The 57216-nt window shown below is 68.7% G+C and carries 51 protein-coding genes (2 of these 51 cut by a window edge); 26 read left to right on the top strand and 25 right to left on the bottom strand.

Translation table 11 applies throughout. The features are described from left to right. The 11 genes from ACFQ9K_RS10415 to pcaC form a co-directional block, all read left to right on the top strand. Positions 1-693 carry the 3' portion of a glycosyltransferase 87 family protein gene (locus ACFQ9K_RS10415; protein WP_378722108.1) on the top strand. 744 nt of this gene lie to the left of the window's left edge, so the window shows 693 of its 1437 coding nt (coding positions 745-1437); the start codon falls outside the window, past its left edge; the stop codon is at positions 691-693. 613 nt (positions 694-1306) lie between these two features. Beyond that, positions 1307-2488: an alpha/beta hydrolase family protein gene (locus ACFQ9K_RS10410; RefSeq protein WP_378722107.1), complete on the top strand. Its 1182-nt coding sequence runs from the start codon at positions 1307-1309 to the stop codon at positions 2486-2488. 152 nt (positions 2489-2640) lie between these two features. Next, positions 2641-3870 (top strand): MFS transporter, encoded by a 1230-nt coding sequence (locus ACFQ9K_RS10405; RefSeq protein WP_378722106.1) that lies wholly within the window; start codon positions 2641-2643, stop codon positions 3868-3870. Next, positions 3867-5048 (top strand): 4-hydroxybenzoate 3-monooxygenase, encoded by a 1182-nt coding sequence (locus ACFQ9K_RS10400; RefSeq protein WP_378722105.1) that lies wholly within the window; start codon positions 3867-3869, stop codon positions 5046-5048. Before ACFQ9K_RS10405 ends, ACFQ9K_RS10400 begins: the two co-directional genes overlap by 4 nt. A gap of 25 nt (positions 5049-5073) precedes the next feature. Next, positions 5074-5898, top strand: a complete 825-nt coding sequence (locus tag ACFQ9K_RS10395; RefSeq protein ID WP_378722104.1) for a CoA transferase subunit A — start codon at positions 5074-5076, stop codon at positions 5896-5898. Further along, complete coding sequence (locus tag ACFQ9K_RS10390; RefSeq protein ID WP_378722103.1) at positions 5895-6641, top strand: CoA-transferase subunit beta; 747 nt, start codon at positions 5895-5897, stop codon at positions 6639-6641. Before ACFQ9K_RS10395 ends, ACFQ9K_RS10390 begins: the two co-directional genes overlap by 4 nt. Next, entirely contained in the window at positions 6638-7819 is a 1182-nt protein-coding gene (locus ACFQ9K_RS10385) for a thiolase family protein (protein WP_378722102.1), read from the top strand. The genes ACFQ9K_RS10390 and ACFQ9K_RS10385 overlap by 4 nt, the downstream gene beginning before the upstream one ends. After that, positions 7816-8556: a protocatechuate 3,4-dioxygenase subunit beta gene (gene pcaH, locus ACFQ9K_RS10380; protein WP_378722101.1), complete on the top strand. Its 741-nt coding sequence runs from the start codon at positions 7816-7818 to the stop codon at positions 8554-8556. Before ACFQ9K_RS10385 ends, pcaH begins: the two co-directional genes overlap by 4 nt. Continuing rightward, positions 8549-9073, top strand: coding sequence for a protocatechuate 3,4-dioxygenase subunit alpha (pcaG, locus tag ACFQ9K_RS10375; protein ID WP_378722100.1), 525 nt, complete (start codon positions 8549-8551; stop codon positions 9071-9073). Before pcaH ends, pcaG begins: the two co-directional genes overlap by 8 nt. Continuing rightward, positions 9066-9845, top strand: a complete 780-nt coding sequence (gene pcaD / locus ACFQ9K_RS10370) for a 3-oxoadipate enol-lactonase (RefSeq protein ID WP_378722099.1) — start codon at positions 9066-9068, stop codon at positions 9843-9845. Before pcaG ends, pcaD begins: the two co-directional genes overlap by 8 nt. Continuing rightward, a complete protein-coding gene (gene pcaC, locus ACFQ9K_RS10365; protein WP_378722098.1) occupies positions 9842-10225 on the top strand; it encodes a 4-carboxymuconolactone decarboxylase in 384 nt (127 codons plus the stop codon). Before pcaD ends, pcaC begins: the two co-directional genes overlap by 4 nt. On the opposite strand, the gene ACFQ9K_RS10360 is transcribed toward pcaC, so the two are convergent. The 5 genes from ACFQ9K_RS10360 to ACFQ9K_RS10340 are packed head-to-tail and all read right to left on the bottom strand — an operon-like array spanning position 10222 to position 17190. Beyond that, a complete protein-coding gene (locus ACFQ9K_RS10360) occupies positions 10222-11670 on the bottom strand; it encodes an NAD-dependent succinate-semialdehyde dehydrogenase (RefSeq protein ID WP_378983072.1) in 1449 nt (482 codons plus the stop codon). The genes pcaC and ACFQ9K_RS10360 overlap by 4 nt on opposite strands. Continuing rightward, positions 11663-12952: an aspartate aminotransferase family protein gene (locus ACFQ9K_RS10355; protein ID WP_378724464.1), complete on the bottom strand. Its 1290-nt coding sequence runs from the start codon at positions 12950-12952 to the stop codon at positions 11663-11665. The genes ACFQ9K_RS10360 and ACFQ9K_RS10355 overlap by 8 nt, the downstream gene beginning before the upstream one ends. Then, positions 12949-14184 carry an MFS transporter gene (locus tag ACFQ9K_RS10350; protein WP_378724467.1) on the bottom strand — a complete coding sequence of 412 codons (1236 nt, stop codon included), beginning with the start codon at positions 14182-14184 and terminating at the stop codon, positions 12949-12951. The genes ACFQ9K_RS10355 and ACFQ9K_RS10350 overlap by 4 nt, the downstream gene beginning before the upstream one ends. After that, positions 14181-15443: a 5-aminolevulinate synthase gene (gene hemA / locus ACFQ9K_RS10345; protein WP_378724469.1), complete on the bottom strand. Its 1263-nt coding sequence runs from the start codon at positions 15441-15443 to the stop codon at positions 14181-14183. The genes ACFQ9K_RS10350 and hemA overlap by 4 nt, the downstream gene beginning before the upstream one ends. Before the next feature lie 25 nt (positions 15444-15468). After that, on the bottom strand, positions 15469-17190 hold the full coding sequence (locus ACFQ9K_RS10340; protein ID WP_378724471.1) for an acetolactate synthase catalytic subunit: 1722 nt from the start codon (positions 17188-17190) through the stop codon (positions 15469-15471). A 130-nt stretch (positions 17191-17320) separates the two neighbouring features. Here ACFQ9K_RS10340 and ACFQ9K_RS10335 point away from each other — a divergent pair, with 130 nt between their 5' ends. Beyond that, positions 17321-18199, top strand: coding sequence for a LysR family transcriptional regulator (locus tag ACFQ9K_RS10335; protein ID WP_378724473.1), 879 nt, complete (start codon positions 17321-17323; stop codon positions 18197-18199). Here ACFQ9K_RS10335 and ACFQ9K_RS10330 read toward each other — a convergent pair. The 11 genes from ACFQ9K_RS10330 to ACFQ9K_RS10280 all read right to left on the bottom strand — a co-directional run bounded on the left by ACFQ9K_RS10330 (position 18196) and on the right by ACFQ9K_RS10280 (position 32013). After that, on the bottom strand, positions 18196-19026 hold the full coding sequence (locus ACFQ9K_RS10330) for a hypothetical protein (RefSeq protein WP_378724475.1): 831 nt from the start codon (positions 19024-19026) through the stop codon (positions 18196-18198). The genes ACFQ9K_RS10335 and ACFQ9K_RS10330 overlap by 4 nt on opposite strands. 45 nt (positions 19027-19071) lie before the next feature. Then, positions 19072-19845, bottom strand: coding sequence for a DUF4239 domain-containing protein (locus ACFQ9K_RS10325; RefSeq protein WP_378724477.1), 774 nt, complete (start codon positions 19843-19845; stop codon positions 19072-19074). A gap of 16 nt (positions 19846-19861) precedes the next feature. Next, positions 19862-20938 (bottom strand): polyprenyl synthetase family protein, encoded by a 1077-nt coding sequence (locus ACFQ9K_RS10320; protein ID WP_378724479.1) that lies wholly within the window; start codon positions 20936-20938, stop codon positions 19862-19864. Continuing rightward, positions 20935-22044, bottom strand: a complete 1110-nt coding sequence (ispG, locus tag ACFQ9K_RS10315) for a flavodoxin-dependent (E)-4-hydroxy-3-methylbut-2-enyl-diphosphate synthase (protein WP_378724482.1) — start codon at positions 22042-22044, stop codon at positions 20935-20937. Before ispG ends, ACFQ9K_RS10320 begins: the two co-directional genes overlap by 4 nt. Before the next feature lie 33 nt (positions 22045-22077). Further along, positions 22078-23031 (bottom strand): 4-hydroxy-3-methylbut-2-enyl diphosphate reductase, encoded by a 954-nt coding sequence (gene ispH / locus ACFQ9K_RS10310; RefSeq protein WP_378724484.1) that lies wholly within the window; start codon positions 23029-23031, stop codon positions 22078-22080. Then, entirely contained in the window at positions 23028-25334 is a 2307-nt protein-coding gene (locus ACFQ9K_RS10305; protein ID WP_378724487.1) for a germacradienol/geosmin synthase, read from the bottom strand. The genes ispH and ACFQ9K_RS10305 overlap by 4 nt, the downstream gene beginning before the upstream one ends. Positions 25335-25362: 28 nt before the next feature. Beyond that, positions 25363-26385: a polyprenyl synthetase family protein gene (locus ACFQ9K_RS10300; protein WP_378724489.1), complete on the bottom strand. Its 1023-nt coding sequence runs from the start codon at positions 26383-26385 to the stop codon at positions 25363-25365. Positions 26386-26518: 133 nt separating this feature from the next. Then, positions 26519-27937 (bottom strand): family 2B encapsulin nanocompartment shell protein, encoded by a 1419-nt coding sequence (locus tag ACFQ9K_RS10295; protein WP_378983068.1) that lies wholly within the window; start codon positions 27935-27937, stop codon positions 26519-26521. Between the two features lie 401 nt (positions 27938-28338). Beyond that, the gene (locus ACFQ9K_RS10290; protein ID WP_378717708.1) at positions 28339-29913 is read right to left on the bottom strand and encodes a regulator; all 1575 of its coding nucleotides are present in this window, start codon (positions 29911-29913) and stop codon (positions 28339-28341) included. Positions 29914-29929: 16 nt separating this feature from the next. Further along, positions 29930-30628 (bottom strand): cysteine hydrolase family protein, encoded by a 699-nt coding sequence (locus ACFQ9K_RS10285; RefSeq protein WP_378717706.1) that lies wholly within the window; start codon positions 30626-30628, stop codon positions 29930-29932. Further along, positions 30625-32013, bottom strand: a complete 1389-nt coding sequence (locus tag ACFQ9K_RS10280) for an allophanate hydrolase (RefSeq protein ID WP_378717704.1) — start codon at positions 32011-32013, stop codon at positions 30625-30627. Before ACFQ9K_RS10280 ends, ACFQ9K_RS10285 begins: the two co-directional genes overlap by 4 nt. A 126-nt stretch (positions 32014-32139) precedes the next feature. On the opposite strand from ACFQ9K_RS10280, the gene ACFQ9K_RS10275 reads away from it, so the two are divergent. From ACFQ9K_RS10275 to ACFQ9K_RS10245, 7 genes are all read left to right on the top strand, one after another. Further along, on the top strand, positions 32140-32421 hold the full coding sequence (locus tag ACFQ9K_RS10275) for a DUF2277 domain-containing protein (protein WP_150407324.1): 282 nt from the start codon (positions 32140-32142) through the stop codon (positions 32419-32421). Positions 32422-32521: 100 nt separating this feature from the next. Then, positions 32522-33106: a biotin transporter BioY gene (locus ACFQ9K_RS10270; RefSeq protein ID WP_364734863.1), complete on the top strand. Its 585-nt coding sequence runs from the start codon at positions 32522-32524 to the stop codon at positions 33104-33106. Beyond that, complete coding sequence (locus ACFQ9K_RS10265; RefSeq protein ID WP_378717702.1) at positions 33099-34214, top strand: class I adenylate-forming enzyme family protein; 1116 nt, start codon at positions 33099-33101, stop codon at positions 34212-34214. The genes ACFQ9K_RS10270 and ACFQ9K_RS10265 overlap by 8 nt, the downstream gene beginning before the upstream one ends. Further along, complete coding sequence (locus ACFQ9K_RS10260; protein WP_378717701.1) at positions 34211-35338, top strand: thiolase family protein; 1128 nt, start codon at positions 34211-34213, stop codon at positions 35336-35338. Before ACFQ9K_RS10265 ends, ACFQ9K_RS10260 begins: the two co-directional genes overlap by 4 nt. After that, the gene (locus tag ACFQ9K_RS10255) at positions 35335-36015 is read left to right on the top strand and encodes an energy-coupling factor ABC transporter ATP-binding protein (RefSeq protein ID WP_378717700.1); all 681 of its coding nucleotides are present in this window, start codon (positions 35335-35337) and stop codon (positions 36013-36015) included. Before ACFQ9K_RS10260 ends, ACFQ9K_RS10255 begins: the two co-directional genes overlap by 4 nt. Continuing rightward, positions 36012-36614, top strand: a complete 603-nt coding sequence (locus ACFQ9K_RS10250; protein WP_378717699.1) for an energy-coupling factor transporter transmembrane component T family protein — start codon at positions 36012-36014, stop codon at positions 36612-36614. The genes ACFQ9K_RS10255 and ACFQ9K_RS10250 overlap by 4 nt, the downstream gene beginning before the upstream one ends. Next, positions 36607-38001, top strand: coding sequence for an AMP-binding protein (locus tag ACFQ9K_RS10245; RefSeq protein WP_378717697.1), 1395 nt, complete (start codon positions 36607-36609; stop codon positions 37999-38001). Before ACFQ9K_RS10250 ends, ACFQ9K_RS10245 begins: the two co-directional genes overlap by 8 nt. Here the strand turns inward: ACFQ9K_RS10245 and ACFQ9K_RS10240 are convergent. Further along, positions 37963-38385, bottom strand: coding sequence for a hypothetical protein (locus tag ACFQ9K_RS10240; RefSeq protein WP_378717696.1), 423 nt, complete (start codon positions 38383-38385; stop codon positions 37963-37965). The genes ACFQ9K_RS10245 and ACFQ9K_RS10240 overlap by 39 nt on opposite strands. A 97-nt stretch (positions 38386-38482) precedes the next feature. On the opposite strand from ACFQ9K_RS10240, the gene ACFQ9K_RS10235 reads away from it, so the two are divergent. From ACFQ9K_RS10235 to ACFQ9K_RS10220, 4 genes are all read left to right on the top strand, one after another. Then, on the top strand, positions 38483-38812 hold the full coding sequence (locus ACFQ9K_RS10235; RefSeq protein WP_378717695.1) for an ArsR/SmtB family transcription factor: 330 nt from the start codon (positions 38483-38485) through the stop codon (positions 38810-38812). Beyond that, on the top strand, positions 38812-39498 hold the full coding sequence (locus ACFQ9K_RS10230) for a cation transporter (protein ID WP_378717693.1): 687 nt from the start codon (positions 38812-38814) through the stop codon (positions 39496-39498). Before ACFQ9K_RS10235 ends, ACFQ9K_RS10230 begins: the two co-directional genes overlap by 1 nt. A 623-nt stretch (positions 39499-40121) precedes the next feature. Continuing rightward, positions 40122-41828 (top strand): dihydroxy-acid dehydratase, encoded by a 1707-nt coding sequence (ilvD, locus tag ACFQ9K_RS10225; RefSeq protein ID WP_378717691.1) that lies wholly within the window; start codon positions 40122-40124, stop codon positions 41826-41828. Positions 41829-41897: 69 nt separating this feature from the next. Then, positions 41898-43598 (top strand): DUF885 domain-containing protein, encoded by a 1701-nt coding sequence (locus tag ACFQ9K_RS10220; RefSeq protein WP_378717690.1) that lies wholly within the window; start codon positions 41898-41900, stop codon positions 43596-43598. Positions 43599-43625: 27 nt separating this feature from the next. Here ACFQ9K_RS10220 and ACFQ9K_RS10215 read toward each other — a convergent pair whose 3' ends face one another. From ACFQ9K_RS10215 to ACFQ9K_RS10200, 4 genes are all read right to left on the bottom strand, one after another. Continuing rightward, positions 43626-45095 (bottom strand): wax ester/triacylglycerol synthase family O-acyltransferase, encoded by a 1470-nt coding sequence (locus tag ACFQ9K_RS10215; protein ID WP_378717688.1) that lies wholly within the window; start codon positions 45093-45095, stop codon positions 43626-43628. Positions 45096-45199: 104 nt separating this feature from the next. Further along, positions 45200-46561 (bottom strand): DUF5933 domain-containing protein, encoded by a 1362-nt coding sequence (locus ACFQ9K_RS10210; RefSeq protein WP_378717686.1) that lies wholly within the window; start codon positions 46559-46561, stop codon positions 45200-45202. A gap of 84 nt (positions 46562-46645) precedes the next feature. Then, on the bottom strand, positions 46646-46783 hold the full coding sequence (locus ACFQ9K_RS10205) for a hypothetical protein (RefSeq protein WP_378717684.1): 138 nt from the start codon (positions 46781-46783) through the stop codon (positions 46646-46648). An 84-nt stretch (positions 46784-46867) separates the two neighbouring features. Then, a complete protein-coding gene (locus ACFQ9K_RS10200) occupies positions 46868-48388 on the bottom strand; it encodes a catalase (protein WP_378717683.1) in 1521 nt (506 codons plus the stop codon). A gap of 226 nt (positions 48389-48614) precedes the next feature. Between ACFQ9K_RS10200 and ACFQ9K_RS10195 the strand changes: the two genes are divergently transcribed. Further along, complete coding sequence (locus ACFQ9K_RS10195) at positions 48615-49079, top strand: hypothetical protein (protein ID WP_378717681.1); 465 nt, start codon at positions 48615-48617, stop codon at positions 49077-49079. 35 nt (positions 49080-49114) lie between these two features. Here the strand turns inward: ACFQ9K_RS10195 and ACFQ9K_RS10190 are convergent, their stop codons facing one another. Next, the gene (locus tag ACFQ9K_RS10190; protein ID WP_378717679.1) at positions 49115-49873 is read right to left on the bottom strand and encodes a DeoR/GlpR family DNA-binding transcription regulator; all 759 of its coding nucleotides are present in this window, start codon (positions 49871-49873) and stop codon (positions 49115-49117) included. Between the two features lie 73 nt (positions 49874-49946). On the opposite strand from ACFQ9K_RS10190, the gene ACFQ9K_RS10185 reads away from it, so the two are divergent. After that, complete coding sequence (locus tag ACFQ9K_RS10185; RefSeq protein WP_378717678.1) at positions 49947-51128, top strand: MFS transporter; 1182 nt, start codon at positions 49947-49949, stop codon at positions 51126-51128. An 84-nt stretch (positions 51129-51212) separates the two neighbouring features. Here the strand turns inward: ACFQ9K_RS10185 and murJ are convergent, their stop codons facing one another. From murJ to ACFQ9K_RS10170, 3 genes are all read right to left on the bottom strand, one after another. Beyond that, entirely contained in the window at positions 51213-52814 is a 1602-nt protein-coding gene (murJ, locus tag ACFQ9K_RS10180) for a murein biosynthesis integral membrane protein MurJ (protein WP_378717713.1), read from the bottom strand. 153 nt (positions 52815-52967) lie between these two features. Continuing rightward, positions 52968-55463, bottom strand: coding sequence for an FtsX-like permease family protein (locus ACFQ9K_RS10175; protein WP_378717677.1), 2496 nt, complete (start codon positions 55461-55463; stop codon positions 52968-52970). Further along, positions 55460-56158 (bottom strand): ABC transporter ATP-binding protein, encoded by a 699-nt coding sequence (locus ACFQ9K_RS10170; RefSeq protein WP_378717712.1) that lies wholly within the window; start codon positions 56156-56158, stop codon positions 55460-55462. Before ACFQ9K_RS10170 ends, ACFQ9K_RS10175 begins: the two co-directional genes overlap by 4 nt. 310 nt (positions 56159-56468) lie before the next feature. Here ACFQ9K_RS10170 and ACFQ9K_RS10165 point away from each other — a divergent pair, with 310 nt between their 5' ends. Next, positions 56469-57216, top strand: the 5' portion of a protein-coding gene (locus ACFQ9K_RS10165) for a sensor histidine kinase (protein ID WP_378717675.1). It continues 374 nt past the right edge of the window; the window shows 748 of its 1122 coding nt (coding positions 1-748); its start codon is at positions 56469-56471; its stop codon lies off the right edge, out of view.

Genomic DNA, 57216 nt, shown 5'->3' with positions numbered 1-57216 from the left:
CAGAACCGAATCGGCTTCGCCTACGTGCAAAATCAATCGATCAACGGGCTGTTCGGTCGTCTGCAATGGTCCAGCTGGGACGACAGCACCTCCTCGCTGGTGGTGGCCGGTCTGCTCGGCCTGGTCGGAATCGCGGCGGCCAGGGTCGCTTACCTGCGCGGCGACGAATTGCTCGGAGCTTTGCTCGCGGCGACCGTGATGCTGCTCGCTTCGCCGATTTCCTGGACGCACTACTGGGTGTGGATCGTGCCCGCGCTGATGTGGGTGTTCCGCGCGCTGCGCGCTCGTCCGATCGCGGTGCGGATCGCGGTGCCTGCGGCCATCTATCTGTTCGTCTTCGCCTGGCCGATGCGGGTCGATCGGGTCGGCTGGTGGGATCCCGATCTGCCGCTGCTGCCGCAGGGGCTGGTCTGGGATGTGCCGCAGACCAATGGGCGGGAATACCGGTGGAACCTCTGGCAATTCCTGCTCGGGGATTCGTACACCTTGCTGGCGATAGGCGCGCTGGTGGCAGCGAGTGTGTGGTTGCTCTGCTTCAGGTCCGGGACTCGCACTGTCACCGAGGACGACACAGTCTCGCCGCTGCAAGAAATCGAAGCGTTGATGGACTCGGTGAAGGTCGACGCAGACCGTGAGCAAGTCGTCACCGAGCCCCAATACGCCGGCGCTATCGACACGCGACAGGGCGCATAGGCACGCACTTCATCTATCGCACACCCCTCAACCCACCAGCATGCACACGAAAATGGAGCAGGTGTGCGAAGAAGTCCCGACAACGCAACCACAGCCAGATGACCACGCTGGAACTTAACGCCGCGTGACTCGACATGCGCCTGAAGCCGGGTACGGCAGGCGACGTGCCCAGCACTACTCCAGTGAAAACCTGGGTAGGTCTTCAGCTTTCCCTTGCCAGGTCGCGCTGGGACGAGCCGGGTGTGCGCCTGGCAATCAGGTGCGCCTGCTCCCAGGGATGATCGATAGTGCTGAGCGCGTCAGGTGGGGTCCCCGACCTGCTTACGCAGTTGGTATGGGCAGCGCGCGGGTTCCAGCGTGGTCATCGGGTTGTGGTCCGGTTCAAAGAGGCTTGGGAAACGAGCTGCGTCGAGTGCGTCGAGGCGAGTCAAAAGGTTGTTTTCGTATCGAGGTGAGTCAAAGGGTTGTTGTTGAAGATCATTTGGCGACCTTTTGACTCGACTCGATGGGTTGGGCATTGCGGCGCGCTCGGGTATGGGTGTTGGGGGGTATGTCGAGCTGTGTGCTACATGGGGAGTGGGTCGCTGGTACTGGGTTGGGGTCGCACTCTGGTGTGACGACGGTTGAGGGCGGGGTCCATAGCGTTTGGCGTATGTTCTTTCGTCTGATGCTCGTGGTCTCGGTCGGTCTCCTTGCTGCTGTTGTGGCGGGGTGTGGTGGTGTGGCCAGGACGGATACTTCGGTGCGGTCTTCTGCGCTGACTATCTCGTTCGGCGACTTCGTGTCGAAGGGGGAGGTGACCTATCCGGCCGGTGCTCGGCCGGCGCCGCTTGTGGTGCTGGTGGGTGGGTCGGGGCCGGAGGATTTGAATGCGGACGATGCGAGTGTGGGGGCGACGTCGCGGGGGCATCTGTTCGCGGATATCTCTAGTTCGCTTGCGCGGCAAGGCTTTGCGGTGTTGCGGTACAACAAGCACTACGTCAATGGGCTTGGTGATGTCGACCCGCGTTTCGGCACCGAGCTGACGATGACGCAACTGGTCGATGACGTGCGCAGCGCCGTCGGTGCGGTGGCGAACGATCCGCGAATCGACGCGCGGCGGGTGTATCTCTTCGGTTGGAGTGAGGGAACGACCGTGGTGGCTGCGGCGGCGAACGGAATGCCGAACCTGCGCGGGGTGATTGTGCAAGGGGCGGTTGGCATTCCGTGGCGAGAGGGGCTGATCGCACAGTGGGAGCGGGTGGTGCGGCCGTATCTGCGGGACTTCGCCGTCGCCGGGTCGGTGGGTGCGGCGGAGCTGAACCGGGCATCGAACGGTGATGGTGGGGTGGTGGCGCATGAACTGGTCAGCGTGCTGGCCGACGACATCGGTTCGGAGCGGTCCGCCCTGAATCCGGCCTTCGATACCGATGGAAACGGACGCATCGACATCGACAACGAGTTGCCCGCCGCGGCAGTGAAATTCGTCGATGAGCAGCTGGCCGGCGGCATCTTCCGGCTGTACGGCGAGCCCGCCACGCTGTCCGACGTCGCCGCTCGGGCCGCCGATCTTCGGGACATCCCGTTCCTTGCCCTGCACGGCGAGAACGACAGCAACGTATCGGTCGACGCGGCAGTGCGCATCGATAAGGCGTTGGCCGACAATGGAAGTCGCGACCACACGCTGCGCGTCTACCCGCGGTCCGGTCACTCCCTGAGCGCGGCCGCCGATCCGCGACACGACCCGATCGGCCCGATCCAACCGCAGCCGCTTGCCGACCTCGGCCGCTGGCTGCGCGATCACGAGCAACGCTGACCGGACTCGATTGCCGCGAGTTGGCTCCAGTACCCGATCCCCCGCGCATAGATATCCTCTATGCAGACACGGAAAAACATCTATTGGATTTCTGATTCTGTCGATCGTAGCGTGATGGCAATCACAAATGCTCTGCAGAATCGAACTCCACTATGAAGAAGTTGTTGTCCTGGTCCGCCGTGCTGTGTTGGCTGACCGTGCTGCTGGAGGGCTACGACCTCGTCGTTCTCGGCGCTGTCATTCCCACGCTCATCGATCAGAAGCACATCGGATTCACCGCGGCCAGTGCGACTTTCGCCGCGACCATCTCGCTGGTCGGGGTGGCGATCGGCGCGACGGCCTCGGGACCGATCGCCGATCGATACGGCCGTCGCCGGATGCTGCTCTGCTCGATCGCGGTGTTCTCGCTGTTCACCGCCGCGGTGCCGCTGGCCGGTTCGGTGACCGTCTTCGCCGCGTTCCGGCTGATCGCCGGGCTCGGCCTCGGCGCTTGCCTGCCGACCGCGCTGACCTTCATGGCCGAGCACATGCCGCCGGCGCGCCGGGCGTTCGCCAGCACGATCACCATGACCGGCTATCACACCGGCGCGGTGCTCACCGCGTTGATCGCGCTGCGCGTCATCCCGCATTGGCAGCCGCTGTTCTACGCCGGCGGTATCGCCGGACTTCTGCTGCTGCCGGTGATCTGGGCCAAGTTGCCCGAGTCCGAGGCCTACCTCGCGGCGAAGGACGCGCCGACGCGGGTGCGGCCGACCGTACTGCTGCAACCGCTGTATCTGCGTGCGACGCTGGGCGTTTGGGTCGGCTCGTTCATGGGGCTGCTGCTCGTCTACGGGTTGAACACCTGGCTGCCGAAGCTGATGCGCGACGCCGGATACAACATGTCCACCTCGCTGACGGTCCTGCTGATGCTGAACATCGGCGCGGTCATCGGCCTGCTCACGGCGGGAACCCTGGCCGATCGGCGGGGCATCAAACCCACCGTGCTCCTGTGGTTCGGCGCCGCGGCGGTGTTCCTCGCGCTGCTCAGCATCAAGATCTCCAGCACCGTCCTGCTCAACGCGCTGGTGCTGGTCACGGGCATCTTCGTCTTCTCCGCCCAGGTACTCATCTACGCCTACGTCACCCAGGCCTACCCGGCCGAAATCCGCGCAACGGCCATGGGTTTCGCCGCCGGCGTGGGACGGCTCGGCGCGATCTTCGGTCCGACCATCACCGGCTGGCTCATCGTCGTCGGCTCCGCGAACCCCTGGGGCTTCTATCTTTTCGCCGCCGTCGCGGGGATCGGCCTGCTCGCCATGGCCGCGGTTCCGCGTACCACCGTCGACGGTCTCGTGCCCGCCGAGTCCCCGCTGGCCGAACGCGAGGTACGCCCGGCATGACGACCCTCCGCACCCAGGTGGCGATCGTCGGCGCGGGCCCGGCCGGTCTGCTGTTGTCACACCTGCTGCACCGCACGGGCATCGAGAGCATCGTCATCGACAACCGGGGGTACGAGCAGATCGCCGGAACCATCCGGGCGGGGATTCTGGAGGCGGGTTCGGTTCGGCTGCTGGTGGATTCGGGCGTCTCCGATCGCGTGCTCACCGCGGGCACGCGGCACGACGGCGTGGTGCTCCGCTTCCGCGGCGAGAACCACCGGATCGACTTCCGCGAACTGGTCGGCGAATCCGTCTGGCTGTACCCGCAAACCGAGGTCTTCCTGGACTTGGCGGCGCGGCGCGCGGCCGACGGGGGCGACGTCCGCTACGGCGTGACCGGCACCGTCGTCGACATCAGCGGTGCGCTTCCGGCGATGTCGTTCACCGAGCCGGACGGCGGCCGGGTGCGGGTCGAGGCCGACCTGCTGGTGGGTGCGGACGGCTCCCGATCGGTGTGCAGGCACGCCTTTCCCGCGGGCGTACGCGGCGAGTGGTTCCGTGAGTACCCGTTCGCCTGGTTCGGTTTCCTGGTCGACGCGCCACCCTCGCACGACGAATTGATCTACACCCGTTCGGAGTTCGGCTTCGCGCTGATCAGTCAGCGCACACCGGCCATGCAGCGGATGTACTTCCAGTGCGGACCCGGCGAGCGCCCGCAGGACTGGGACGACGACCGGATCTGGACCGAGATGCGAAAGCGGGTCAACGGCAACGGTTTCGAACTCGCCGAGGGCCCGATCAGCGCGAAAACAGTGCTGCCGTTCCGCTCCTTCGTCACCGCGCCGATGCGTCACGACCGGCTGCTGCTGGCCGGCGACGCCGCCCACACCGTCCCGCCGACCGGTGCGAAAGGGCTCAACCTCGCCCTCGCCGACGTGGCCGTGCTGGCCGAGTCGATCACCGATTTCTACCGCGTCGGCGACGCCGACGTGCTCGACCGCTACACCGAACGCGCCCTGGACCGTGTCTGGCGCGCCCAGCACTTCTCCTACTGGGCGACCACGATGCTGCACACGGCCGCAGGCGCGTCGCCCTTCGATCGGCAACGCCAGCAGGGCGAACTGTCGATGCTCACCGGATCACGTCACGGCGCGGCGTATTTCGCCGAGGCGTACACCGGCTGGCAGCAACCGAATTAGACCGCACGACAGCAAAGGAGTGATTGTGGCCCGGATTTCGTCCCTGGCGGACGCGGTGGCGCAGCTGGTCCATGACGGCGACATCGTCGCCCTCGAGGGTTTCACGCACCTGATCCCGGTAGCCGCCGGGCAGGAGATCATCCGGCAGCGCCGGCGCGAGCTGACCCTGGTCCGGATGACCCCGGACATCGTCTACGACCAGCTGATCGGCGCCGGGTGCGCGGCCAAGCTGGTGTTCTCCTGGGGCGGTAACCCCGGAGTCGGTTCGCTGCACCGGTTTCGGGACGCGGTCGAGCATTCCTGGCCGCGCGCACTGGAGATCGAGGAGCACAGCCACGCGGGCATGGCCAACCGGTATGTCGCGGGTGCGTCCGGTCTTCCGTTCGCGGTGCTGCGCGGTTACGTCGGCACGGATCTGCCGTCGGTCACCGCGACCATCAAGCCGATCACCTGCCCGTTCACCGGTGAGCGGTTGACCGCGGTGCCTGCGATCAACCCGGATGTCACGGTGATTCACGCGCAGCGCGCGGACCGGGCCGGCAATGTGCAGCTGTGGGGCCTGCTCGGCGTGCAGAAGGAAGCCGTGCTCGCCGCGCGTCGCAGCCTGGTCACCGTCGAGGAGGTCGTCGACGAGCTCACGCCCGTGCCCGGCGCGATCGTCCTGCCCGCCTGGGCGGTGACCGCGGTCGCCGAGGTGCCCGGCGGCGCGAGTCCTTCGTACGCGCACGGGTATTCCGAACGAGACAACGCCTATTACGCGGCCTGGGACGAGATCAGCCGGGATCGAGGACGATTCGCCGACTGGCTGCAGGAGCACGTGTTCGCCGGCGTCGCAGGGAGCGTGGCATGACCGAGGTGACTTCGGACCAGACGATGACCGTCGCGGCCGCGCGCGCGTTGCGCGGCGGCAAGCGATGCTTCGTCGGCATCGGATTGCCCTCCACCGCGGCGAATCTCGCGCGCACCACACATGCGCCGGAGCTGGTGCTGATCTACGAGTCCGGCACGCTGGGGTCCAAACCCGGCCGGCTGCCCGCCTCGATCGGCGACGGCATCCTGGCCGAGACCGCCGACGCGGTGATCAGCGTGCCGGAGGTGTTCAACTACTGGTTGCAGCCGGGACGCATCGATATCGGGTTTCTCGGTGCCGCGCAGCTGGATCGGTTCGGCAATATCAACACCACCGTCATCGGCGACTACCGCGATCCGACGGTGCGGTTGCCCGGAGCGGGCGGGGCACCGGAGATCGCCGCGTCCTGCGGTGAGGTGTTCGTCGTCGTCCGCCAATCGCGCAAATCCTTCGTCGAGCGGGTCGATTTCGTCACCTCGTTCGGGCACGGGCGCGGCGGCGGTGAGCGTGCGCGGCTCGGGCTGCGCGGTGCCGGACCGACCCAGGTGATCACCGATCTGGGCATCATGCGGCCGAATGACGACGGCGAGTTGGTGCTCACCGCGGTGCATCCGGGGGTGACCGTCGAGCAGGTGCGCGCGGCGACCGGTTGGGAGTTGAAAGTCGCGGCCGGCCTGGCGATCACCGAGCCGCCGACCGCCGCCGAACTCGCGGCGCTGCACGCCCTGCAGGCGGCATCATGACCGGCGCGTTCCTCTACGACGGTGTGCGAACACCTTTCGGCCGCTACGGCGGGGCACTCGCCGGCGTCCGCCCCGATGACCTTGCCGCCCACGTCCTTCGGGCACTCGCCGAACGCACGGGCCTGGATCCGTCGACCGTGGACGACGTCATCTTCGGCGCGGCCAACCAGGCGGGCGAGGACAACCGCAACGTCGCTCGCCTGGGGGCTCTCCTGGCGGGCTGGCCGACGTCGGTGCCCGGCACGACCGTGAACCGTTTGTGCGGCTTGAGTCTGGACGCGGTGCTGCACGCCTCCCGGTCGATCGAGACCGGCGACGCCGCACTGGTCGTCGCGGGCGGCGTGGAATCGATGAGCCGCGCACCGTGGGTGATGACCAAGCCGCCCAAAGGATTCCCGGCCGGCGACGCCACGCTGCACTCGACCACCCTCGGCTGGCGCATGGTCAACCCGGCGATGCCCGAGCAGTGGACGGTGTCGCTGGGCGAGAGCACCGAGCTGCTCGCCGACCGCTTCGGCATCGATCGCCCGGCCCAGGACGAATTCGCCACGCGCAGTCATCAACTCGCGGCGAAGGCCTGGGACAACGGGTTCTACGACGACCACGTCGTCACCGTCCCCGGCACCGACCTCACTCGGGACGAACCGATCCGACCGGACACGACGGTGGATGCCCTCGCCCGATTGCGGCCATCGTTCCGTGCGCGGGGAACGGTCACCGCGGGCAACGCCTCACCCCTGAGCGACGGCGCCGCCGCGCTGCTGCTCGGCGACGAGTCGCTGGCCGGCCGGCTCGGCCGGGCGCCACTGGCCCGGATCGCCGGGCGCGGCGCGGCGGGCGTCGATCCCGACGAGTTCGGCATCGGGCCGGTGCAGGCGGCCCGAATCGCGTTGCGACGGGCCGGAATCGGCTGGGGTGACCTCGGCGTGGTCGAACTGAACGAGGCGTTCGCCGCGCAATCCCTTGCCTGCCTTGGCGGTTGGCCCGACCTCGACCCGGAGCTGGTGAACGTCAACGGCGGCGCGCTCGCCCTCGGCCACCCGCTCGGCGCGTCCGGCGGCCGCCTGGTCAACCAGCTGGCCCGCGAGATGCGGCGCCGCGGCAGCCGATGGGGACTCGCCGCACTGTGCATCGGCGTGGGGCAAGGCCTGGCCGTCGTCTTGGAGGCAACATCATGAACGCTCGACCGTGCGCGTCGTCGCACCTGACCGGCTACCGCCGGGATCCGGCCGGAACCCATCCGCCGCTGGACTTCTCGGACTACACCTCCACGGTGCTGCGGCATCCGCGCGAATCGCTGATCCTGTTGCCGCAGCGGCTGACCGAGCTGACCGGTCCGGTGTTCGGCTCGGATCGGCCCGGCCCCGGGGACAACGACCTGACCGCGCAGCACGCGGGCGAACCGATCGGGCAGCGCATCATCGTGCACGGACGGCTGCTAGACGGCGACGGCAGGCCGATCCCGCACTCGCTGGTCGAGATCTGGCAGGCCAACGCAGGCGGTCGCTACCGGCACGACCGCGATCGCTGGAATTCCGCGCTGGACCCCAACTTCGACGGCGCCGGACGCACCTGCACCGACGCGGCCGGGCGCTACGAGTTCACCACGATCAAGCCGGGCGCCTATCCGTGGCGCAACCATCACAACGCCTGGCGGCCCGCGCACATCCACTTCTCGCTGTTCGGGCAGGCGTTCACCCAACGCCTGGTGACCCAGATGTACTTCCCGGACGACCCGCTGTTCTTTCAGGACCCCGTCTACAACTCGGTGCCAGAGCCCGCGCGTGAACGGCTGGTCAGCCGGTTCGATTACCAGCGCAGCGAGCCGGAACAGGCGCTCGCGTTCGAGTTCGACATCGTGCTGCGCGGTCACGACGCGACTCCGTTCGAGGACGAGGAGGACGACGATGACTAACGTGGGCAGCACCCCGTCGCAGACCGTCGGCCCGTATCTGCACATCGGGCTGATCGAGGCGGACGGACCGTTCGCGGTGCCGGCCGGAACGCCCGGCGCGGTATGGATCCGCGGGCGGGTGTTCGACGGCGCGGGTACCGCCATCGATGACGCGATGGTCGAGACCTGGCAGGCGGATCTCCGTGAATCGGGCAGTGGCAGAGCGGGTTTCGCGCGCAGTGATACCCGTCAGGGCGAATTCGCGCTGTACACGGTCGTTCCCGGCTCGGTGTGCGACGGTGCGGGCGGAAGACAAGCGCCGCACCTCGATATGTCCGTGTTCGCCCGCGGGCTGCTGCACCGGCTGGTCACCCGGGTCTACTTTCCCGAGCACGCTGACCGGCATTCGACCGATCCGGTGCTGGCGACGGTGCCACCGGAGCGCCGGGACACGCTGATCGCGGTGCGTGCGGGCGACGGCTACGTGTTCGACGTGCGCCTGCAGGGCGCGGGCGAGACGGTGTTCTTCGATGTCTGAGGCGGTCGAGGTCGGCTATCTCGTCGACGGGCCCGCCGATGGCCCGGCCGTGGTCCTGAGCGGTTCGCTCGGCAGCGATATGCGGATGTGGGAACCGCAGCTCGCGGCGCTCACCGCGGCCGGCTACCGGGTGGTGCGCTACGACCATCGCGGCCACGGCGGTTCACCGGTGCCAGCCGGTCCGTATTCCCTCGCCGATCTCGGTTCCGACCTGCTCGCGCTCCTCGACCGGCTGCACATCCGCCGGACCCATTTCGTCGGCCTGTCCCTCGGCGGCATGGTCGGCATGTGGGCCGGTCAGCACGCGCCGGCTCGGCTGCGCACCCTGACCCTGTGCTGCACCTCGGCCGAACTCGGCCCGCCCAGCGGCTGGGCCGACCGCGCCGCCACCGTGCGCGCGCGAGGAACCGGAGCCGTCGCGGAAGCCGTGGTCGAGCGCTGGTTCACGCCGCGGTGGCGGGCCGCCCACCCCGGATCGACCAGCGACTACCAGGACATGGTCGCCGCCACTGCGGCCGAGGGATACGCCGCGTGCTGTGCGGCGATCGAGACGATGGACATCGCCCCGCGCCTGGCCGCCGTCGACGTACCGGCATTGGTGATCGCCGGCGCGGACGACCCGGCGACCCCGCCGCCGCATGCCGAACGGATCGTCGAGGCGATCCCGCTGGCTCGTCTCGAAATCGTCGGTTCGGCAGCACATCTGGCGAACGTCGAACAACCGGAGGCGATCAACGACCTCATTCTCGGCCACCTGAAGGAGAATTCGTGAACGAGCGCGCGCGACAGGGTGCGCAGGTCCGGCGCGAGGTCCTCGGGGACGCGCACGTCGACCGCGCCGAAGCCAAGACCACCGAATTCACCCGTCCCTTCCAGGAATACATCACCGAGGCGGTCTGGGGATCGATCTGGACCCGCCCCGGCTTGGACCGGCGTACCCGCAGCTGCATCACCCTCGCGGTGCTCACCGCGCTCGGCAGGCACGACGAGATCGCGATGCACGTGCGCGCCGCGATCGGCAACGGCGTCACCGCCGCGGAGATCGCCGAAATCCTGCTGCACACCGGCGCGTACGCCGGTGTGCCCGCGGCGAACGCCGCCTTCGCCATCGGCCAGCGGGTGCTCGACGAACTCGATGGTCAGCCGGGCTAGGGCAGGGCGATGTATTTGGTTTCGAGGTACTCCTCGATCCCCTCGGTGCCCGCCTCGCGGCCGAGGCCGGATTCCTTGACGCCGCCGAAAGGCGCGGCGACGTCGGAGATCACGCCGCGGTTCACCCCGACCATGCCGGTCTCCACCGCCTCGGCGACGCGCAGGGCGCGATCGAGATCCCTGGTGTAAATGTATGCGGCGAGCCCGAATTCGGTGTCGTTGGCGGCGATGATCCCCTCCGTCTCGCCGTCGAAGCCGGTGATCGCGGCGACCGGGCCGAACACCTCCTCGCGCAGAATGCGCGCGTCGGCAGGCACTTCCGCCAAAACGGTCGGCTGGTAGAAATAGCCGTCGCCCGGGACGCTCGCCCCGCCGGTGGTGACCCGCGCACCCTTCTGCGTCGCGTCGCGCACCAGCTCGGCGACCGTGTCGCGTTGCTTCTCGCTGATCAGCGGCCCGACCTGCACCCCATCGAGGTGGCCGGGACCGATCCGCAACGCCCGCATCCGATCGGTCAGCCTGGTGGTGAACTCCGCGCGGACCGCGTTGTCCACGTGGAAGCGATTCGCCGCGGTACACGCCTCGCCGGTGTTGCGCATCTTGGCCGCCATCGCGCCGTCGACCGCGGCATCGAGATCGGCATCGGCGAAGACGACGAACGGTGCGTTGCCGCCGAGCTCCATCGAGGCCCGCAGCACGCGTGTAGCCGCTTGTGCGAGCAGGATTTTGCCGACGCCGGTGGATCCGGTGAAGGTGATCTTGCGCAGCCGGTCATCGCCGAACATCGGTCCGGTGAGCGATGCGGCGTCGGCGGTCGGCAGGATCGACAGCACGCCGGGCGGCAACCCGGCGTCGGCGAAGACCTGACCGAGCAGCAGCATGGTCAGCGGCGTCTCGGCGGCGGGCTTGACCACCATCGTGCAGCCGGCCGCGAGCGCGGGCGCGATCTTGCGGGTGCCCATGGCGAGCGGGAAGTTCCACGGCGTGATGGCCAGCGTCGGTCCGACCGGTTGCTTGGTGACGATGATGCGGCCGCTGCCCGACGGTGCGTGCGTGTAGCGGCCGTGCACCCGGACCGCCTCCTCGGCGAACCAGCGCAGGAACTCCGCGCCGTAGCTGACCTCGCCGTAGCTCTCGGCCAGCGGCTTGCCCATCTCCAGGGTCATCAGCAGGGCGAACTCGTCGCGCAGCGCGATCACCAGTTCCCAAGCGCGACGCAGGATCTCGGCGCGTTCACGGGAGGGTACCGCGGCCCACGCGGCCTGCGCTCCGGCGGCGGCGTCGAGCGCGCGGCGGCCGTCGGCGGCCGCCGCGTCGGCCACCTCGACCAGCACATCGCCGGTCGCGGGATCGAACACCGGGAACCGGCGTTCCGCCGGTATTCGCTTGCCACCGATCCACAGATCGGTGGGCACGGCGGCGAGCAGTTCGGCCACCTCAGGCATTCTCGACTCCGATCTCCGACACTGCCGACAGTGTCTTGTCCAGCCGATCGGCCAACTCCGCGATGACCTCCGGCGTGCTGTTCAGCGGCGGAGCCACCAGCACCGAGTTGGTCGCCTGGCCGATGCCCGCCGTGCACAGCACGAGCCCGTTCGCCCTGGCGGCGGCGATGATTCGCTTGTTGGTGTCCGCAGGCTGATCGGGCTGGAGGTGCAGCGCCCGCATCAGCCCGATACCCGACTGATCCGACAGCAGTGTCGGATAGCGGTCGCACAGGGTGGTCAACGCCTCGGCGAGCAACCCGCCCGTCACGACCGCATTGCTCAGCAGCCCTTCGTCTTCGAGCACGCTCAGCACCGCGTTCGCGGCGGCACAGGCGAGCGGATTCGCGGACATGGTGTGCCCCAGCGCGATCGGGCCGAGCGGTTCCGCGATCGCCGCGGTGACGGTCTCGGAGATCAAGGTGATCGCCAGACTGGTGTAGCCACCGGTGACCCCCTTGCCCGACGTCAGCATGTCGGGCGCAATGCCGGAATGGTCGCAGGCCCACCACTTCCCGGTGCGCCCGAACCCGGACATGACCTCGTCGGCGATGAGCACGATGCCGTTGTCCCGCGTCTCCCGCCGCAGCCACTGCATCGTGTCGATGTCGATCGGCGCGGCGCCCGAGGAGGCCCCGCCGAGCGGTTCGATGACGATCGCGGCGACCTTCGACGTTCCGGCGGCGAGCAGGGCTTGCGCCCACTCTTCGTGCGTGGCTCGCCGCCGTCCCGGCCTGGGCCGCACCAGAACCCGGTTCGCACCCGGACCCAGCAGCGGCTCCACCGAGGGATCACGCTTGCCTGGACTGCCGGTGACGGACAGCGCCGCCGCGGTCATTCCGTGATAGCTGGGCTCTTCGGACAGGATGACCGTGCGCTGCGGCTTGCCGCGCCGATGTTGATAGGCGAATGCCAGGCGCAGCGCGCATTCGTTGGCCTCGGACCCGGAGTTGCTGTACTCGACCGCCGCCGTCCCGGCCGGCGCGATCGACAGCAGCCGCCCGGTGAGCCGCAGCGCCGGATCGTTGCGGAACTGCGTGCGGTGCACGAAGGTCAGCTGTCCGAGCTGAGTCTCGATGGCGTGCAGCACCTTCGGATGCGAATGCCCGATATTGACGTTGAGCACGCCGGACGAGCCGTCGAGATAGTCGTTCCCCTCGGCGTCGTAGATGTAGGGACCCTGTGCCCAGGCGGCGACGGGCAGGGCGGTGCGGCTGGGTGCGGCGGCCGGAAAGGGGATCATGCTGGCTGACGGTCCTTTCGAATGAGCACGAGCAGCGCGGCCGCGACCAGGGTCGCGGCCAGGCCGAGGAAGCCGGTCAGGCCGGCGAAGGCGGCGCTGCCGACGGTGAGCGTGCCGAGCAGGGTGGTGCCGATCGCGATGCCCGCGTTCATCATCGAGTTGTTCCAGGCGACGACGGACGCACGCTGGGCCGGATCGGCCGAGGAGAGGTACGCCTGCTGGCTGGAGTAGAACGCTCCGCCGAACACACACCACAGGGTCAGCGCCGCCAACGCGATCAGCAGGTTGTCCGCGCTCAAAGCCACTGCGGCACAGGGCACGAACGCCGCCGCGGCGACGACCGACACCCACACACCGCTCACCTCGCGCCGGTGCAGGTGATCCAGGATGGTCCCGGTGCTCAGCGAGCCGATCAACGATCCCGCGCCCACGAGCAGTCCGACGAGACCGAGTGTATTGAGGCCGAAGCCGAATCGCTGCGCGAACAGCACGCCGACGAAGGTGTAGGCGCCGAGGCGGCCGGCTTGCAGGAACAGGGTCGCGATGAGCCCCAGGCTGATTCGTGGCTGCGTCCAGGGCGCCAGCAGCGCCGTGAAGCCGCGTGCCCGCCCGGTCGCCGGGATGTGGTCGAGCCGCAGGTACAGCACGGCCGACACCGCCATCATCAGCACGCCGACGGCCAGGAACGGCCACCGCCAGCTGGTCAGCGAGGCAAGACCCGCACCGAGCGGCACCCCGAGCACCTGGCCGAGCGAATAGACGCTCGCGCCGAGGGAAATCACCCGTCCACGCCGGTGCTGCGGTGTCCGCTCGGCGAGATAGGCCCAGATCGCGGGCGCCGCGATCGCCGCGCCGAGCCCGGTGATGCCGCGTCCCGCGACCAACATCGGCAGCGAACCGGCCGCCGCGCAGGCCAGGTTGCCGAGCATGAAGACCAGCGAGCCGAGCAGGATCGACCAGCGCCGCGGATACCGGTCCGCGAGGATGCCGAACGGCGGCCCCGCGACGGCGTAGACGAGCACATACGCGGTGACGATGGTGGCCGAGGCGGCCACCGACGCGTGCAACGACTGGGCGATACCCGGCAGCATCGGTGCGACCAGATACATCTCGGCGCCCATGAGGAAGAACGCGGCGTAGAGCAGGAGGTGCTGAGCCCACGGCGTCGGGGGCTCGACCTCCGCCACCGGATGCAGGCTCCGGGGTGGCTTCGGGGCCGTCTCGATACTCATACCGAGACCTTCTCCAGCGCTTCGTGATCGGCGATCGGGAGGACCGGACGGCGGGGCAGGTTCAGCCGCGACCAGACGGTGTCGATGATCTCGGCGAAGCGGTGCACGGCCGCGGGACTGTGGACCGGCGACGGATTGATCCGGAGGCGCTCGGTGCCCCGCGCGACGGACGGGAAGTTGATCGGCTGGGCGTATTGCCGGTACTCCTCGAGCAGGATATCGGCCAGTTCCTTGCATTTGTACGGATCACCTACGAGCACGGGGACGATGTGGCTTTCGGTTGACACCAAAGGGATTTCGGCATCGGTGAGCAGATCCTGGAGTAGTCGCGCCCGGTGGTGCAGCAGGATTCGCTCGTTGTCGGATTCGCGCAGGTGCCGCACGCTGGCCAGCGCGGCGGCCGCGAGGGCGGGCGGCATGGCCAGGGTGAAGATGAAGGCAGGCGCGAAGCTGCGCACCGCGTCGAGGATCGGCGCCGGGCCGGTCAGATAGCCGCCGAGCGTGCCGTACCCCTTGGCGAAAGTGCCCATCAGCAGGTCGACTTGGTCCGCGCAGCCCAGGTGGGCGGCCATGCCGGAGCCTTCGGGGCCGTACATGCCGACCGAGTGCGCCTCGTCGACGTAGACCAGCGCGCCGTGCTTCTTGGCCACGGCACACAACTCCGGCATCGGCGCGACATCGCCGTCCATCGAGTAGATCGACTCGAAGGCAACGATTTTCGGGCGATCCGGGTCGGTGGCCGAGAGCAACTCGTCGAGATGGGCCGGATCGTTGTGCCGGAAGATCTTTCGCTCGGCGCGCGAGGCGCGCATGCCGAGGATCATCGACGCGTGGTTCTGTTCGTCGGAGAAGAAGATCGCCCCCGGCAGTTCCTTGCCCAGCACGCCGAGCACGGCGTCGTTCACCGCGTAACCGGTGATGAAGGTCAGGCCCGCCTCCTTGCGATGCAGCTGTGCCACTTCACGTTCCAGCAGGATGTGGGTGTGGTTGTTGCCGGAGATATTGCGCGAGCCACCCGCCGCGACACCCGAGCGATTGACCGACCGGTGCATGGCCTCCACGACGGCGGGGAACTGGCCCATGCCGAGGTGGTCGTTGCTGCACCACACCGTGATCTCGCGCAGCCCGTCGCGGTGGTGGTGCACCGCGTGCGGGAATCGCCCGGCCAGGCGTTCGATTTCGACGAATGTCCGGTACTGACCCGACGCTCTGATGTCGTCGATTCTGCGCTCGAAGAAGGCCGTGTAGTCGAATGCCATGGGAGTCTCCGTTTTCTCGAAGGTGTTATCGATTGAGCTGCTGGTCGATGAGGTGGTCGGTGAGGGCCGGATTGGTTTCCCAACCGGTGATCGGGGGGTAGGCGTCGGAGTCGGTGATGACGTCCAGGACGGTGGTGGCCGGATCGACGATCGCCTTCGACAGTGCTTCGCGCAGTTCCACATCGGTGTGGATGGTGTGCCCGTGCGCGCCGCAGGCGGTGGCGATCTGGGCGTGATCGACGTGCCCGAGTTCGACGGCCGAGGTCGGCCTGCCGAACTGGACGATCTCGGCGTGCTTCTGGTAGCCGAGGATGGCGTTGTTCAGCACCAGCACAACGACATCCAGGTTCTCCCGGACGGCGGTCTCGATCTCGGCCCAGCAGTGCGCGAAGCCGCCGTCGCCGACCAGGCAGATCACCGGCGCGGACGGCCGGGCCGCCTTCGCGCCGAGCGCCAGCGGCAGCCCCCAGCCGAGGCCGGCCATGCCGCGCGGCAACAGGAAGCGCTGGCGATGGGTGGTGGCGCGGACGTAGTTGGCCACCCAGATCGAGGAGTAACTGGCGTCCGCGACGACGATCGCGTCGTCCGGCAGCAGGGTGCTGATCTCGTCGGCCACCCGTTCCGGGCGCAGCGGCCGCGCCGTCGAGGTGCGCACGGCCGCGGTCGTTGTCTCGAATTCGGCCCGTGACCTGGCGATCTGTGCGGTGACGGCAGGTCGGTCCGCGCTGCGCTTGCTCAGGTCGAGTTCGCGTAGTGCGGCGGCGAGGTCGTCGATGCCGGTCCGGACGTCACCGACCAGCCGCAGCGACGGGTAGTTGCGGCCGATCTCGGTCGGGTCGATGTCGAGATGGATGAACGTGGCGTCCGGCGGGAACAGGCTCCAGCCGTCGGTGCCGTTCTCGTTGGTCCGCGACCCGGCGAGCAGGACCGTGTCCACCTCACCGATCCACTCGCGCATGCCGTGCGAAACCCCGTGCGGCCCCATGTAATTGCCGATCACGCCGATGCTCAGTTCGGCGGTGTCGGTGACCACGCCCTTGCCCATCGGCGTGGTCGCTACCGGCAACGAGGCCAGGTCGCTCAGCCGGGCCAGCGCGGCGCCCGCGCCGGCGGAGACCGCGCCGCCACCGGCGACGACGAGCGGCCGCTCGGCATTGGCCAGCAGGTCCGCCGCGGCGCGGATGTTCGCCTCGGGCGGGCGGATCCGGTCAAGTGGGAACACCGCCGGGCCGAGGTTCTCGGGGGTGGGCGGTGCGGTCAGTTCGAGGACGTCCTTCGGCAGCATCAGCACCGCGGGACCGGGTCGTCCGCTGGTCGCCGCCCGGAAGGCCGCGTCGAGGTAGTCGTGCACCCGGTCGGGATCGTCGAGGCGATCGAACCACTTGGCGCAGCCGGAAAACAGACTCTGGTGATCGATCTCCTGAAACGCGTTTTTGTTGCGAATCGGGCTCGGCACGTCCTGAATGAGGGCGACCACCGGAATGGAGACCTTCGCGGCCTCGGTCAGCGGCGGCACGAGCAGCGTCGCCGCCGGGCCGTTCTGCGCAACCACGACGGAGCAATGCCCGGATACCCGGGCGAATCCGTCGGCCATGGTGCCGCCCGCGTTTTCGGTGCGATAAACGATCTGGCGAATGCCGAGATCCTCGGCCGCCAATACCAGCAGCGACGGCAGGCTCTGACCGAAGAATTCGGATATCTGCCTGGCTCGAAGATTCTCGGCTATGGCGGCGGCTACTGTCGGCATCGGGACACCTTCTCGCGGTAGCGGACGTGGACTGGATCGGTAGCTACAGTCTCGGCCTGCGAAGATCGCCAGGTCCAATACGTATTTACTTCCCGTTGATAAGAAACTCTTATCTGGCTAGGCTGACCGCGTGGACGACCTACGTCGCGTGCGTTACTTCCTGGCAGTAGCCGAGCACCGACACTTCGGTCGCGCGGCCGAGGCGCTGCACATCACCCAGCCCGCGCTGTCGCAGCAGGTCAAGGCGCTTGAGAAGGAGCTGGGCGTCGACTTGCTCGCGCGCACCGGCCGCGGCTTCGTCCTGACACCGGCGGGTCTGGCGTTGCAGGCGGGCGCTCAGCAACTGCTCTCGGCCGCCGCGGACCTGGAGCGGACGGTCCGCGCGCGGGCGTCGGGCACGGCGGGGGAGCTGAAGGTCGCTTTCACTCGATCGGGCTCCGACAGCGATATTTCCCAGCGCATAAGATCCTTCCGGAAGGAATTTCCGGACATCGATGTGTCGACGATCACCGGCTGGACATCGTGGAATCTCGATCTGCTCGAATCGGGCGAGGTCGACGTCGCATTCGTGCGCGGCAATATCGCCCATCCGCGCGTCGAAACACACCTGATCGGACTGCAGGAAGCCGCCGTGGTGGTGTCCAAAGGACACCCGCTGGCCGAAAAAGACGCCGTGGAAATCGGCGACATCGTCGACGAGCCGATCGTGCTCTGGTCCCGGCAGACCGGACCGGACTTCTACGACGAACTGGTCACCCATATCTGGGGTGCGGGCGCACCGAACCTGGTCGCCGAGGAATCCGACGCCGAACAGGTGCTCGACCTGGTATCGAGCGGCACCGGAATCAGCGTGCTGGACCGCAAACGCGCGACCCGCATCGCGCACGAGAACATCGTCGTCATTCCGTTCGGCACGAACCCGCCGCGGATCGCGATTCAGATCGCCTGGATGCGCGGCTCGGACGCGCCGGCGCTCGCGCATTTCCTCGAATGGTGGCGCCGCGCTTAACCGTTCCGGGTGCGCCGGACGATGGTCGCGCCGCGCACCGTGGTGAGGATCGTGACCACCATGATCGTCAGCAGCTGCATGATGTTCCACGCGACCGGGTCGGCCGTCGGCTCGGCCTCCGCCAAATACGCAGGCGCGGGCTGGGTTCGGACCAGCGGCAGCTGCGGCGTGACCGGCGCGGGTTCGGGTTCCGGTGGCGGCGCCTCGACCGGCGGCGCCTCGAATACCGGTGCCGCGACCGCCGGTGGAGCCAGCAGCAGCGGCAAACCGGGGAACGGCGGCAGGATGTCGCGCGGCCACAGCAGGCAGGCCAGCCCGCTGCCGGTGGCGGCGCTGCCGACCACCACGCTGCCGAGCGCGGATCCGCTGGAGCCGAGCACGCCATGCGAGCTGCCGGTCACGAGGCCGAGCAGAATCAGCGCGCCGCCGACCGCGACGCTGCCGGTGCACGCCGTCCGCACGTCGTCGGAGTCCGGATCGGGCAGTTCGGCGGAACCCTCTAGCCCGAGCCGCGGTGCGGCGGTCTCCTCGATCGGGGCCGGTGCCGGTTTGCTCGTCGGCCCGAGATCCAGTGGCGCGCCCGCACTTCCGCTGCCGATCGATCCGCCCCCGGCGGACGCGCTACCCGGGCCGAGGCTCAGCTCGTTCCCGGCGAACGCGCTCCCGGTATCGAGCTCGGCCGGAGCCGCACTGCCGGTGGCGATGTCGCCGATCGGCAGCCAGTCCGGCGGTAACGGGTCGGCGATCGCGGCGGCGGGCTGACCGGCGAGCAGCATCGCGGCGACGGGCAGCGCCGCCGCGATGACGCGTCCTCTGGTGTGTGCCATGCGCGCACATCCCTATTCGTAATCGGTTGTCGGGCAACGGGTTCGCTAGGTGATGTGCTGGAAGCGGGACAGCGCCGAGGTGAAGGCGTCCTTCGGCACGAGGTTCCCGCCGGAGAACGGCCGGTCGAGGCCGTAGATCGCGACGATCGCCGCGCCGACCACGACGCCGAGCAACGCGGTCATCAGCAGACTGCGTTTGGAGACCGCGACACCGGAGAGCACCGAGGTGAACAACAGCAGGATGGTGGTGAACCACAAAGCGGTGTAAAGGAATCCGGGCATGCCGAGGTCGACGTCCATGGACCGGTCGTGCCGCGCCTGGGCGACCGCCTCTAGCGCGCCGAGCGCGCTGGCGCGCAGGTCGGTGACATTGTCGTCGGTCGACTGGATCGCCATCACGGTGTCCCGCAACGTGTCCAGGGTGTCCTGGGTGGACTGACTCATCCGCCCCTCGTTGTCCATCTCCGGCCACTCCACGCTGACGACCTGTTCGGTGTAGTCGTGGACCAGCTTCTGGATCTGCTGATGCTCCGGCTCGGGCAGCGAGTGCGCGGTCCAGTAGACGTCGATGAGCGCCTTGGCTTCCGCGATCGTGTGATTGTGCGCGTTGTCGTATTGCTGCCAGCAGATCACCACGACGAAGGCGGCGACGGCCATGAAGAGGGTGTTGATCAGATCGACCACCAGGGTGCCCGGCGCCGCCTCCTCGTCTTGGCGCCAGGAGGGCGGCCGCAGCCGGTCGCCGACCACGAAGACGATGACCGCCACGATGCCGACGGCGACAGGCACGAGGATCTGCAGAACGAGCTCACTATCCATGGCGCGGCCTTCCTACCTAGGTGTTCCTCGAGACGACGACGTCTGCGACGTAACGCAGTGCTTGGCGGGCCGCGGCCGGGATGGGTGCGTCGTCGAGGGCGCGGTTGGCCTGCGCCCAGCGGGTGCGAATCATCGCTTCGACGCGGGGTCGTGCGGTGGTGGTGAGGATCTCGCGGCAGGTCTCGGCCTGCCGCGGGTCGAGCTCGGGATTGCCGAGCAGGTCGAGCAGTTGCGCGGACTGCGCGGGGGACGCGTGCTGGAGGGCCAGCGCGACCAGCGCGGTGTGCTTGCCGTCGCGCAGGTCCTCCAGGTCGGACTTGCCGGTGCTCGCGGGATCGCCGTAGACGCCGAGCAGATCGTCCTGGAGCTGGAAGGCCTCGCCGACCGGAGCCGCGTAGGCGGTGAGTGCCTCCCGCACCCCGCGGTGCGCGCCGGCCAGGGCGGCGCCGAGTTGCAGCGGGCGCTCGCAGGTGTAGGACGCGGTCTTGTACCGGATGATCTGGAGCGCGCGGCCCAGGTCGCGGGAGGGGCGGGCGGTGGTGATCAGGTCGAGATACTGGCCGTACATGACATCCGCGCGCATGCCGTCGAGCACCGTGAGGGCCTCGGTGAGCTGGGTCGCGGTCAGCTGCGCGGTATGCAGCAACTCGGCCGACCAGACCATCGCCAGGTCACCCAGCACGAGGGCGGCGTGCGCGCCGAACCGGTCGGGCTCGCGGCGATCCCGATACCGGTCGGCCAGCGCGCGATGCACGGTGGGGTGATCGCGGCGGGTGTGGCTGTTGTCGATGATGTCGTCGTGGATCAGCACGGCGGCGTGGAAGAGTTCCAGCGAGGCCGCGGCCCGCACGATCGACTGCGGGACGGGCATGCCGCCGCCCGCCGCGTGCCAGCCGAGGACGCACAGCAGCGGGCGAATTCGCTTGCCGCCGGCGGAAAGAAAGTCGAGCACGGTCTCGGTGAGTTCGCCGGGTAGCGCGGGACCGGTGGCGGCGGCCTTGTCCCGTAGGAAGCGTTCGAGTGTGTCGTCCACCCTGGTCCGGATGGCGGCCAGGTCTACCGGGGTGGCCGGCTCGGCGTGCGCGGTGGTCATGAGATCCCCTCCGCCGGGTCGGTCAGCGCGACGGCCTCGGCCAGCAGCGTTTCCACGATGCGGTGCTCGGGCACGGTGCGAATCACCTTGCCCCGGACGAAGATCTGCCCCTTGCCGTTGCCGGAGGAGACCCCGAGGTCGGCCTCGCGGGCCTCGCCGGGGCCGTTCACCACACAGCCCATCACCGCGATCCGCAGCGGATGCGGGAACCCCTCGAACGCCGCTTCCACCTGCCCGGCCAGCCGGTGAATATCGACCTGAAGACGGCCGCAGCCGGGGCAGGAGACGATCTCCAGCTTCCGCGGCCGCAGTCCGAGCGATTGCAGAATGTGACAGCCCGCCTTGACCTGATCGACCGGCGGCGCCGAGATGGACACGCGAATGGTGTCGCCGATCCCCTCGCCGAGCAGGATGGCGAACGCGACCGCCGATTTGATCGTGCCCTGGAACATCGGCCCGGCCTCGGTGACGCCGAGGTGCAGCGGATAGTCACAGCGTTGGGCGAGTAGCCGATTCGCCGCGATCATGGTGCGCGGATCGTGGTGCTTGACCGCGATCTTGAGGTCGCTGAAGCCGTGCTCTTCGAACAGCGCTGCCTCCCGCAGCGCCGATTCGACCAGCGCCGCCGCGGTGGCGGAGCCGTGCTTGGCCAGCACCCGCGGGTCGAGCGAGCCCGCGTTCACCCCGACCCGGATCGGCACACCCGCCGCCGCGGCCGCTTTCGCGATCTCGCCGACCCGGTCGTCGAATTGCTTGATGTTGCCGGGGTTCACCCGCACCGCCGCGCACCCCGCGTCGATCGCGGCGAAGACGTAGCGCGGCTGGAAGTGGATGTCGGCGATCACCGGCAGCGGGGAGCGCGCGACGATGGTCGGCAACGCGGCCACGTCCTCGGCCGTCGGCACCGCGACGCGGACGAGGTCGCAGCCCGCGGCGGTGACCTCGGCGATCTGTTGCAGCGTGCCGTCGATATCGGCGGTACGCGTGGTGGTCATGGTCTGGACGGAGATCGGTGCGCCACCGCCGACCGGGACGCCACCGATATCGAGCCTGCGGGTTCGGTGGCGCGGAGGTGCGGTCGGCAGGCCGAGATCACTGCTGGTCATGGCGGCCTCTCTGAATGTCGGCAGCGGCCGTGGTCACGGCAGGCGCCGGACGTCGGGCGGCGGGGCGAAGGCGATGTCCTCCACCGCGGTGACGTGTTCCCGAACGGTGAGCGGTCCCCAGGCGCGCAAGGCCTCGACGACCGCGTCGACGAGCACCGCGGGCGCGGAGGCGCCCGCGGACAGGCCGATGGTGTCCGCGGACTCGATCCACGCCGGCGAGATCGCCGCCGCGTCCTCGATGAGGTAGGCCGGAACACCCTGGCGCCGAGCGACTTCCACCAACCGCTGGGAGTTGGACGAGTTCCGCGACCCGAGCACAAGCACCAGGTCGCTCTGCCGCGCGACCGCCTCGACCGACTCCTGCCGGTTGGTGCTGGCGTAGCAGATGTCGGCGCTGCTCGGGCCGCGCAACCGCGGGAATCGCCCGCGCAGTGCCTGAATGGTCGCCTCGGCCTCCTCGACCGACAGGGTGGTCTGCGTCAGGTAGGCGACCCGGCTTTCGTCGGGAACCTGTAGCGCCGCGGCCTCGGCCGGGGTGTCGATCACCACGGTCACCTCGGGCGCCTCGCCGGCGGTGCCCTCGACCTCCTCGTGCCCGGCGTGGCCGATCAGCACGACGGTGTTGCCGCGGGCGGCGAACCGCCGTGCCTCCGCATGGACTTTGGTGACCAGCGGACAGGTGGCGTCGATCACGGTCAGCCCGCGTCGCTTCGCCTGCTCGTGCACGGCGGGGGAGACACCGTGCGCGGAGAAGACGACCGTCGAGCCCGGCGGTACCTCGTCGAGTTCCTCGACGAACACCGCACCGCGCGCGGCCAGATCGGCGACCACGTGCGTGTTGTGCACGATCTGCTTGCGCACGTAGACCGGCTCTTCCCGATCCGGTGCGGCCAGTAATCGTTCGACCGTGTCGATGGCCCGCTCGACGCCGGCGCAGAAAGACCGTGGCGCGGCGAGCAATACGGTTCTCGCGCGGGCGGTGGTCATGGCGATACCGGGTGCGCCAGGTCGACCGGTACGCGGTGCGGTCCGTCGATGCGGGCGGCGCCGGTGCCGAGGCCGGTGGGCCGGATGAAGCAGGGCGTCGGTCCGGACGGGGGAACCCGTTCGGCGACAACCTCTTCCGGCGGCGCCGCCGGTCGATAGCGGTCCTCGAGTTGGTCCTCCGTATAGCGGCCGCAGGATCGGTGCCAGTGCACGATTCCGGCCATCCAGTCCTGGAGTTCGACCGCGCGCCGGTCCAGTGAATCGCGCACGTCCTGACCGAGCTCGTATTCCTCGTAGAGGGCGGGCAATTCGTTGCCGACGATGCGCTCGAACTGGTGCATCCGGGCGGTCAGCAGGTCGTTGACGATGGCCACGCCCGCTTCGGAGTCGCAGTCGAAGAAGTTCTGCATGACCCGGACCGCGTTGTGGAAGTCGCCCTCGTACCGTGTCTCCTTCTGATACGAGAACAGGTCGTTCACCATGGTGGCGTAGTCGCTGGCGGTGTGTTCCAGGTCCAGGACCGTCTGGGTGCGATAGACGTCCGGTGGGACCAGTTGCCCGTGCGAGAACCGGGACAGCGCCATGGTGAGATCCGAACCGAAAGTGCGGCGGCGCATTTCGACATAGTCGACCGGATCGGGGATGCGATTGGCGATGTCGTTGGCCACCTCCCATTCGGAGCTCTCCAGGAACGCCATCACGGACCGGCGGAATTCGCGTTTCTGCTCGTCGTCGAGAAGGGCGGTGGTCCGCGGCCAGAGGTCGGCGAGAGCGCGTTCCATCGCGTTGGCGGCCGGCGGGACCGCCGCCGCATCCAGCGGCATGAATGCCGCGAAGCGTTTGCCCTGCAACTTCGCCGCGACGATGTCCTTGCGCCGACCGAACACCTGCGGGTAGTAGTCGTCGACATAGGTGCCCCAGGCCAGCCAGTTCGCCGACAGATCCAGTTCGGCGGGGGTGGCGTCCGGATCCAATCCCGCCGAGCAGAGGGCGAAGTCGAACTCCGCCAGATCCACCGGCCGCCACAGCGGGCGACCACCCAGTTCCGGCACCGGGGCGTGGAAGCCCACCTGCTTGCCCCAAGCCGTCAGGTTCTCGCGCGCCGTGTCGAGGTGCGGACTCAACCGCAACGCGTAGGGCAGGTAGAAGTCCGGCAGCTTGGTCGGGCCGACGTCCTCGAACCGGGGACGCAGGAAGCTCTTCGCCCGGCCCGCCCCGAGGGCCTGCGTAGGGGCGAACAGATACACCGCGGAGCTGCCGAGCCCGACCGGCTTGAACAACCGGGGCAACGGATCGCTCGCGGTCGATCCGCCCTTGTTCATGTATCTGCTCGACCGCATGTGCCACTCGTGCCCGCCGGATTGCCAGTCCTGTAAGCCTTTCGCGTAGGCGACGACCGCGGCCTGGTCCTGCGGAGCGACCGCGTACTCGGCGAACAGCATCGGCAGTTCGGTGAGCGCCGTGTGCTCGAACTGCTGCAAGCGGGAGGTCAGCAGATCGTTGACCACGTCGGCGGCGCGCTGGGTCTCGTACCCGAAAAACCGCTCCACCACCAGGATTCCGTTGGCGTTCTCGCCCTCCTGCCGGACCTCGCGCTCATAGGAGAAGATGTCGTTGCGCAGGTGCACGGCGTCGGAGAAGGTGTCGCGCAGCACCTCCAGCGGCCGGGTCGCGGCGAGCGCGGCCGGAATCGCCGCGCCGACCGCGTGTTCCACCAGATTCGCCGACCAGGGTGCGCCGCCGACCTTGCGCCGCATCTCGATGTATTCGATCGGATTCGCGATCCGGCCCTCGGTGATGTTGGTCAGCTCCCACCGCGACTCCTCCAGCAGCGCGGTGGTTGTCGCGACGAAGCGCTGCCGCCAGTCCATCGGCATGGTGGGCACGGTCCGCACCCACAGGTCGGCGAGCCCGCGCTCGACCGGATTCGTCGGCTCCGGCATCGGTCCGCCGGCCAGTGGCAGGAAATCGCGCAGGTGTTCCAGATAGGTCCGCGCGCCTTCGGTATCCCTTGTCCGCTTGAACAATTCGAGGAAGTGATCGTCGAAATAGAACACCCACACATACCAGTCGGTAATGAGCGACAATTCCGCGCTGTCGCATTCGGGATGGGTGTAGGCGCACAGCAGGCCGTAGTCGTGCCGCTCCAGGTCGTCCTCGTCCCAGATGTGGTGTCCCTCCTGGGGTTCGAAGAAGCCCATGTCCTCGGCCCAGATCCGGGTGTGCGCGCGGGCGGTGTCCACGTGCGGGTTGAGCCTGGCCGGGTATGGCATGTAGAAATCGGGAAGTTCGAAGGGCTGCATGTCATCTCCTCACGGTCGAACTCGCGGCTCAGTGGTTCCGGTGCGAAACCAGGCCGGCCAGCACCATCAGGTCTGCCGCCGCGGCGGGGTCGGCCAATGCCGCGATGGCCGCGCGCACCCGGTTCTCGGCGAGCCGCTGGGTGCGCTGCCGTCCGCCGGCCGACTCGACCAGCGCGGCGGCCCGCGCGATATCCATCGATTCCGGAGCGCGGCCGTACATGCTCGCCAGTTCGGCGGCCGCCGCGGTGCCGGAATCCAAGGCCGACACCACCGGCAGCGACATCGTGTGGCGGGCAAGGTCACTCGTCGGTTTGCCGGTGACCTGCGGGTCACCCCAGATGCCGATCAGGTCGTCGACGAACTGGAAGGCCATGCCCAGTTCCCGCCCGAACGTATCCATCGCCGCGACGGTGGCCAGATCCGCCCGCGCGCACACGGCCCCGAGCGCGCACGCGCAACCCATCAGCGCGCCGGTCTTGCCCATCGCCATCCGCGCGTATTCCTCGACGTCGACGTGCCCACCGGAGCGGAAGCGGCAGTCCTTGTGCTGGCCGTGACACATCTCGATGACCGCCGATTCCAGCCGCGCCACGGCCGCCGTCGCCGTCCGGCCGGGCAAGCCGGTCACCAGGATTCGGCAGGCCAGGGCGTGCAGCGCGTCACCGAGCAACATCGCGTCGGGGATGCCCCACACCGCCCACACGGCGGGCCTACCGCGCCGGAGCCGATCGGCGTCCATCACGTCGTCGTGCAGGAGCGTGAAATTGTGTACCAGTTCCACCGCGGCCGCGGCGGCGAGCGCGGCTTGCGGGGTGCTACCGCAGGCGACGGCCGCGCAGACGGTCAACGCGGGCCGCAGCGCCTTGCCGCCGGGCTGCGGGGTCGCGGTGCCCTCGGCGTCCCACCAACCGAGGTGGTAGCCGCCCATCCGGCACAGCGGCTCGGGTAGTGACGAAACTGCCTCGCGCAGCACCGGATCGCACATGGCGCGGGCGCTGGCCAGGATCTCTGTGGCCCGGTGGCTGGTCGCCGCCGAGGTGCTCTCGACCATCAGCACATACACCTTCCCTAGCGGGGTCCCGGCGCCGGGGAACCCGGTCGCCGAGGACCTGGGAACGCCGCGGCCGCTTGGTATTTCGGTGCCGCCGCGGCGTCGAAGACATCGAGGTCGCTGAGGGTCCCGGTCAGTCGGTCTGGCGTGCGACGAGGACGTTGTCGAGGATGCCGAGCGCGTCGGGGACCAGGATCGCCGCCGAGTAATAGCAGCTCACCAGGTAGGAGATGATGGACTGGTCGTCGATGCCCTTGAAGCGGACGTTGAGGCTCGGCTCGTATTCGTCGGGCAGGCCGGTCTGGTGCAGGCCGATCACGCCCTGATCCTTCTCGCCGAGGCGCATGGCGAGGATCGACGTGGTCTGCGTGCCGCTGACCGGAATCTTGCCGCAGGGGAAGATCGGTACGCCGCGCCAGGCGGGTACGCGGTGTCCGTCGACGTCGACCGGGTCCGGGTACAGGCCGCGCCTGCTGCATTCGCGGCCGAACGCGGCGATCGCTTTCGGGTGTGCCAGAAAGAGTTTCGTGCTGCGCCGCATGCTGAGCAGCTCGTCCATGTCGTCCGGGGTGGGCGGGCCGGACTCGGTGTAGATGCGCTGCTTGAGGTCGCAGTTGTGCAGCAGTCCGAAGTCGGGGCTGTTGACCAGGTCGTGCTCGCGGCGTTCGTAGAGCGCCTCGATGGTCAGCCGCAACTGCTGCTGGGTCTGGTTCATCGGGTCGTTGAACAGATCGGCGACGCGGGTGTGCACGCGAAGCACGCTCTGCGCCAAGCTCAGTTCGTATTCCCGGGGGCTGGCGTCGTAATCGACGAAGGTGCCGTCCAACTGGGGCTCACCCTCGTGGCCCGAAAGGATCTCGATCGCGGCCTCGCCCTGTTTGTTCTGTGGTCGTGCGGCCGCGGCGGTGACCCGGGAGAGTTGCTCGCGGAGTGCCGGCGCGTTGTCCAGCACCTCGTCCAGCGCCTGTCTCGGCATGACCAGCGTGGTGGTCTTGGTGACCGCCTTGACCGTGACCGGCCAAATGGCGGACGGGTCGGTGATGCATTCGTCGCCGAAGAAGTTGCCGCCGGCCAGCAGGCCGAGCATGGTCTGCTCGCCGTATTCGCCGGAACCGATCTTGGCCAATTTACCGTGCACGATCAAAACGATCTGATTCATCTCGTTGCCGAATTCGGCGATGACCGTGCCAGGTTCGAGGTCGCGCTGCTCGAAACGATCCGCCAGTGCGCGCAGGATGTCGTCGTCGTCGACGTTGTGCAGGGCACGCAGTTCGCGCAGTTCCTGGGGAATGACCCTGGCCTGCGAGCCTTCGATCACGAACTCGATCTCGCCGTTGCCGAGGGTGTGGGTGAGTCGGCGGTTCACCCGGTAGACACCACCGTTGACCTGCGTCCACGGCAGCATCCTGGTCAGCCAGCGCGAGCTGATCCCCTGCATCTGGGGTTCGGATTTGGTGGTGGTCGCCAACTTGTGGGCGGCCGCGGTACTGAGGCTCTTCCGGCCGTTACCGTTACCATTGGTCTCGGTGGAGACCGGCATTTCGATTGTCATATTTGATCCTCACCTCGAAATGGTCACCCCGGACGGCCGACGTTGGAATGTCCGAATAGGTGATCGTTCAGATTCGGTGGTTGTGCACAGCGGGTCGACTGGCTGCGAGTAGCCCGCGTAACAGAGCGCTCGAACGAATGTTGCTATATGACAGAGCATTTGAGGCGATGTCGATCTTAAGTCGCGGAACCTGTTGGGCGCACGTAAATTTCAAATATTAGTCGTTATTATTAGGATGGTTACGACACGTGTTCGATTGGGACAACGGTCGATAACACCTTGATGTGGATAGGCAAAACCTGAGCGAATTCACGGGCGGGTGGCTATCTTCCGGCCACACAGCGGAACGGCGCCACCCGGGTGGGTGACGCCGTTCCTCGGCTGGCTACCTGCCGCGCGGACTACTCGGTGGCCTGCTCCTCGGCGGGTTCACCGGTGGTGCGCAACAACGAGTAGCCGAGACAGACCACCCCGAAGAACAGATACCCCAGCGCGACCTGTGGCGCGGCCGCCCAGTCCACCTCGGCGGCGTGGATCAATCCGATCCAGCTCAGTACCGCACCGACCAGCGCGGCGAGTGCCGCAGCGACAAAGCGCTTTTCGAGCACGAAGGTCACCGTGGCGCCGAGCACGAGCCCGGCCAGCACCGCGCCGGAACCGAGGGTTTTCAGGCCGTCGTAGACCACTCCGGCCTGGCCGAGCGCGTCCGCGCCGACCTTGTCCGCCGAGGTGCCCGCCGCGCTGAGCGCGTTGTCGATCAAACCGACCGCCCACTCCGCGAGATTCGGCAGCAGCGCCGCGACGACCGCGACCGCGTGCAGTCGCGGCACCGCCTGGAACGCCTGGGCCCCGATCAGCAGCCCGATATAGAGCAGGATCGGCACGATGGCCGGGATCGGCAGCACGGTGGCGAGCAGCCCGAAAAGCCCGAGCAGGCACATCAATCCGATCACCGCGCCGCTGGCCAGCGAGTAGCCGGTCCGGCCGCCCGCGTCCTTCCAGCCGGGATGGCCGATGTAGACCGCTGGTGGGAACGGGGAGCCGAAGCCGGACCCGATGATCGCGCCGAAGCCGTCCGCCAGCAGCACGCTGCGCAGGTTGTAGTTGTCGCCGGCCGCCGCGGCGCTCTCCACATTGCTCATCGCCTCGGTGAAGTTGTAGACGCCGAGCGGGATTGCCGTCGCGAGCAGCGGGGCAAGGTTGCCCAGTCCGTCGAACAGCAGACCGATCCGCAAGTCCGGCAGGCCGAGCGCGATATCGTGCGCGGCCTTCGAGACATCCGGCGCCGACAGGTAACCGCCGATCCAGCCGATCGCGGTGCCGACCAGCAGCGCGACCAGGCCGACCGGAATGTTGCCGGGCAGCTTCACATCGGTGAAGAAGCCGATCAGGATGATGGCCAGCACCGGCAACCCGATCCACGCCGCCTCCCACATCTGCGCGGCGGGCCGCATGGCGATGAAGGTGATGGAGATGCCGGCCAGGGTGCCGAGCATGGCGGCCCTCGGGGTGATCGCGCGGATGAACGGACCGACGAACGCGCCGATCATCACGATGACGCCGATCATGAACGCCCAGGCGAGCCCCGCGGCCCAAGCCTGCACGGGGTCACCGGTTTTCAGATAGATCGGCAGCATGACCACGAACACGACGATGAACATGTGCGGCACGCTGGGGCCGTAGGGCAGCGCGGTCACCGTCGCGCGCCCTTCGCGCCGAGCGAGGCGGCGGGCCAGCAGCATGTAGTAGAGGTTGCCGAGCACCAAGGCGACGCCCAGCGCGGGTAGCACGGTGCCGAGTACATCGCCGCTGGGGATCTTGACCACCGCGATGGACAGGGTGGTGAGCGTGAGCACGTTCACCAGGATGTTGAAGGCGAGCCCGAAGAAGGCGTTGGTGTCGCCGCGTGTCCACCACGGGAGGTCGAGCGGGGCAGCGGGTTCGGTTGCGTCGGTGATATTCGTATCGACGGACATCGGTGGTTCCTGTTCGCTAGGCCGGGGTGTTCGCGGCGGCCGCGGACTCGAGTGCGCCGATGACCGGGGCGGAATCGGCGACCCAGCCGAAGATGCCGCCCTGCGCGGCGATCATCGCCAGCCCGGCCCGCTGGAAGTCCGGGAAATACGAACCGACACAATCGGAGACAACGAGGCAGTCGTAGCCGCGGTCGTTCGCCTCGCGCACCGTCGTGTGCACGCACACCTCGGTGGTGACGCCGGTGACCAGCAGCGATTCGATCGAGTTCGCCTGCAGAACCGACGCGAGATCGGTGGCGTAGAACGCGCCCTTGCCCGGCTTGTCGATCACCACTTCGCCGGCCAGCGGGGACAATTCGTCGATGATGTCGTGGCCGTACTCGCCGCGGATGAGGATGCGCCCGAACCGGCCGGGATCGCCGATGCGCTGAGTCGGGTTGCCTCGCTGGAGTTTTGCCGGTGGGCAGTCGGACAGGTCGGGTAGGTGGCCCTCGCGGGTGTGGATCACCGCGATGCCCGCCGCGCGGGCCGCCGCGAGTAGCCGGGCCAGTGGGTCGATCACGGTCCGGAGCAGTGCGACGTCGTTGCCGAGGCTTTCGCCGAATCCGCCGGGCAGCAGGAAGTCGCGTTGCATGTCGATCACGAGCAGGGCGGTGGTGTGCGGGTCGAGCACGAATGGTGTCGGTTGGGCCGGAATGCGTTGTACTGCGGTCATCTTCGTTCTTTCTGTACGAGCCGGATATCCAGGTGCGCCTCGGCCAGGCGCGGCTCGTCGAGGATTCGGGCGGCCGCCGCGAGCACCGTGTCGTCGGCGAGCGCGGGTCCGAAGACCATCGCCGAGACGGGGCGGGCGTCCGAGGTCGTGCCCACCGGTACCGCGATGGCGGTGAGGTCGAGCAGGTTCCCGAAATGGGTGTAGTGACCCAGCATGGTGTTGGTGTCGATGGGGTCGGCGAGCACCTGACCGATCGTGCAGGTGGTGCCGATCGTCGGAACGACGATGACGTCGTAGTCGGTCCACATCCGGGCCACCGCGGCGCGCAGTTCCTGTAGGCGCTGCTGGGCGCGGAACACATCGACGGCGTTGAATGCGTAACCACCGGTGAGGATCTCTCGGACGACCGGCAGGATCGACGCGGGGTGCTCGGCCAGGAAGTCGCCGAACTCGACGAGCCGCTCGGCCACCCACGGGCCCTGGTACAGCAGCGCGCCCGCGTCCAGGAACGGCGTCAGTGTGGTTGGTACGCAGTCGAATCCGAGTCCGTGCAGTCGGTCGCGCACGCCGAGGTGGGCGGTGCGGAAGGCCTCGTCGCCGAAGAATTCCAGCTCCGACTCGGCCGGCAGTCCCACCCGGATGGGCCCGCCGCGGTGCCGTTCGCCGCGCGAGCGGCTCCACGGATCGGCCGGATCCGGGGCGGCGATCACCGCGAACACCCGGTCGAGGTCTTCGATCCGCGTCGCCATCAGCGTCAGGCAGTCGAGCGACTTGCACGCGGGCACGAGCCCGACCGTGCTGATCAGTCCGCGCGACGGCTTCCAACCGAGGATTCCGTTGAGCGCGGCCGGAACCCGGCCCGAGCCCGCGGTGTCGGTGGCGACGCAGAACGGCACCTGGCCGAGCGCGACGGCCAGCGCGGAACCCGAACTGGAGCCGCCCGAGATCAGGTCGCCGCCGAAGACGCTGCGTGGCATCGGATACGGCGTCCTGGTCCCGTTCAGGCCGGTGGCGAACTGGTCGAGGTTCGTCTTGCCGACATACAGCGCGCCCGCGTCGAGCAGGCGCTGTACCGCGGGCGCGGTCTCGGTGGCGATATAGGCGAAGTCGGGGCAGGCCAGCGTGGTCGGCCTGCCCGCGACGTCGATGCTGTCCTTGACCCCGAACGGCACGCCGTACAGCGGAAGGGTCCGGGCGCCGGGGCGCCGCTCGAGTTCCGCGGCGGCGGCCAGCAGTTCCGCCCGCGGAACCGGGGTGATCCAGGTGCCGTCGGCGCCACGGGCCTCGATGGCATCCGCGACCCGCGCCGCCGTGCTGCTCGGCGAGCCGCTGCCGCCTGCGTGCGAGGCGAGAATCTCCGCGACGGTGGGCCCTGGATTTCGCATTTGTCGATTGTCGGCAGCACGTGTGAAGCGGACGGCTTCGCAATGTATCCGCTGTGTTAGGTATTCCGGGCGGTGTGCGTGGCCGACGCACTGCACTGTGTCGGTGCGGCGGATTAGCCTCGGGGTATGTGCCGAAACATCACTGCCCTGCGGGGGCTGGAGCCCGCGGCGACGCCGGAGGAGATCCAGGCCGCCGCGCTGCAATACGTTCGTAAGGTCGGCGGGTTGTCGAGCATCTCGGCCGCCACCCAGCCCGCGGTCGACGCGGCGGTCGCCGACATCGCCGCGATCACCACCCGCCTGCTGGATCAGCTGCCGGATCGCAAGGTGCCGCCGAAGTCGGTGCCGCCGCTGCGCAGGCCCGAGGTGCAGGCGCGGATCCAGGCCAGGGCGCACTCGCACGACTAGCCGTCTGCCTCGGCATCGGTCGCTGTGCGCGGGTGCGTTCGGCGAACGTGCGGCCTGCTATCTTGAACGTCGTTCAAGCTGGTCGTTGGAGGAAGTCGTCGTGGACGGTGTCGAGAACTCTCGTCGTTCGAGAGTTGCCTTTTCCGCGCGGGACATCGCGCAGGTAGCGGTCTTCGCCGCGCTGATCGCGGCGATGGGACTGCCGGGCGCGATCACGGTCGGATTCAGCGGCGTGCCGATCACGGTGCAGACGCTCGGCGTCATCCTGGCCGGTGCGGTGCTCGGTGCGCGCAAGGGCACGGCCGCGGTGCTGGTGTTCCTCGCGCTGACGTTGATCGGATTGCCGCTGCTCTCGGGTGGGCGCACGGGTCTGACCGCGATGGCCGGGCCGAGCGCCGGATACCTCGTCGGCTGGGCGCCTGCCGCGCTGGTCATCGGCCTGCTCACCGCCCGGATCCTGCCCAAGTACCCGCTGGTGCTCGGCCTGCTGATCAACGCGCTCGGCGGGATCCTGGTCATCTACCTCTTCGGCACGCTCGGGCTGCTGCTGCGCACCGATCTGGACGTCGCGCACGCGGTCAGCACCAACTTCGCGTTCATTCCCGGCGACCTGGCCAAGGTGGTGGTCGCGACGGTGGTCGCCAAGGGCGTGCACCGCGCGTATCCCGGGCTGATTCGTGCGTAGTCCGGAACTCGGTGGATCCGGCGCGCAGCCGGCCATCGAATGGGGCGGCCGCGCTTACAGTTACGGCGAACTCGACCGGGCGATCGACGAGTGGATCGAGCGGGACACCGCGGCCGTGTACGACGCGTCGGCGCTGTCGGTCGCGGATGCGTTGATCTGCGTGTGTGCGGCGGCTCGGCGGGGCGTGCCGGTGCTCGTGGAGAATCCGGCGGCGCGCCCGGCTCGGCCGGAGCTTCCGGAGTCCGCGTTCCTGCTGGTGACGACATCAGGGTCGACCGGACGCCCACGGCCGCTGGCCCGCACCGCCGCCTCCTGGTACGACAGTTTTCCGGCGTTCACCGCCATCACGGGCGTCGCGGCGACGGACCGGGTGCTCATCACCGGGCCCTTGCACGCGACCATGCATCTGTTCGGCGCGCTGCACGCGCTGTGGCTGGGCGCGTGCGTGACCGACGATCCGGCGCGGGCCACGGTCGTGCACGCGGTGCCCGCTGTGCTGCGCGAGGTGGTCGCGCGGGCGCCGAGGCTGCGGACGGCGATCGTCGCGGGCATCGCGCTGGACGACGGTGCGCGGCTGGCGGCCGACGGCCTCTCGATTGTCGAGTACTACGGGTCGGCGGAGGTTTCGCTCGTCGCGGCCCGGCGGGTGCCGGAGCCGCTTCGGCTGCTGGACGAGGTCGATGCCGACGTTCGCGCGGGCTTGCTCTACGTGCGGACCCCCTACCGCGTGCTCGGGGCTCCCGACTGGTTCGGCGTCGGTGATCTGGCCGAACTCGGTCCGGACCGGGAACTCGTCGTGCGCGGGCGGGGCGAATCCGCGATCAATGTCGGCGGCACCACCGTGGTCGCCGAGGATGTCGAGCGCGTGCTCGGGTCGCTCGACGGGGTCGCCGCCGTGGCGGTGGTCGGGTCGCCGCACGCGGTGTTCGGTGAGATCGTCACGGCCGCAGTGCAACTCGACGGAGTCGGGCTCGACGCGGTGCGGGCGCAGGCGCGTGGACTGCTGCTGAAAGAGGCGATGCCACGGCGCTGGGTGCCGCTGCCGGCGCTGCCCCGGACCGCCAGTGGAAAGGTGGCTCGGGGGCAGCTGAAAGACTTGCTGGCATGAACTCGGTTCCCGTGCTGGTAGCGCCGCGTCGAACGCCGATCGGCAATGCCGGGCACGGGTTCGCGGAGTTGACCACCACCGATCTGGCCGCGCCGGTATTGCGCGAGGTGTTGTCGACGTTGCGCGGCGCGGGTATCGAGGCCGAGGTGGACGATGTCGTGCTCGGCAATTGTCTGGGGCCCGGCGGGGATCCGGCCCGGAACGCGGCGTTGGCGGCCGGCTTCGGGGTCGAGGTTCCCGGGGTCACGGTGGATCGGCAGTGCGGGTCCGGGCTGGACGCGGTGATGCAGGCGGCGCTGCGCGTGCGCAGCGGGGGAGACGAGCTGATTCTCGCGGGCGGGGTCGAGTCGGCGAGCACCGCGCCGTGGCGGTTCTGGCCACCGGTCGCGGGCGCCGATCCGGTGCGGTACACCCGCGCTCCCTTTGCGCCGCACGGCTTTCCGGATCCCGACATGGGGGTCGCGGCGGACGATCTGGCGCGCGCCCGTGGGATCAGCCGAGAGCGACAGGACGCCTATGCGGCGCGTTCGCACAATCTTGCCGCGGCGACGGACTTTTCGGCGGAGATCGTGCCGATCGGGGAGGTGTGCCGCGACGAGCGTATCCGGGCGGGGCTGACCGAGGCGCGGCTCGCGCGGCTGCGCCCCAGCTTCGGGGCCGACGGGACGGCGACGGCGGGCAACTCGTGCGGTATCTCCGACGGAGCTGCGGTGGTGGCGGTGACCACCGAGTCGCTGGCCGGTGGGTTGCCCGCGTTGCGGGTGCTCGGGTCGGCGGTCGCCGGTTCCGACCCCGCGTATCCGGGGCTCGGGCCGGTTCCCGCCATCCGGAAGCTGTTGCGGCGCACCGGAGTCGACGCGGCGGAGCTGGGCATCGTGGAGATCACCGAGGCCTTCGCGTCGGTGGTGCTCGCGGTGTCGGACGAGCTCGGGTTGGACGAATCGACGATCTGCCCGCAGGGTGGGGCGATCGCGATGGGGCATCCGTGGGGCGCGTCGGGAGCGATCTTGCTGGTGCGGTTGGCGAGTCAGATGTTGCGCCCGGACGGACCCGCGCTCGGGCTCGCCGCGTGTGCCATCGGCGGTGGGCAGGGTGTGGCGATGCTGGTGGAGCGTGTGTCGTGAGCGAGATCGTCTTCTCGTCGGTGATGCATAGTTTCGGCGATCGAAAGGTATTGCGCGGCATCGACCTTCGGATCACCGAGCGTCGGGTCGGAATCATCGGCGCGAACGGTTCGGGCAAGTCGACGCTCGCGCGGATGATCAACGGGTTGCTGGCGCCGACGTCGGGCACCGTCACGGTCGATGGCCTCGACGCGGCGCGCAAGGGTGGGCAGGTGCGACGCAAGGTCGGCTTCGTGTTCACCGACCCGGACACCCAGATCGTCATGCCGACGGTCGCCGAGGACCTCGCTTTCTCTTTGCGCAGAACGGGTTTGAGCAAGCAGGAGGTCGCGGCGCGGGTCGAGGAGATGTTGATCAGGTTCCGGCTGCACGAGCACGGCGACCATCCCTCGCATCTGCTCTCCGGCGGGCAGAAGCAGCTGCTCGCCATCGGCGCGGTCCTCATCCGCAGGCCCGAGGTGATCATCGCCGACGAGCCGACCACCCTGCTGGATCTGCGCAACGCCCGAGTGGTCGCCGACGCGCTGGACGCGCTGGACCAGCAGGTGATCGTCGTGACCCATCAGCTCGCGCTGCTGGACGGTTTCGACCGGGTCATCGTGATCGATGACGGGCTGGTGGCGTTCGACGGCACGCCCGCCGCCGCCGTCCCCGCCTACCGGGAGCTGGTCGAATGATCGGGCTCTACCGTCCCGGCGACTCGCCGGTGCACCGAATGCCCGCCGGGGCGAAAGTGGTGCTGCTGATCGGGTCGATCGTGGCGGCAACGGTGTTCGTGCGCACCCCGATCGAGGTCGGCGTGGTCGGTGCGGTGGTGGCCGGATTGTTCGCGCTGGCGCGTATTCCGGTCGGAGTGGCGGTGGCGCAACTGCGTCCGCTGGTGTGGATGCTGCTGATCATCGCGGTCTTCCAGGTGCTGATCACCTCGCCCGCGCGAGCCGTCGTGGTGTGCGGCGTGCTGCTGATCTCGGTGGCGCTCGCCGCGCTGGTCACGCTCACCACCCGGGTGACCGACCTGCTCGACACGGTGACGCGCGCGCTCGGTCCGCTGCGCAGGTTCGGCGTCGACCCGGATCGCGTCGGTTTGCTTCTGGCGCTTGCTATCCGGTGTGTTCCCCTGCTGGCCGGAATCGTGCACGATGTCGCGGAGGCGCGCCGGGCGCGCGGCCTGCAATGGTCGATGACCGCGCTCGCGACGCCGGTACTGGTACGTGCGCTGCGTACCGCCGATGCGATGGGCGACGCCCTCGCGGCGAGAGGAGTCGACGATGACTGAGCTGCCTGCCGAACGCATCGCCCGCCGCGTCACCGAATCCCCGGACTCGCCCGCCATCGTCGCCGCCCGTGAACGCATCGGCTATCGCGAATTCTGGTTCCGCGTCGGCCGCACCGCCGCCGGGCTCGGCGGCATGGATCGCGTTGCGGTGCTGCCGACTTCGGACATCGAATCACTGGTCACGGTGACCGCGGCCATGCACGCGGGCAGCAGTATCGTCCTGCTGCACCGGCATCTGCTGCCCGAGCAGCTGGCTCGCGTCCTCGGCCTGGCGAAACCGGGTGCCGTGGTCGCGTCCACCCCACAGCACCGCAGGCTCCGGAAGATGGGCTACGACGGCACGATTCAGACCGCCGCCGAGCTGGAATCCGACGGCCGGGCGAGCCGCGCGGTGCCCGACGCCGAGCTGCTGGTCGGCATCACCTCCGGCACCACGGGCGAGCCGAAACTCTTCGTCCGCGACCAGCGATCGTGGGCCACCACCCTGGACCGCTCCGACGCCACCTTCGATATCGGGCCAGGGGACCTCGTTTCGACGCCGGGAGTGCTCGACCACACCTACTTCCTCTACGGCGCACTGCATGCGCTGACCCGAGGCGCGACGGTCGACCTCCGTCCCGTGGTGGAATCGCTCGAAGCCGGTGCGACACAACTGTATTCGGTGCCGACCATCGCCTGGGACGTGGTCCGGTCCGGGGCCGGCCCGTTCCCCGGCGTTCGCGAGGTCCTGTCCTCCGCGGCGCGCTGGCCGCGGACGGGAAGGCAGGCGCTGCAGGAGGTGCTGCCGAACGCCGACCTGGTGCATTTCTACGGTGCCTCGGAGCTGAGCTTCGTCTCCTTCGACCGCGGACCTGGTGACACCGACGAGAATTCGGCGGGCCAACTGTTCGACGGCGTCGACGTCGACATCCGCGACGGCCTCGTCTTCGTGCGCAGCGACATGCTGTTCGACGGCTATCTCACCGAACGCGGCGTCGTCGACGGCCCGGTCGACGGGTGGATGTCGGTGGGGGACCGGGGCCGAATCCTCGGCGACGAACTGCACCTGTTCGGCCGGAGCAGCGAGATGCTGATCCGCGCGGGCCTGAACGTGGAGCCCGCCGCCATCGAGTCCGCGCTCACCGCCCTGCCCGGCATCACCGAGGCCGCCTGCGTCGCCGTCCCCGACCCGCGAATGGGCGAGGCTCCCGCCGCCGCCATAGTCGTCGACGCCACCGCCCCGCACATAGACGAGATCTGGCGGCACCTGCGCGCCACCCTGCCCAGCCCGAGTGTCCCGGTGCAGGTCCTCCTGCTCGACCGCCTCCCGCGCACGCCGCGCGGAAAGCTCGACCGCACCGCCCTCGCCTCAGCGCTCGAGCGGGATCGAGGAAATCGGCGGGCGTAGTGCCCGATAGGCGAAGTGCTCTTCATGATCGAGCACGAGGACGTCAACGGCGCCGGGCCGCTCGGCCACGATCACGACATCGTCCTGCGCCGGGTACCAGAGATCGTCGAAGCGGTCGGTGAACCGATCGAACCGCACGCGAACCGTGATGGCGTCGGCAGGCCATGCGACCGCGACCCACTCGGATTCGGCGATCGGCAACGCGCGCAGCCACTGTCGAACCGTCTCCGATTCGAGTTCGCTCACGTCCAGGACCGTATCCGCGGCTCTGAGCAGTTGCCGCACGGCAGGCAGCCCGCCGACTCGCGCCACCAATCGGTCGAAGACCGTTCGATCGTCGACCGCGCCGAGCCGCGTCAGGGTTTGCGCCAGCATCGGCGGCATCGCACCCTCCTCCATTCCGACGCGACGGACCGCTCGAGCGTACTCGGGGTAACAGTACAGATTGACGTGAATACAGAAATATCTGTACTGTCCGGGTATGGCCACCGTGGTGCACAGTGACGCGTTGTCGCGGTTCGGGTACGCGCTGTCGGATTCGACGCGGTCGCAGATCCTGCTCGCGTTGCGGAACGCGCCGAGCTATCCGTCCGAACTCGCCGATCGCATCGGTGTGTCCCGGCAGATCCTGTCGAATCACCTTGCCTGCCTGCGCGGCTGCGGGCTGGTCGTGGCGGTGCCGGAGGGGCGGCGGAGCCGGTATGAGCTGGCGGATCCGCGGATCGGGCGGGCGCTGGACGATCTGGTCGGCCTGGTGCTGGCGGTCGATCCGGCCTGCTGTCCGGACTCCGCGCGCGAGGGGTGCTGCTGATGGCCTCGAAGCCGGGCTCGGCGAGCGGGGCGAATTCGGTGCGCCGGCAGGTCCTTTCGCGGCGAATCCGCTGGTTCGTGGCGGCGACGATCACCTATAACGTGATCGAGGCGGCGATCGCGTTGACCGAGGGAGCCCGGGTATCGTCGGCGGCGTTGATCGGCTTCGGGCTCGATTCGGTGATCGAGGTATCGTCCGCGGCGGCGGTGGCTTGGCAGTTCTCCGGCAGGGATCCCGAAGCGCGCGAACGGGTTACGTTGCGGATCATCGCGTTCTCGTTCTTCGCGCTGGCGCTGTATGTCGGTGTGGACGCGAGTCGCGCGCTGCTCGGGCTCGGTGCGGCGCGGCATTCGATCGTCGGGATCGCCTTGGCCGCAGTGAGTTTGGCAGTGATGCCGGTGCTGTCGTTCGCGCAGCGGCGAGCGGGCCGGGAGTTGGGCTCGCTGACCGCGGTCGCGGATTCGAAGCAGACGCTGCTGTGCACCTACCTCTCGGCGGTGCTGCTGGCCGGACTGCTGCTCAACAGCCTGTTCGGCTGGTCATGGGCGGATCCGGTCGCCGCGCTGGTCATCGCGGTGATCGCGATCAAGGAGGGGCGCGACGCGTGGCGCGGTGATACCTGCTGTGCCACGCCGATCGCGGCCGAGCGACCCGAAGCCGCTGGGCACGACTGCGCGTGCTGCTGAGGCGGACCCGCCCCGTGGCGCGCGACACGGGGCGGGCGCTCGAACGATTAAAGCCCTCCGAGGAGGAGATGCAGAACGCTTCCTACAACATCGATCAATCCGGCGAGCAAACCCATTGTTCTCTCCTTAGATCTCGATCTCGTTCTCGAAGAAGGACTTTCCTTTCTTCGCATCGGAGCTTACCGATATCGCTATTTCCACTCGGTTACACATTGTCACGCGGAAGTTTCCGATTAAAAATAACGACCGGTATGTTATCCGTTTCTGAAATATGCTGACGCAGAGGGGATTTGGCCAGCTACGCTAGTGGGTTGGCTTGTTGCTATTTGTTTGCCGATGTGCGCAAAGTGATCTGCACGTCGGCCTATATCCGCCCTGAAATCGCGTCTTGCTGGCTATGTCTGGTGGGATCAAGTTTTGCTGGCGCTATTCGTAATGCAGCCAGTAAATGTTGTTCAAAGTTATAGCGATCATGCATGTCGCACTGTTTGATAGTCGCCTGCCCGATCACCGCTGGACGTCGGCGCGTTCGTGCTGCCGGCACCCCCATACAGCACGCGGTCGAACATTCACGGGCGTGGGCGTCGCGGTATTCGAATCCGACCGGAGGATGATGGGTAATCGTGCCCACAGATCCGAACGCCCCCGATATCAAGCCCCGCAGCCGCGACGTCACCGACGGCCTGGAGAAAACCGCCGCGCGCGGCATGCTGCGCGCGGTCGGCATGGGCGACGACGACTGGGAGAAGCCGCAGATCGGCGTGGCCTCGTCCTGGAACGAGATCACGCCCTGCAACCTCTCGCTCGACCGGCTCGCCCGCGCCTCCAAGGACGGCGTGTTCGCCGCGGGCGGTTACCCGATGCAGTTCGGCACCATCTCGGTGTCCGACGGCATCTCCATGGGCCACGAGGGGATGCACTTCTCCCTGGTCTCGCGCGAGGTGATCGCGGACAGCGTCGAGACGGTCATGCAGGCCGAGCGGCTCGACGGCTCGGTCCTGCTCGCCGGCTGCGACAAGTCGCTGCCGGGCATGCTGATGGCGGCCGCGCGGCTGAACCTGGCCAGCGTGTTCCTCTACGCCGGTTCGATCCTGCCCGGCATCGCGAAGATGTCCGACGGCAGCGAACGCGAGGTGACGATCATCGACGCGTTCGAGGCGGTCGGCGCCTGCTCGCGCGGCCTGATGAGCCGCGCCGACGTAGACGCCATCGAACGCGCCATCTGTCCCGGTGAGGGCGCCTGCGGCGGCATGTACACCGCGAACACCATGGCCAGCGCGGCCGAGGCGATGGGCATGTCCCTGCCCGGCAGCGCGGCCCCGCCGGCGACCGACCGCCGCCGCGACGGTTACGCCCGGCGCAGCGGCGAGGCGGTGGTGGAGCTGCTCCGCCGCGGCATCACCACCTCCGACATCCTGACCAAGGAGGCGTTCGAGAACGCCATCGCCGTCGTGATGGCCTTCGGCGGATCCACCAACGCCGTGCTACACCTGCTCGCCATCGCGCACGAGGCGAACGTCGACCTGGAGTTGGCCGATTTCGCGCGGATCGGCCGCCGGGTGCCGCACCTGGCCGACGTGAAGCCGTTCGGGCGGCACGTGATGACCGACATCGATCGGGTCGGCGGCGTGCCGGTGATGATGAAGGCGCTGCTCGATGCCGGTCTGCTGCACGGGGATTGCCTCACCGTGACCGGCCGGACGGTGGCCGAGAACCTGGCCGAGATCGCGCCGCCGGACCCGGACGGCAAGGTCGTGCGGGTGCTGACCTCGCCGATCCATCCGACCGGTGGCATCACCATACTGCAGGGCACCCTCGCGCCCGGCGGCGCCGTGGTCAAGTCGGCCGGCTTCGACTCGGACGTATTCACCGGCACGGCAAGGGTTTTCGACCGCGAGCGGGCGGCGATGGACGCGCTCGAAGACGGCACCATCGCGGCGGGTGACGTGGTCGTCATCCGCTACGAGGGGCCGAAGGGCGGCCCGGGCATGCGCGAGATGCTCGCGATCACCGCGGCGATCAAGGGCGCCGGGCTGGGCAAGGATGTCCTGCTGCTCACCGACGGGCGCTTCTCCGGCGGCACCACCGGGCTGTGTGTCGGGCACGTCGCGCCGGAGGCGGTGGACGGCGGGCCGATCGCGTTCGTCCGCGACGGGGACCGGATCCGCCTCGATGTCGGCGCGGGCACCCTCGACCTGCTCGTCGACGCCGCGGAACTCGCCCGTCGCGCCGAGGGCTGGGCGCCGTTGCCGCCGCGCTACACCCGTGGCGTGCTGGCCAAGTACTCGAAGCTGGTCGGGTCCGCGTCCAACGGTGCGGTGTGCGGGTAGCGGCGCCCGCCTTCGCCATCGGTGCGGCCGACCTTGTCACGGGCGGCGAATACGAGCAGAGTCGGTGAAATGGATGAGACCACAACCGATTCGACTCCTGTGCGGACGGCGCGCGGCATCGCGGACGCGTATGTCGACGCCCTGGCCGAGCTCGACCCGCTGATCGCGGTCCGGCTCGGACGCGACCTCGACGACGACCGACTGCCCGACCTGTCCCCGGCCGGTATCGAGGCCAAGGCCACGCGGGCCCGCGCCACCCTCGCCGAACTCGAGGCCGCCGAGCCCGCCGGCGGCTATCCGGACGTCACCGACCGGCGCTGCGCCACGCTGCTGCGCGAGCGGCTCACCGCCGAACTGGCCGTGCACGACGCGGGCGAGCATTTCCGGGCGCTCCGCAACATCGCCTCCCCGGTGCACGACCTGCGCGAACTGTTCACGCTGTTGCCGACCGATACCGAGGCGCAGTGGCGGGCCATCGGCCGCCGGCTCCACCGGGTGCCTGCCGCGCTGGCCCAGTACCGATCGACGCTCACCGAGGGCATCGATCGTGGTCTGCTGGCAGGCCCTCGGCAAGTCAGCGCGGTGACCCGGCAGTTCGAGGAATGGATCGCGGGGGACGCGCCGGGCGGCTGGTTCGGCGAATTCGTCGCCCCCGCGCCGGAATCGCTACGCGCCGAACTGGGTTCGGCCGCCGTCAGCGCCAACGCCGCGGTGGCGGAATTGCACGACTGGTTGTGCGACAGCTACGGCCCCAAGGCGATCGACGCGCCGGACACGGTCGGGCGAGAGCGTTATCGGCGTTGGGTGCGGTATTGGAGCGGCGCCGATCTCGATCTCGACGAGGCCTACGCCTGGGCGTGGGAACAGCTGCGCGAGGTCGACACGCAGATGCGCGCCGAGGCGGAGAAGGTGCTGCCGGGTTCGACCCCGATCCAGGCCATGGAGTGGCTGGAGCAGCAGGGGCCCGCGCTCGACAACCCGGAGAGCGCCCGCCGCTACCTGCAGGATCTGATGGACCGAGCCATCACCGATCTGCAAGGCACGCACTTCGATCTCGCCGAGCCGCTGCTGAGGATCGAGTCGATGATCGCGCCGCCGGGTAGCGCCGCCGCGCCCTACTACAGCGAGCCGTCACTGGACTTCAGCCGGCCGGGCCGCACCTGGCTGCCGGTGCTCGACCCCGCCCGAATTCCGGTGTGGAGTCTGGTCACCACCTGGTATCACGAGGGCGTCCCCGGGCATCATCTGCAAATCGGGCAGTGGGTTCACCTGGCCGATCAGCTGTCCGTCTACCAGGTCAGCCTCGGGGACGTGAGCGCCAACGTGGAGGGCTGGGCGCTGTACGCCGAGCGCCTGATGGACGAGCTCGGCTATCTCACCGATCCCGGCCACCGCCTCGGCTACCTCAACGCGCAGATGCTGCGGGTGCTCCGGGTGATCCTCGACATCGGCCTGCACGTCGGACTCGACTATCCGGCCGACTCGCCGTACCGCCCCGGCGAGCGGCTGGAACCGGACAACGCCAGGGAGTTCTTCGCGCTGTACTGCGGGCTGCCGCCCGAACACCTGGACAGCGAGCTGGTCCGCTATCTCGGCTGGCCCGGTCAGGCGATCGGGTACAAGCTCGGCGAGCGTGCCTGGCTGAGGGGCCGGGCGGCCGCGCAGGCCGCGCACGGCGAGGACTTCGATCTGAAGGCGTGGCACATGGCCGCCCTGTCGCAGGGCTCGCTCGGCCTCGACGATCTCGTCGCGGAACTGTCCGCGCTCTGAGCGTTCGCGAATGACGGGCGCCTGCGCTCAGGCTTCCTCGCGGCGGATGGGGGTGACCGGGGCCAGGTTCGGCTGGTCCGCGCCGCGGAGCAGGGTATGCAGTTCGGTGACGAGGTGGCCGGCGATGTCGTCGATGTCGGGGACCAGTTCGCGGCAGCCGAGCAGGCCGAAGTGCAGGCGCCCGCCCGAGCTGCTGACCGTGATGTTGAGGCCCTGGCCGTCCATGACGACCGAAAGTGGGTAATTGGCAACCATTTTCGCGCCGGCCAGGTACACGTCGACGTTGGGGCCCGGGACGTTGGAGATGACGAGATTGAAGGGCGGTATCCGGTGCGGCAGGCCCATGGCGAAGGCGACCCTGGCCGCGCGGGCGACCAGCGCCGGCGGCGCGAAGTCGGTGACGTTCTCGATGAGGCCCGGCGGGATCGCGGCCTGCTGGGCCTTGGCGATCTTCGTCGCCCGGTGCACGGCGGTGAGGCGGGCGATCGGATCGTCGAGATGGGTGGGTAAGGAGGCGAGCATCGCCGAGACCCGGTTGCCGAGAGCCGATTTGCTGCTCTCGTCGCGCACGGAGACCGGGATCATCGAGACCAGCGGCACGGCGGGCAGCGCGTCGTGATCGATCAGCCATCGCCGCAGCGCCCCGGCGGACATGGCCATCACGACATCGTTGACCGACATGCCGAACGCGTTCTTGACCGTCTTCACCTCGCCGAGATCGACACTGCGGAAGGCGAACCGGCGGTGCGGGGTGATCTCCCGGTTGAACGGCGTCTTCGGCGCGAGCCCGACCGCGCTGGCGATCACCGCACCGTCGTCGTGCTCGCGGCCGAGAATCGCACCGAGATAGGGTGATACGTAGCTGCCGACCAGCGGCAACGAGCGACCGAGCGCCCCGGCGATCCGCGCGGCCTGTACGGGACTGCTGGCCAACGAGACCGCGGCCCTGGCCAGCATCGCTCGTTTGCTCGGCTTCGGCTCCGGCGCGAAAGGTGTTGTGGGAAGGACCCTTCGGCCCTCCCGGGTGAGATCGAGCAGGATCGTCATCAGCTCCGCGCCGGAAACCCCGTCGATCGCCGCGTGATGCATCTTCGTGTACACCGCGAGCCGCCCCTCGGCGAGCCCGGAGATGAGATACGCCTCCCACAGCGGCCTGCGCCGATCGAGCGGGCGCGCGTGCAACCGGCTGACCTGTTCGGTCAGCTGCGCGTCCGAACCCGGTGTGGGCAGCGAGATCTCCCGCACGTGGTATTCGATGTCGAAGTTCTCGTCATCGATCCAATACGGCTGATCGAGGCCGAGCGGGACATACGTCAGTCGTTGATGTAGCAGCGGTATCAGCGGCACGCGCTCGCTGAGCAGACCGGTCAGCGCGGCCAGGTCGAGGACGGTGGGCGATTCGCTCGGGTCGACCACGCACAGCCCGCCGACGTGCCCGGTGGAGTTGTGCGTCTCGAGCGACAAGAACGCGGCGTCGAGGCCGGAGAGCTGCTTCATCGTTGATCCTCTGTTGCTGCTGAGGATCTGAGCATGGCACCTCCGGTCCGCGCAGTCTCCGAAACGAACTCCTTGGTCGGGCCGACTGCGCGAACCGGCGTCGGCTAGTGCGCTATCCGGTCGTCGAGCGGCACGGATTCGGCCGCCGCGCGCTGCGGACGGGTCGGGGCGAACCAGGTCAGATAGAACATCGTCGCCAGCGCGGCCAGCAATCCGAGCAGGCCGACGCCGGACACGAGCGGGTGGTCGGCCATCGTCTGCGCGAGGTAGCGAACCGACAGCAGCGTGGTCGCGAAGGTGACGACGCCGAGGGCGACCACGCGGATGCGGTAGTGATCCCAGCCCCGATCCGGCTCGCGCAGCGCGGATTCCACGGTCAGGCACAGCGCGGCACCCGCGACCAGGTCGACGCCGTAGTGCGCGCCGAGGCCGAGCGTCGCGATCAGCGTGCAGACCAACCAGAACGCGCCACCCACCCGCAGCCACAGCGGCCCGCGGCGGGAGTGGATGAACAGCGACAACGCCCACGCGGTGTGCAGCGACGGCATGCAGTTGCGCGGGGTGATGCCGTCGAACGGCATCGGGTCGAGGGAGAACGGCAGCGGCGGAACGATATTCGGCCAGACATCGGCGATCTCCAGCCCGTGCCCCTGCGGCCCGAAGGCGAGCACCGGCCCGACGACCGGGAAGACGACGTACCAGAGCGGGCCGATCAAGCCCAGTGCCAAGAACGTGCGCACCAGGTGATGCCGCGGCCACGGACCGGTGGTCACCCCGCGCAACTGCCAGACGGCCACCACGATGGCCGCGACCGGCAGCTCGAAATACACCCAGCGCACCACGCCCAGCGGCACCGGCCCGGCGACGTCCAGGACGTGCCCGACGAACCAGGACGGATTGCCGAGCGCGTGATCGGCCAGCTGCGCGTACGGATCGAGAACCGTCGGGCAGGCCCACGCGGTGATGTCGAGCCAGATCTCGCCGATCTTCGTCGCGAGAATCAGCAACGCACCGAAGGTGATGGCGCGCAGCGCGGTTCGCCTGCGCTCGCCGGACCAGCGCCACGCCGCGATCACCGCGAGCGCGGTGAGCACGATGGTCGGGCCGTTGCCGACGGTGAACAGCCTGCCCTCGACCGCCCGGATCACCACGAACACCACATCGATGGCGATGGCCGCGGCGAGCGCGGTGATCCGGACGCGCGTGGTCAGGCCGACGAGCGCGAGCAGGAAACCGGCCCACGAGGTGGTCGCGGACTTGGGCCTGCCGACGTAATCGCGGGCCAGGCTGGTCAGCGGCCCGAGCGCGTGAATGTGCGCGGCGATGAGTTCGCCGACGACGAGCACCAGCACCGCGGCGGCAATGCCCGCCAAGATGGCTGGCGGGACGCGACGTTCCTGGAGCCGCTCAGCACCCGTTGGTTCGGCGGGTGGCGGCGGACTTCCCGGTGCGTCGTGAATAAGCATTCGGTCATCGTAAACACGATGTGAACACGACCACGCGGCCCGGTGAACTCGCGCCGCTCTGCCGCACGCGCGAACCCCTCGGCCTCATAGCATCAGGACCAGCGCGGAGATGATGCCGAGCGTCGCTGTCGCGGTGGCGCCGACCGAGTTGATGATCACTACCGCGGCGGTGGCGAACACGTGCGGCAGAGACTCGAGCCGAGCTGTCGTTCTCGCGGTCATGGCCCCGGTGCTACCCGGCGACAGCGGGCTCAAACGAGACAACCGCGAGGCATGCCGTGGCTTGCCCCGCGGTCGCCGGATTTGTCAGGCTTTGTCCTGCGCGGCGGAACGGGCGGGGTTGCCCTGCTTCTCCGCCTTGGGGTCGCGCTCGTTCTGCTTGGCCCGCACGCCCGCCTCGACGCGGTCGCCGAGACCCTTGTCGACGTTGCGCCAGTACTCGAATGCCCGGCTCAGGACCGGCGGCGTCACACCGTTGAGCAGATGCCCGACGATGTTGTCGACCAACCGATCTCGCGCCGCGTCGTCGAGCACGTCGCGGACCATCGTCCCGGCCTGCCCCCAGTCGTCGTCCTCGGCCCGCAATGTGTAAGCGGTGCGGACCATTTCGCCGTCGGTGTGCCACCCCACCGGCGGCCCGGACACGGACGGATCCGCGTGCGGCCCGCCCTTCGAATTGGGCACGTACACCGGGTCGCCCGGATTGCGGTGGCGCATCGCGCCGTCCTTGGAATAGGACCGCACAGTCGTCGCGTGCGCCGAATTGACCGGCAGCTCTTTGTAATTGACCCCGATCCGGTAGCGGTGCGCGTCCGGGTAGGAGAACCAGCGGCCGAGCAGCATCTTGTCCGGGCTCGGCCCGGTGCCCGGCACCGCGCTGCTCGGTTCGAACGCGGCCTGCTCGATCTCGGTGTGGTAGTCGGCGGGGTTGCGATTCAAGGTCATCTTGCCGACCTCGATCAGCGGATAGTCGCCGTGCGGCCAGACCTTGGTGAGGTCGAAGGGGTTGTAGCGGTAGGTCTTCGCGTCGTCGAACGGCATGATCTGCATGTGCAGCGTCCAGCTCGGGAAGTTGCCGCCGTCGATCGCCTCCCACAGGTCGCGGGTGTGGTAGTCGGTGTCCATCGAGGCCATCTGGTCACCCTCGTCCTGGGTGAAGAACTCGATGCCCTGATCGGTCTTGAAGTGGTACTTGACCCAGAACCGCTCGCCCGCGGCGTTGTACCAGAGGTAGGTGTGGCTGGAATAGCCGTTCATGTGCCGCCAGGTGCGCGGGATGCCGCGATCGCCCATCAGCCAGGTCACCTGGTGCGCGGATTCCGGGGACAGCGTCCAGAAATCCCACTGCATGTCGTGATCGCGCAGGTTGTTGTCGGCACGGCGCTTCTGCGAGCGGATGAAGTCCTGGAACTTCATCGGATCGCGGACGAAGAACACCGGGGTGTTGTTGCCGACCATGTCGAAGTTGCCCTGCTCGGTATAGAACTTCAGGGCGAAGCCGCGCGGATCGCGCCAGGTGTCCGGGCTGCCGCGCTCGCCGGCCACGGTGGAGAAGCGGGCGAGCACCTCCGTCCGCTTACCCGGTTGGAAGACATCGGCCCTGGTGTAGGCGCTGACATCGTGGGTGACCTCGAAGGTGCCGAACGCGCCGCCACCCTTGGCGTGCGGCTGCCGCTCGGGCACCCGCTCGCGGTTGAACGCCGCCATCTTCTCGATCAGATACGCGTCATTGAGCAGAATCGGGCCGTCGGGGCCGACCGTCAGCGAATGTTCGTCACTCGGCACCGGGATTCCGGCGTCATCGGTGGTGTAGTTCGAATCAGACATGTCTCTCCGTCCGTCTCGGTTATCCGGTGGACTTTCCAGGTGCCTGAAGCTCAAACGTATCGCGAAGCGCCGCCTCCGTGGCCGAAACGGCCGATGGCCTGCTCGATCACCGGGCCGATGTGATCCGCGTATGACTATCCTGACCTGGTTCAAGGCTTGATGATCAAGGTGGGTACTTATGCGGAGTAGGGACATTGAGCTGGCGGCTCGATGGTGGCAGTGGGCCATGGCGATTCCCACCGCCAGGAATCCGGTCAGCGATGAAACCGGCGAGTTCGCGGCCGTCGGGCAGCCCGCGGACGTCTGGTTCCTGGCCGGGACGTTCGGCGGCAAGGTCACCAGGAAGTGTTCCGTCCCGCACGGGCGGCCGATCTTCTTCCCGGCCTTCAATATCCTCCAGCGCGCCTCGCTGTTCGGCAGGCGCGTGCCGGAGGTGCCCACGGCGAAGGGGCACGCGGAACTGAACGGTGTCACCCTGCCGCTGCGCGAGGTCGCCAACCGCAGTCCGTTCCTCATCGACGCGGATCCGGACGGTCCGTTCGGACCGCCCGGGCGTTATCGGGCGAACGCCTGGGGCCTGTGGTGCGGCCTGGACGACCTCAGCCGCGGCGACTACATCCTCACCCTCGGCGGCGAGTACGAGCCCGGCGGATTCTGGACCGAGGTCACCTACGATCTCGAGGTCGTGTGAGGCAGTCGCCGGACCAGCGGCCGAGTCTTACCTGATCACACCCGGCGCACGGAGACGCCCGCCGCTTCGAGCGCGGCCGTGTCGCCGGGTGCGGCCGACGCGTCGGTGACGATCGCGTGCAGGGCGGCGGCCGGAGCGACGAAAGCTAGTGCGGTGTGGGAGAGTTTCGCGGCTTCGGTGACGGCGATGACGCGGCGGGACGCCGCGATCGCGGCGCGTTTGATCGCGGCGTCGTCGAGGTCGTAGGCGGTGAGTCCGTCGGTGGCGGTGAGTCCGCAGCAGCCCAGGATCGCGGTGTCGAAACGGAGCGCGGCCAGCGAGGCGAGGGTGAGCGGTCCGGTCAGCGCGAGTTCGCCGGGGCGGGGTGTGCCGCCGGGGACGAGCAGGGTCAGCCGCGGGGCGCCGGTGAGCGCGTTCACCGCGTGCAGCGACAGGGGGAGCACGGTCAGGCGCCGCTGTTCGAGGACCCGGGCCACCTCGAGACAGGTGGTTCCGCTGTCGAGGACGACCGATTCGCCGTCGGCGATCAGGGCGGCGACCTCGATGGCGAGGCGGCGCTTGATCTCCAGTCCCTCGCCGGCGCGTACGGCGAAGGGGGGTTCGTCGCCGCGCAGCAGGAGGGTCCGGGCGCCGCCGCGATAACGCTCGAGGACGCCCTGTCCGGCCAGGGTCTCGAGGTCGCGGCGGATGGTCATCTCCGAGGCACCGGTGCGCTCGGCCAGTTCCGCCACGCCGATCTCGCCTGCGTCGCGGACGGCCTCGGTGATCTGCTTCAGTCGGTCTACACTCGCCACCTTCGCAATCAAACATCCTTCGTGTTCGAAAGTCAATGTTTCGAACGCTGATTCTGTTCGGTATGTTCGTAACATGCAGGGATCATTGCGGGCCGCTCGGCTGGCCACGTTCGCCTTTTTCGCGTTGAACGGCTTTCTGATCGGGATGTGGGTGGTCCACATTCCCGTGGTCGAGCGGCGGGCCGGGATCGGTCATCCGGCGCTCGGGTGGTTACTGCTGCTGCTCGGTGCGGGTGCGTTCGTCGGCATGCGCTTGGTGGGCCCGCTCGCGGATCGGTTCGGTGCGCGCCTCGTCGTGCCGGTCAGCGCGGCGTTGTGTTCGGCCGCGGTGGTTCTGCCCGGCCTGTCCGCGAACATCTGGACATTGGGCGGCTCGCTGCTCGTGCTCGGGTTCGGCAACGGGTGCCTGGACGTTGCGATGAATGCCCATGCGGTGCAGGTCGAGCACGGTTATCGGCGGCCGGTCATGTCCGCGTTCCATGCCACGTATTCGCTGGGCGGCGTACTCGCCGCGTTGGCCGGCGCGCGCACGCTCAGCTGGGGTTGGGGTCCGGCGGCCGCGCTCGGTGCGGCGGCGCTGCTCGGTCTCGGCTGTGCGGTGATTGCCGCGCCTGCGTTGCTGCGTCCCGAAAGCCCGCTTCGCGCTGCGGGTTTCGATACCTCGACCGCGCGGGCGACGCCGCGGCGAATCTGGTTGCTCGCCGGTCTCGCGCTGCTGCTGATGTTGTGTGAGGGCGTGGCGAACGACTGGAGCGCCCTGCATCTGCGGGATGTGCTGGAGGCTCCGGCCGCCACCGCGGCCCTGGCGTACGGCGCGTTCGCCACCGCGATGACCGTGGGCAGGCTGCTCGCCGACCGCGTCGCCACTCGCTTGGGGCCGGTGGCGATCCTTCGCTACGGCGCGGGGGTGGCCGCGCTGGGCCTGATGACGGCCGCGCTGTCGCCGTGGATTCCGTTGGCGCTGTTCGGCTGGACGGTGTTCGGCGCGGGGTTGTCCGGGTGTGTTCCACAATTGTTCAGTGCCGCAGGTCATGCGGATCGAAATGCCGCGGGGGCCAACGTCGCTCGGGTTGCCGGGCTCGGCTACCTCGGCGTGCTCGCCGGGCCCGCCATCATCGGTCCGCTGACCCACCTCGCGCCGCTCGACATCGTCCTGCTGTTGCCGGTCGCCTTGTGCGTCGTTGCCGCCGGTGCGGCCGCGGTGCTCCGCCCCGAACCGGCAACGACAGTCGGCGCTGTCGCCACGGGACGGTGAAGGGCCGATCGCCATGGGCGACAACGACACCGGCCTCGTCGGCGAGGCGTGGCACCTCGCCGTTCTCCGGCGAGCGTGACCGTGTCAGGCGGCCAGCAGCGCACGGGCATTCCGCACCTCCGGTATCCCGATTGCCTTGGCCGCCAGAAGGAATGCCGTGACTCCGATCAATGTCCCGGCGGCGAGCGTCGCGAGGTGCTCGATGCGCGGATCCGGCACGGTGTGGCGGGTGACGACCATGATCGCCAGGCAGGCCCATCCCGCGGTGGCGCTCGCCCAGATGACCCGCGTGAACGTCACCGCGACGGCGGAGAATCCGAGCAGACCGTAGCGCCGTCGCAGCAGCGCGTGCCCCATGACCGCGCCGACCACATAGGACAGCGAGCCCGCGACGCTGAGCATCACCACGACGGCGTGATCGGGAAAGACGTTGACGGCGAACACGACTACCGCGACCTTCGTGGCCACCATGGCGACGTTGATGATCGTCGGCGTGCGCGTGTCGTTGTTCGCGTAGCAGACTCGCATCTGCAACATCACCAGCGCGAACGGGGCCAGGCCGAAGGCCGAGGACGCGATGGCGGTGCCGATCAATCCGGCGGCCTGCGCATCGACGCGACCGGTGAACACCACGGCGGCCAGTACCGGCCCGAGCAGGCCCATGGCCATGGTCATCGGAACCAGCGCGACGGTCAGATACCGCGCGCCGCGGCCGAGATCGGCGATCACCGCGTACTGATCACCCGCCGCGGCCGACCGCGAGATGCGCGGCATCAGCACGGTCAGCAGCGAGGCCGCGAGGATGCCGTACGGCACCTGGAACAGCAGGTCGGCATAGGTGTAGATGGATACCCCGTTGTGGGCGAACGCGACCCGCATCGTCACCGCGACGCCCACCTGGCTGATCGCCGCATAGGTCAGGATCCAGCCGAGCACCGGCATACCCGCGCGCACCGGACGCCAGGTGTACGGCACCGGCCGAACCCGCCAGTTCCATCGGAAGCCGCTGCGGCGCAACGCGAGTATGACCCATACGGCCTGACCGGCGATGCCCGCCGTGGTGCCGATCCCGATCGTGAGCACCTGCGCGGCGGTCATCGAGGCGGGCGTCAGCGTGACCGGGCCGGGCAGCAGCGCGAAGATCCCGCACGTCGCCAGTACGATCGCGTTGTTGACCACCGGCGCCCAGGCCGCCGCGGCGAAGCTGTCGCGAACGTTGAGCACGGCCGTCAGCAAGACGGTCACGCCATAGCAGAAGATCTCCGGCAACAGCAGGTACGCGAACAGGGTGGTCAGCTGCCGTTGATCGGAACCACCCACGAAAACCCGCACGATCAGCGGCGCGCACAGCACGGTGACCACCGTGACCACGCCGAGTCCGAGCACCGCCGCCACCAGCACCCGCTGGGTGAACTCGCGGGAGTGCTTGCGCCCGTGCCGCCGTGCGCGCGTCAGCAGCGGGACCACGGCGCTGGCGAACACGCTGCCGAGCAGCAGTTCGTAGACCATGTTCGGCAGGCTGTTCGCCCCGGTGTAGGCGTCACCGACCGCGGCGGTCCCGAGCAGCGCCGCGAGCACGATGGTCCGGGTGAACCCGGTCAGCCGGCTCACGACACCGGCCAGCGCGACATGACCACCGGCCCGAGCCAGCGCTCCGCGTGTGGACCGCGGTTGAATTCCCTTCAACGAGAGCGCTTCCGGACTCCTCGTCCCCAGCGGCAACGGCTGCGTCGGTAAATTGCCGTAGTCGGTCATAGTCCTCACTCGCGTTTGCGGGTGGCGGCTCGGGTGCCGGCCCCCTGGACAGCTTCCGCCATGATGCCAGCGGCCACTCCGGGGTCAGTCGACCGCCAATGCGTCGACGATGTCGAGCCGGGCCGCGCGGACGGCAGGCGGGACCGCGCCGAGCAGGCTCAAAAGCGTTGCGGCGGCGGCATAGACCAGGGTCATCGGATTCGGGTGCGGGGTAACGTCGACGGTCAGGACGTGCGACATCGCCGGCGCGCTCAGATACTGCGTCACCGTGCCCGTCAGCAGGCCGATCGCGCCGCCGACCAGGCCGATGCCCGCCGCCTCGGCGAGGACCATCCGCAGTGTGAACCGGCGGCTGGAGCCGATCGCGCGCAGCACGCCCAGCTCCCGCCGCCGTTCCAGGACCGACAGCATGAGCGTGTTCAACAGGGCGATGGCGGCGACGCCGGTGACGATCCAGGTGATGCCGCGCGAGAGTGCCGTCGCCTGCTCCACCGAGGAGCTGACGCCGTGCACCGCGTCCTGCGCGGTGTACACGTAGACGTCCGGCGGCGCCGCCTGCCGGATCGCCGCCAGCACCGCGTCCCGGTCCGCGCCCGGCGCGAGATCGACGGCCAGATTCGTCGATCCCGGCCGGCCGAACCACTCGCGCAACTGATCCAGGTGCATCACCACCGCGCCGCTGAGCGCCGAGAAGTACGGCACCACATCGAGCACCCGGACCTGCCGCGGGCCGCTCGGCGTCGGCATCTGCACCGAATCACCCGCGCCGACGCGCAGTGACCTGGCGATGTCCCTGGACAGCACCACTCCGTCGCCGGCCAGGAGTTGATCGCGCAGACCGTCGCTCAGCGACTTGTAGATCTCGTTGGGTGTCCCCGGCACGCAGCCGTAGATCATCACCCGCTGAGCGCCGAGCGTCGCGAACGTGATCTGTCCCGGGATCACCTGCCGCACCCCCGGCACGGCCGCCACCTTCGTCTCGACGTCGGCGGGCAGGATGGGCGCGGTCGGAATCACATCCGGGGTAGTCGAACTCACGTAGAAGTCGGTGTCGGCGAGCCCGGCCCACGAGGTGGACGCCGCCTCGACCACGTCCTTGTTCGTGCCGGTGAGCGCCACGATCGACACGACGGCGATAGACACGGTCATCAGCGTCGCCCAGGCCCGCCGCGGCGCGCGTTCGATCGTCGTCGCACCGAGGGCGCCCGGCGGACCGAACCGGCGCGCGACCGAAACCGCCACTCGCACAATCGGTCCGGTGAACACGAAGCACAGGCTGATCGACGCGGCGGCCATCAGCCCGACGGAGGCGATGGACAGCCGACCCAGATCCGTCACCGCCATCGCCACCGCCCCGGCGCCGCCGAACACCGCCACCAGCGCGGCGATCACCTGCAACGCGCGGCTCGGCACATCGGACCGGGAGACGCCGACCGGCGACAGCGCCTCGATCGGAGCCACCTTGTACACCTGCCGCGCCGCGACCCCCGCCGCCACCGTGCTGGCCAGCAGGCAGGCCAGGATCGCCGCCGGAACGGCATAGCCGGGCAGCAGGAATTCCGTTCGCGTGTCGATGGATTGGACGATCGCCGACGGCAACTGATCGATCGCGGCTCGTCCCGCGAAGATGCCGAGCACCGCGCCGATCGATCCGCCGATGACGCCGACCACCGCAGCCTCGGCGAGCAGGTCGCGAATGATCGCCCGGCGCTTTCCGCCGATCGCGCGCAACATCGAAATCACCGGGCGGCGTTGGCTTATCGCCATGCTCATCGCGATATAGACGAGGAATCCGGCGACCACGAGCGACACCGAGGCGGACAGCAGCGTGGTCGCGCGCAACAGCGAGATCACCCCGCTGGACTGCGCCGCGCGAAAGCTCGGATCGGCGACGATCGCGCGCCCGGCGACCGCGTCGCCGATACCGCCGCGCACCTGGTCGAGCGATGCCCCCGGCGCGGTGGTCACCAGGACCGAGTCGAGACGACCCGGCCGCTCGGCGGCGCGCTGCGCGAGCGGCAGTGGCGCGATGACGAACTGTCCACCGTTGAGCCGATCGGCCACCTCGCCGGAAAGCACCGCCGCGACAGTCACTCTCGCCGCACCGAAGTCAAAGGACGAACCCTCCGCACGTCCGAGCGCCTGCCCCACCGCGACACCGTTGGGCACGGTGAGCAGCTTCGCGCCGATCTGATCCTGCACCGTGCGTTGCAGATCGCTGCGCAGCTTGCCGATGCTCGCGTCCACGCCGAGGAGCAGGATTCGATCGGATCCCGAGCCGATCTGCGCACGCACCATCGGTACCGCCGCGTCGACACCGGGGACCGCCGCGATCTGCGCCCGCAGCGAGTCGTCGAACCCCGCGTCGGAGATGCCGGACACCTCGAGATCGGCGTTGCCGCCCAGACTCTGGGTGATCCGCTGCAGCGAGCCGGTGACCGACCCGGTGATGCTCAGCACGGCGACCAGCAGAGCGGCCGATACCGCCACCACCGTGAGCGACATCAGCGTGCGCCCGACATGACGCAGATCGTCGCGAATGTTGAACACGCGCAATCGATCCCACGCCGCGGCAATCACCCCGGCACCTCGGCCGAATAGGTCGGCTCGTCCGAGCCGAGCTTGCCGTCGCGCAGCGTGATCACCCGATCGGTCGCGGCCGCCGCGTCGGTATTGTGCGTCACCATGACCACCGCGCGGGACTTCTCGTGCGCGAGGGTGGCGAGCAGCGCCAGGATCGCGTCGCCGGTCTTGGAGTCCAGGTTGCCGGTCGGCTCGTCGGCCAGGATCAGCGGCGGGTCCATGATCAACGCCCGGGCGACCGCCACTCGCTGCATCTGGCCGCCGGACAGCTCGGAGGGCCGATGCTCGGCGCGGTCGCCGAGCCCGACCAGTTCGAGCAACCGCAGCGCGTCCGGCTTCGCCTTGGCCATGCGCGCGCCGTCGAGCAGCTTCGGCACGGCCACGTTTTCCCACGCCGACATGGTCGGCAGCAGATTGAAGAATTGGAAGACGAAACCGACTCGGTGCCTGCGGAACTCGGACTGCGCCTCGTCGCCGAGATCGGAGATTTCTGTGCCCTGGAACAGAATCGAACCGGAATCCGGGGTATCCAGTGCGCCGAGCAGATGCAGCAGCGTGCTCTTTCCCGCACCGGACGGTCCCACAATCGAGACGAACTGGCCGCCGCCGATCGTCATGCTGATCCCGTCGAGCGCCCGCACCGACTGGCCGCCGACCCGGTATTGCTTAGTAACCTCGGTCAGCGCCAACATCGGGCTGTCCGGGCCGGTCGGCGCCTGCTGTCCGGGTGTCGTGACGACCCCCGCCGGCCCGCGCGAAATTCGTTCCAAGCCATACTATTCAGGTTACGGGGTAGGTCGTCGCGGCGACATGGTTCCACCCGCCAAGTTCTTGTCATACCGTGGGTGGAGACGAAAGGCCGCTCATGGCACGATGCACAAACGGCCGAGGCGGATCTACGCTGACCGGGTGAGACTAATGCGGACGCTGTATCACGCTTGGAAAGATCTCGCGCACCGCAGAATTACCTCTCTGCCCTATGGGTATTCTCCAGCGGTCGTCGTGGTTACCGCCGCATTGGTGTTCGTCGTCGTGGTCGTCGCGGTGGAGCAGCGGAACGCGCTGATTCCGCCGGGGCTGCCAATTCTGGCCGGTGTCATCGCGTTGATTCCGTCGCTGCTGTTCGCCGCCTTCGGCGTGCCGCCCCGGCCGATCTCCTTGACAGTGACAATGATCGGCGGCACCGCGCTGCTGCTGTGGTCGGCGCCGGTCGAATCCGATCTGGCCCCGTTCATCCTGGTGATTCTGGTCGGCGAGGTCGCCGCGATTACCCGGGTGGTGCCGACCATTCTCGTTGCGCTCGCCGGCGGGGCCACGCTGGCGGCGGCCGATATCACCGGACATCTCTACGGCGCGCTGCCGCAATACCTCACGGCGATCGTGCTCGGCTGTTTCGCCGGATTCATCGTGCAACTGCAACAACGGCTGCAGGAAAACGAACAGGCGCTCCAGGAGCGGAAGATCGAGCAGGCCGCGAGCGCGGAGCGGCAGCGGGTCGCCCGCGAGGTACACGACGTCATCGCGCAATCGCTGAGCCTGACCATGATGAAGCTGGCCGGGGTGCGGCAGGCGCTGGTCCAGGACCGCGACATCGACGAGGCGGTCGACGCGATGACCGACACCGAACGGCTCGGCAGGCAGTCGATGTCCGACATCCGGCGCACCATTCGGCTGCTCGAGGTGGAGCCGATGACCGTTATCCCCGAACCCGACGTCATCGATATCGGCGAACTGGTCGCCGAATTCGTCC

This window comes from Nocardia sp. NPDC056564 (genome assembly GCF_042793755.1).
Lineage (GTDB): Bacteria > Actinomycetota > Actinomycetes > Mycobacteriales > Mycobacteriaceae > Nocardia.
This window is presented reverse-complemented; position numbering and strand designations above follow the sequence as displayed.

Excerpts from the sequence above, each read along its gene's own strand:
- ACFQ9K_RS10200 (WP_378717683.1), bottom strand. The coding sequence starts at position 48,388 with ATGTCTGATTCGAACTACACCACCGATGACGCCGGAATCCCGGTGCCG.
- ispH (WP_378724484.1), bottom strand. The coding sequence starts at position 23,031 with ATGACCACCGCCCGCGCGAGAACCGTATTGCTCGCCGCGCCACGGTCT.
- ACFQ9K_RS10355 (WP_378724464.1), bottom strand. The coding sequence starts at position 12,952 with ATGATCCCCTTTCCGGCCGCCGCACCCAGCCGCACCGCCCTGCCCGTC.
- ACFQ9K_RS10295 (WP_378983068.1), bottom strand. The coding sequence starts at position 27,937 with ATGACAATCGAAATGCCGGTCTCCACCGAGACCAATGGTAACGGTAAC.
- ACFQ9K_RS10390 (WP_378722103.1), top strand. The coding sequence starts at position 5,895 with ATGACCGAGGTGACTTCGGACCAGACGATGACCGTCGCGGCCGCGCGC.
- ACFQ9K_RS10360 (WP_378983072.1), bottom strand. The coding sequence starts at position 11,670 with ATGCCTGAGGTGGCCGAACTGCTCGCCGCCGTGCCCACCGATCTGTGG.
- ACFQ9K_RS10350 (WP_378724467.1), bottom strand. The coding sequence starts at position 14,184 with ATGAGTATCGAGACGGCCCCGAAGCCACCCCGGAGCCTGCATCCGGTG.
- ACFQ9K_RS10215 (WP_378717688.1), bottom strand. The coding sequence starts at position 45,095 with ATGAAGCAGCTCTCCGGCCTCGACGCCGCGTTCTTGTCGCTCGAGACG.
- ACFQ9K_RS10220 (WP_378717690.1), top strand. The coding sequence starts at position 41,898 with ATGGATGAGACCACAACCGATTCGACTCCTGTGCGGACGGCGCGCGGC.
- ACFQ9K_RS10325 (WP_378724477.1), bottom strand. The coding sequence starts at position 19,845 with ATGGATAGTGAGCTCGTTCTGCAGATCCTCGTGCCTGTCGCCGTCGGC.
- ACFQ9K_RS10170 (WP_378717712.1), bottom strand. The coding sequence starts at position 56,158 with ATGTTGGCGCTGACCGAGGTTACTAAGCAATACCGGGTCGGCGGCCAG.
- ACFQ9K_RS10320 (WP_378724479.1), bottom strand. The coding sequence starts at position 20,938 with ATGACCACCGCGCACGCCGAGCCGGCCACCCCGGTAGACCTGGCCGCC.
- ACFQ9K_RS10280 (WP_378717704.1), bottom strand. The coding sequence starts at position 32,013 with ATGCGAAATCCAGGGCCCACCGTCGCGGAGATTCTCGCCTCGCACGCA.
- ACFQ9K_RS10260 (WP_378717701.1), top strand. The coding sequence starts at position 34,211 with ATGAACTCGGTTCCCGTGCTGGTAGCGCCGCGTCGAACGCCGATCGGC.
- ACFQ9K_RS10195 (WP_378717681.1), top strand. The coding sequence starts at position 48,615 with ATGGCGATTCCCACCGCCAGGAATCCGGTCAGCGATGAAACCGGCGAG.
- ACFQ9K_RS10290 (WP_378717708.1), bottom strand. The coding sequence starts at position 29,913 with ATGTCCGTCGATACGAATATCACCGACGCAACCGAACCCGCTGCCCCG.
- ACFQ9K_RS10285 (WP_378717706.1), bottom strand. The coding sequence starts at position 30,628 with ATGACCGCAGTACAACGCATTCCGGCCCAACCGACACCATTCGTGCTC.
- ACFQ9K_RS10400 (WP_378722105.1), top strand. The coding sequence starts at position 3,867 with ATGACGACCCTCCGCACCCAGGTGGCGATCGTCGGCGCGGGCCCGGCC.
- ACFQ9K_RS10235 (WP_378717695.1), top strand. The coding sequence starts at position 38,483 with ATGGCCACCGTGGTGCACAGTGACGCGTTGTCGCGGTTCGGGTACGCG.
- ACFQ9K_RS10305 (WP_378724487.1), bottom strand. The coding sequence starts at position 25,334 with ATGCAGCCCTTCGAACTTCCCGATTTCTACATGCCATACCCGGCCAGG.
- ACFQ9K_RS10250 (WP_378717699.1), top strand. The coding sequence starts at position 36,012 with ATGATCGGGCTCTACCGTCCCGGCGACTCGCCGGTGCACCGAATGCCC.
- ACFQ9K_RS10340 (WP_378724471.1), bottom strand. The coding sequence starts at position 17,190 with ATGCCGACAGTAGCCGCCGCCATAGCCGAGAATCTTCGAGCCAGGCAG.
- ACFQ9K_RS10185 (WP_378717678.1), top strand. The coding sequence starts at position 49,947 with ATGCAGGGATCATTGCGGGCCGCTCGGCTGGCCACGTTCGCCTTTTTC.
- ACFQ9K_RS10405 (WP_378722106.1), top strand. The coding sequence starts at position 2,641 with ATGAAGAAGTTGTTGTCCTGGTCCGCCGTGCTGTGTTGGCTGACCGTG.
- ACFQ9K_RS10300 (WP_378724489.1), bottom strand. The coding sequence starts at position 26,385 with ATGGTCGAGAGCACCTCGGCGGCGACCAGCCACCGGGCCACAGAGATC.
- ACFQ9K_RS10330 (WP_378724475.1), bottom strand. The coding sequence starts at position 19,026 with ATGGCACACACCAGAGGACGCGTCATCGCGGCGGCGCTGCCCGTCGCC.
- ispG (WP_378724482.1), bottom strand. The coding sequence starts at position 22,044 with ATGACCAGCAGTGATCTCGGCCTGCCGACCGCACCTCCGCGCCACCGA.
- ACFQ9K_RS10230 (WP_378717693.1), top strand. The coding sequence starts at position 38,812 with ATGGCCTCGAAGCCGGGCTCGGCGAGCGGGGCGAATTCGGTGCGCCGG.
- pcaG (WP_378722100.1), top strand. The coding sequence starts at position 8,549 with ATGACTAACGTGGGCAGCACCCCGTCGCAGACCGTCGGCCCGTATCTG.
- ACFQ9K_RS10385 (WP_378722102.1), top strand. The coding sequence starts at position 6,638 with ATGACCGGCGCGTTCCTCTACGACGGTGTGCGAACACCTTTCGGCCGC.
- pcaD (WP_378722099.1), top strand. The coding sequence starts at position 9,066 with ATGTCTGAGGCGGTCGAGGTCGGCTATCTCGTCGACGGGCCCGCCGAT.
- pcaH (WP_378722101.1), top strand. The coding sequence starts at position 7,816 with ATGAACGCTCGACCGTGCGCGTCGTCGCACCTGACCGGCTACCGCCGG.
- hemA (WP_378724469.1), bottom strand. The coding sequence starts at position 15,443 with ATGGCATTCGACTACACGGCCTTCTTCGAGCGCAGAATCGACGACATC.
- ACFQ9K_RS10210 (WP_378717686.1), bottom strand. The coding sequence starts at position 46,561 with ATGCTTATTCACGACGCACCGGGAAGTCCGCCGCCACCCGCCGAACCA.
- ACFQ9K_RS10245 (WP_378717697.1), top strand. The coding sequence starts at position 36,607 with ATGACTGAGCTGCCTGCCGAACGCATCGCCCGCCGCGTCACCGAATCC.
- ACFQ9K_RS10205 (WP_378717684.1), bottom strand. The coding sequence starts at position 46,783 with ATGACCGCGAGAACGACAGCTCGGCTCGAGTCTCTGCCGCACGTGTTC.
- ACFQ9K_RS10275 (WP_150407324.1), top strand. The coding sequence starts at position 32,140 with ATGTGCCGAAACATCACTGCCCTGCGGGGGCTGGAGCCCGCGGCGACG.
- ACFQ9K_RS10240 (WP_378717696.1), bottom strand. The coding sequence starts at position 38,385 with ATGCCGCCGATGCTGGCGCAAACCCTGACGCGGCTCGGCGCGGTCGAC.